The sequence below is a fragment of the Bacillus sp. 196mf genome, from assembly GCF_003217275.1.
GTDB lineage: Bacteria > Bacillota > Bacilli > Bacillales > Bacillaceae_G > Bacillus_A > Bacillus_A thuringiensis_S.
Window position 1 is genome coordinate 1 of the sequence record NZ_QJTG01000017.1, and the last position, 57,671, is coordinate 57,671.

Sequence of the window (57,671 nt, forward strand, 5' to 3'; positions counted from 1 at the left end):
GAAAGCATCTAAGCATGAAGCCCCCCTCAAGATGAGATTTCCCATAGCGTAAGCTAGTAAGATCCCTGAAAGATGATCAGGTTGATAGGTTCGAGGTGGAAGCATGGTGACATGTGGAGCTGACGAATACTAATAGATCGAGGACTTAACCATATAATATGTAGCAAATGTTATCTAGTTTTGAAGGAATATGCCTTCATAGTTTGGTGATGATGGCAGAGAGGTCACACCCGTTCCCATACCGAACACGGAAGTTAAGCTCTCTAGCGCCGATGGTAGTTGGGACCTTGTCCCTGTGAGAGTAGGACGTCGCCAAGCAAAAACCTAAGTCGTTTCGACTTAGGTTTTTTTGTGTTTATTTTTATTTACCGGATGTTATAATCCATAAATTTAAAAACGCTAAAGACGAAAAAAGAATGAAATAGAGACTGTTTAAAATAATAGCAATGATTTTTTGTGTTCCTGATTTTCCTAATGCCGCTAAAGTAATACTTAAAATAGGACACATTATTTCTATCATAAGTATATATTTTAAATAATGAGATGCTATAAATAAGTATTCAATAATTACAACAATTACTGCGATAGAAAAAATAAATAGGATAATAGAGTAGTTCTTTCTTTCATGTTTATCCTCCTTAGAAATTAAATCGTTATAATAAAAGTTCTATTGATGTGTAGAATACAAGATTGTACATATTGTGATTTAAAACATACTGAAGTACTATATAAACGATTATAAGTAAATAGATCTCTAGAAATATATATTCTAATTCCCTTTTCTTCTTGCATATAGTTGCAATTCTTGTTTTGAATATAACTAAAACACGAACGTTATTGACTACTAATAAAAAAACATTCGATTATTTATTGACATCGTTTATGAAATATTGTTAATATAGCCATAGAAACAATAATATAAGACCTCATATAATCGCGGGGATATGGCCTGCAAGTCTCTACCTAACGACCGTTATTCGTTAGACTATGAGGGAAAGTCACTCGGTATTTTTCTATTCACAAGGGATACGTATGCCTGAGTAGAGCGCTTTCTCTCATAGTAAAAGAGAAACTGTTCTATTTCAGGCTTTTTTTATTTGAATCGGGGGGATTCTAATATGAAATCACTAGTTGGAGTCATAATGGGAAGTACATCAGACTGGGAAACAATGAAATATGCTTGTGACATTTTAGATGAATTAAATATACCGTATGAGAAAAAAGTTGTATCCGCTCATCGGACTCCGGATTATATGTTTGAATATGCAGAGACGGCTCGTGAACGTGGATTGAAAGTTATTATTGCTGGAGCTGGTGGAGCAGCACATTTACCAGGAATGGTTGCAGCGAAGACAAATCTTCCTGTAATTGGAGTTCCAGTTCAATCAAAAGCATTAAACGGCTTAGATTCATTATTATCCATCGTCCAAATGCCAGGAGGTGTTCCAGTTGCAACTGTTGCAATTGGTAAAGCCGGTTCAACGAATGCTGGATTACTTGCTGCACAAATACTTGGATCATTCCATGATGATATACATGATGCATTAGAATTGAGACGAGAAGCGATTGAAAAAGATGTGCGTGAAGGTAGTGAGCTAGTATGACGAGAATCATTTTACCTGGAAAAACAATCGGCATTATTGGAGGCGGCCAGCTAGGAAGAATGATGGCATTGGCAGCCAAGGAGATGGGATATAAAATTGCTGTTTTAGATCCTACAAAGCATTCACCATGTGCACAAGTTGCTGATATTGAAATTGTTGCACCGTATGACGATTTAAAGGCAATTCAGCATTTAGCAGAGATAAGTGATGTTGTCACATATGAATTTGAGAATATTGATTATAGATGTTTACAATGGCTTGAAAAACATGCTTACTTGCCACAAGGTAGTCAGTTGTTAAATAAAACGCAAAATCGTTTTACAGAAAAGAATGCAATTGAGAAGGCTGGGTTACCAGTAGCAACGTATAGATTAGTTCAAAATCAAGATCAGCTTACAGAAGCAATTGCTGAGTTATCATTCCCTTCCGTCTTAAAAACGACGACAGGTGGATATGATGGGAAAGGGCAAGTTGTTTTAAGAAGTGAGGCTGATGTTGAGACAGCAAGAGATCTTGTGGATAAAGCAGAGTGTATTTTAGAGAAATGGGTGCCTTTTGAAAAAGAAATATCCGTTATTGTGATTCGTAGTGTAAGTGGTGAAACGAAAGTATTTCCGGTAGCGGAAAATATTCATGTAAATAACATTTTGCATGAATCTATCGTTCCAGCTCGTATTACAGAAGAGCTTTCTCACAAAGCAATTGCTTATGCAAAGGTACTTGCGGATGAATTAAAACTTGTGGGAACACTAGCTGTAGAGATGTTTGCTACAGCTAATGGTGAGATTTACATTAATGAATTAGCACCAAGACCTCACAATTCAGGACACTATACACAGGATGCATGTGAAACGAGCCAATTTGGTCAACATATTCGAGCAATCTGTAATTTACCTCTAGGAGAAACAAATTTGTTAAAACCAGTTGTCATGGTAAACATTTTAGGCGAACATATAGAAGGGGTCCTAAGACAAGTGAATAGATTAACCGGGTGCTATTTACACTTGTATGGAAAAGAAGAAGCAAAAGCACAGCGAAAAATGGGGCATGTTAATATTTTAAATGATAATATTGAAGTCGCTCTAGAAAAAGCGAAGAGTTTGCATATTTGGGACCATCAAGAACAACTGTTGGAGGGAAAAAGATGATTAGTCGTTATACACGCCCTGAAATGGGTGCGATTTGGACGGAAGAGAACAAATTTAAAGCGTGGTTAGAAGTTGAGATTTTAGCTTGTGAAGCATGGGCTGAGCTTGGCGATATTCCAAAAGAAGATGTTAAAAAAATTCGTGAACATGCATCATTTGATATTGATCGTATTTATGAAATTGAAAAAGAAACACGTCATGACGTAGTTGCATTCACTCGTGCTGTATCAGAAACGCCAGCACTAGGCGAAGAACGTAAATGGGTTCATTACGGTTTAACATCTACAGATGTAGTAGATACAGCATTATCTTACATCTTAAAACAAGCGAATGAAATTATATTAAAAGACTTAGAGAACTTTGTAAGCATTTTAGCTAACAAAGCGAAAGAGCATAAATACACAATCATGATGGGAAGAACACACGGTGTTCATGCAGAACCAACAACATTCGGTTTAAAACTTGGTCTTTGGTATGAAGAGATGAAACGTAACGTAGAGCGTTTCAAACAAGCTGCTGATACAGTTCGTGTTGGTAAACTATCTGGTGCGGTTGGTACATATGCAAATATCGATCCATTCGTAGAAAAATATGTTTGTGAAAATCTAGGATTAGAAGCAGCACCAATTTCAACACAAACATTGCAACGTGATCGTCACGCACACTACATGTCAACACTTGCATTAATCGCAACATCTATCGAAAAGATGGCAGTTGAGATTCGTGGCTTACAAAAGAGTGAAACACGTGAAGTTGAAGAAGCTTTCGCAAAAGGCCAAAAAGGTTCTTCTGCAATGCCACATAAGCGTAATCCAATTGGATCTGAAAATATGACTGGTTTAGCTCGTGTTATCCGCGGTTATATGATGACAGCTTATGAGAATGTTCCATTGTGGCATGAGCGTGACATTTCTCACTCTTCAGCAGAACGCGTAATTTTACCAGATGCTACAATCGCATTAAATTACATGTTAAATCGCTTTGGTAATATCGTTAAAAACTTAACTGTATACCCAGAGAATATGAAACGCAATATGACAAGAACATACGGCTTAATTTATTCTCAGCGCGTAATGCTTACACTAATCGACAAAGGTATGGTACGTGAAGAAGCTTATGATATCGTACAGCCTAAAGCGATGGAAGCTTGGGAAACACAAGTACAATTTAAAGAGCTTGTAGAAGCTGATGAGCGTATTACAAGTAAGTTAACACAAGAAGAAATTAATGAATGCTTCAACTATGAGCATCATATGCAACACGTTGATACAATCTTTGAACGCCTTGGATTAAACGAAGCGTAAAATTTCATATGGCACAGAATAGAGTCATTCTGTGCCATTCTTTATAAAAAAATTATTCACATTTTTCAAACTACAGGGGGCTTGCGAAATGCAAAAGCTAGAATTGCTGTATGAAGGTAAGGCAAAAAGAATTTATCGTACAGAATCAGCAGATATGGTTTGGGTAGAGTACAAAGATAGTGCGACTGCTTTCAATGGGGAGAAAAAAGAGACGATTACAGGAAAAGGTCGTTTGAACAATGAGATTACAACTTTATTGTTCAGAAAGTTACAAGAAGTAGGAATTAAAACACATTTTGTTGAGAAGTTATCTGAAACAGAACAACTTGTTAAAAAAGTGAGTATTATTCCTTTAGAAGTTGTCACAAGAAATGTAATTGCAGGAAGTCTTTCAAAACGATTAGGAATGGAAGAGGGAACTGTACTTGCAGAACCAATCGTAGAATTTTACTTCAAAGATGATAATTTAGGAGATCCGCTTGTAACGGAAGATCATATTCGTGTATTAAACGTTGCATCGCCAGAGCAAGTAAGCGTATTACGAGATATGGCTCTACAAATCAATCAAGTGTTGATTGATCATTTCGCAAGCTGTCGTGTAAGATTAGTAGATTTCAAATTAGAGTTTGGTGTAACGGAAGAGGGAGAAATCATATTAGCGGATGAAATTTCACCAGATACTTGCCGTTTATGGGATGAAACGAGCAATGAGAAGTTTGATAAAGACGTATTCCGTCGCGATCTTGGAAATTTAACAGATGCTTATGAAGAGATTTTAAAACGTTTAGGGGGAATTTCACATGTATAAAGTTAAGGTATATGTAACATTAAGAGAAAGCGTATTAGATCCACAAGGAACAGCGGTAAAAGGAGCTCTTCATAGTCTTTCATTCACAGAAGTACAAGACGTTCGAATCGGAAAGTACATGGAACTAACAATTGATAAATCTGTATCTGACTTAGATAGCAAGGTAAAAGAAATGTGTGAAAAACTATTAGCGAACGTTGTAATGGAAGACTTCCGTTATGAAGTTGAGGAGGTTGTCGCACAGTGAAATTTGCCGTAATAGTATTTCCAGGTTCGAACTGTGATGTCGATATGTTCCATGCAATTAAAGATGAGCTTGGCGAAGAAGTAGATTACGTTTGGCACGATACAGAGAATTTAGATGAATATGATGCAATTTTACTACCAGGTGGATTCTCTTACGGTGACTACTTACGCTGCGGTGCTATTTCTCGCTTTGCTAATGCAATGAAAGCAGTACAAAAAGCTGCTGAGCAAGGAAAGCCGATTTTAGGTGTATGTAATGGATTCCAGATTCTTGTTGAATCAGGATTACTACCAGGAGCATTAATGAGAAACGAAAACTTAAAATTTATGTGTCGTACTGTTCAGTTGCGTGTTGAAAATAATGAAACGATGTTTACATCACAATATGAAAAAAATGAAGTAATCAATATTCCAATCGCTCATGGTGAGGGGAATTACTATTGTGACGAAGAGACTCTTAAACAATTAGAAGAGAATAATCAAATCGCATTCCGTTACGTAGAAAATCCTAACGGTAGCGTTTCAGATATTGCTGGTATTGTAAACGAAAAAGGAAATGTACTTGGTATGATGCCACATCCAGAGCGTGCTGTAGATGAATTACTTGGCGGTGCTGAAGGGTTAAAAGTCTTTCAATCTATCTTAAAACAGTGGAGGGAAACATATGTCGTTAATGCTTGAACCAAATCCAACACAAATTAAAGAAGAGCGTATATATGCGGAAATGGGGCTAACAGACGAAGAGTTTGCCATGGTTGAAAAGATTTTAGGTCGTCTGCCAAATTATACAGAAACAGGATTGTTCTCTGTAATGTGGTCTGAACATTGTAGTTATAAAAATTCAAAACCAGTTCTTCGTAAGTTTCCAACGACAGGTGAGCGCGTTCTGCAAGGACCTGGAGAAGGCGCTGGAATTGTAGATATCGGTGATAATCAAGCAGTTGTATTTAAAATGGAAAGTCATAACCATCCTTCAGCTATTGAACCATATCAAGGAGCAGCAACAGGTGTTGGTGGTATTATTCGTGACGTATTCTCTATGGGAGCACGTCCGGTAGCTCTATTAAACTCACTTCGTTTCGGTGAATTACAGTCACCACGTGTGAAATATTTATTCGAAGAAGTAGTAGCAGGAATTGCAGGATACGGTAACTGCATCGGTATTCCGACTGTTGGCGGCGAAGTACAATTTGATCCATGTTACGAAGGAAATCCACTTGTAAATGCAATGTGCGTAGGTTTGATTAACCACGAAGACATTAAAAAAGGGCAAGCGCACGGTGCTGGTAACACAGTAATGTACGTAGGAGCATCAACTGGTCGTGACGGTATTCACGGTGCAACATTCGCGTCGGAAGAACTATCTGAAAGCTCAGAAGCGAAACGTCCAGCGGTTCAAGTAGGGGATCCATTTATGGAAAAACTTCTTATTGAAGCGTGTTTAGAATTAATTCAATCTGATGCACTTGTTGGAATTCAAGATATGGGTGCGGCTGGTTTAACATCATCATCTGCAGAAATGGCAAGTAAAGCAGGAATGGGTATTGAAATGTACTTAGATGATGTACCACAACGTGAAACAGGAATGACACCATATGAAATGATGCTGTCTGAATCACAAGAGCGTATGTTAATTGTTGTGAAAAAAGGTAGAGAACAAGAAATAGTAGATTTATTTGAGAAGTATGGTCTCGCAGCGGTTACGATGGGGAAAGTAACGGAAGATAAAATGCTTCGTTTATTCCATAAAGGTGAAAAGGTAGCTGAAGTTCCAGCAGATGCTTTAGCAGAAGAAGCACCAATTTATCATAAACCATCAAAAGAAGCAGCATACTTTGCTGAATTCCAAGCAATGAAAATGGAAACGCCAAAAGTAGAAAATTATAAAGAAGCGTTATTCGCTCTATTACAGCAACCAACAATTGCAAGTAAAGAGTGGGTATACGATCAATACGATTATCAAGTTCGTACAAGCACAGTGGTTACACCAGGTTCAGATGCAGCAGTTGTACGTGTACGCGGTACAGAAAAAGGATTAGCAATGACGACAGATTGTAATTCTCGCTACATTTATCTAGATCCAGAAATGGGCGGTAAAATTGCAGTAGCAGAGGCAGCGCGTAATATCGTATGCTCTGGCGGTGAGCCACTTGCAATTACAGATTGCTTAAACTTCGGTAACCCAGAAAAACCAGAAATCTTCTGGCAAATTGAGAAATCAGTAGACGGTATGAGTGAAGCTTGTCGCACATTACAAACACCAGTTATCGGCGGAAACGTATCGATGTATAACGAACGTAGTGGCGAAGCTGTATATCCAACACCAACTGTTGGGATGGTCGGACTTGTACATGACTTAAAACATGTAACAACACAAGAGTTTAAGCAAGCTGGTGATTTAGTTTATATAATCGGTGAGACGAAAGCTGAGTTTGGCGGAAGTGAATTACAGAAAATGATTCACGGAAAAATTTTCGGTCAATCACCAAGTATCGATCTAGATGTAGAATTAAAACGCCAAAAACAAGTATTAGAAGCAATTCAAGCTGGTCTTGTTCAATCTGCACATGATGTTGCTGAGGGTGGTTTAGCAGTTGCAATTTCAGAAAGTGCAATTGGTGCTAACGGCTTAGGTGCTACTGTGAAATTAGATGGAGAAGCAACAGCAGCATTATTCGCTGAATCACAGTCTCGCTTCGTGATAACTGTAAAACGTGAAAATAAAGAGGCGTTTGAGAAAGCGGTAGAAGCAATCCAAGTTGGAGAAGTAACAAGTACAAATGAAGTAACAATTCATAATGAAGAAAATGAAGTATTACTTACAGCAAATGTAGATGAAATGAGAAAGGCTTGGAAAGGGGCAATCCCATGCTTGCTGAAATAAAGGGGTTAAACGAAGAATGTGGCGTTTTCGGAATTTGGGGGCATGAAAATGCAGCACAAGTTTCATACTACGGATTGCACAGTTTACAGCACCGTGGGCAAGAAGGCGCAGGCATTGTCGTAAATAATGGGGAAAAAATCGTCGGTCACAAGGGGTTAGGTTTAATATCAGAAGTGTTTTCAAGAGGTGAGTTAGAAGGATTAAATGGAAAATCAGCAATCGGACATGTACGATATGCAACAGCTGGTGGAAGTGAAGTTGCTAACGTTCAACCATTGTTGTTCCGTTTTTCCGATCATAGTATGGCGTTAGCTCATAACGGAAATTTAATTAACGCAAAAATGCTTCGTCGTGAATTAGAAGCAGAGGGAAGTATTTTTCAAACTAGTTCAGATACAGAAGTACTTTTACATCTTATTAAACGTAGTACGAAAGACTCTTTAATTGAAAGTGTAAAAGAGGCTCTAAATAAAGTGAAAGGTGCTTTTGCGTATCTTTTACTAACTGGAAATGAAATGATCGTTGCGTTAGATCCAAATGGATTCCGTCCGCTTTCAATTGGAAAGATGGGGGATGCTTACGTTGTAGCATCTGAAACATGTGCTTTTGATGTAGTAGGTGCAACATACATTCGCGATGTAGAACCTGGTGAATTACTTATCATTAATGATGAAGGAATTCACGTAGATCGTTTCACAAACGATGTAGAACATGCGATTTGTAGTATGGAATATATTTACTTTGCACGACCAGATTCTAATATTGCTGGTGTTAACGTTCATGCAGCGCGTAAAAATATGGGAAAACGTTTAGCAGCGGAAGCTCCTATTGAAGCGGATGTTGTTACTGGTGTACCAGACTCTAGTATTTCAGCTGCGATTGGCTATGCGGAGGCAACAGGCATTCCGTATGAATTAGGATTAATTAAAAATCGTTACGTTGGACGTACTTTTATCCAGCCTTCTCAAGAACTGCGTGAGCAAGGGGTTAAGATGAAGCTTTCTGCAGTAAGAGGTGTGGTTGAGGGGAAACGAGTTGTTATGATTGATGACTCTATCGTAAGAGGAACGACAAGTAAACGAATTGTTCGTATGCTTCGTGAGGCTGGAGCGACAGAAGTTCATGTAAGAATTGCTTCACCACCTCTGAAATATCCATGTTTCTATGGCATTGATATTCAAACGAGAAAAGAATTAATTGCAGCAAATAATACAGTAGAAGAAATCCGCGAAATGATCGGAGCAGATTCTTTAACATTTTTAAGCGAAGATGGATTAGTAGATGCAATTGGACGTCCATATGAAGGGAAATATGGCGGCCTATGCATGGCTTACTTTAATGGGGACTATCCAACAGCTCTTTATGATTATGAGCAAGAGCTTTTAGAAAGTATGAAATAAGAAAAGTGAAAAAAGCTTCTACTTCTTTTGCTGTAGAAGCTAGCTTTTTTCTTAAAACGGCCCGCCCTGGATGGGGAGAAATTAAAAGACGAGGTGTAAATAACGATGGCGAATGCATATAAGCAAGCAGGAGTAGATATTGAAGCTGGATATGAAGCGGTATCTCGCATGAAAAAACACGTACAAACAACTATGAGAAAAGAAGTACTAGGCGGTTTAGGCGGTTTTGGAGGTATGTTTGATCTATCAAAATTTGCATTAGAAGAACCTGTATTAGTATCTGGAACAGATGGCGTGGGAACAAAATTGATGCTCGCTTTTATGGCAGATAAACATGACACAATTGGTATTGATGCAGTAGCAATGTGTGTAAATGATATTGTTGTCCAAGGAGCAGAGCCGCTTTTCTTCCTTGATTATATTGCTTGTGGTAAAGCTGAACCTAGTAAAATTGAAAACATCGTCAAAGGTATATCAGAGGGCTGTCGCCAAGCTGGTTGTGCATTAATCGGTGGAGAAACAGCTGAAATGCCAGGAATGTATTCTACGGAAGAATATGATTTAGCTGGTTTTACAGTTGGGATTGTTGATAAAAAGAAAATTGTAACAGGTGAAAAGATTGAAGCTGGTCACGTGCTAATTGGCTTAGCATCTAGCGGTATTCATAGCAATGGTTACTCTTTAGTACGAAAAGTGTTACTAGAAGATGGAGAACTATCTTTAGAGCGTATTTATGGACGCTTAGAACTACCTCTTGGTGAAGAATTATTAAAACCAACGAAAATTTATGTCAAACCTATTTTAGAACTATTGAAGAAGCATGAAGTATACGGTATGGCGCATATTACAGGGGGCGGATTTATTGAAAATATCCCACGTATGTTGCCAGAAGGAATTGGTGCTGAGATTGAACTAGGATCTTGGAAAATTCAGCCGATCTTCCATTTACTTCAAGAAGTTGGGAAACTGGAAGAGAAAGAAATGTTCAATATTTTTAACATGGGTATTGGTATGGTAGTAGCAGTGAAGGAAGAAGATGCAAAAGATGTTGTCCGTCTTCTTGAAGAGCAAGGAGAAACGGCTCGTATTATTGGACGTACTGTACAAGGAGCTGGCGTTACTTTTAATGGGGGCAAAGCACTATGAGTAGATTAGCAGTTTTTGCTTCTGGAAGTGGATCTAACTTTCAATCTCTCGTTAATGCGGTAGAAGAAAAAAGATTGGATGCAGAAATTAGTTTATTAGTATGTGATAAACCAGAAGCACGTGCTGTTGGGCGAGCGCATTATCATCATATTCCGTGTTTCGCTTTTTCAGCGAAAGCATATGAGTCCAAAGAAGCGTTTGAAAAAGAGATATTAAAGAAGCTAGAAGAATATGAAATTGATTATATTATTTTAGCTGGATATATGCGTTTAATCGGGCCGACGTTACTAGAAGCATACGGCGGAAAGATTATTAATATTCATCCATCATTACTACCGAGCTTTCCGGGTAAAGATGCTGTCGGTCAAGCGTTAGAAGCAGGTGTGAAAGTAACTGGAGTAACAATTCATTATGTAGATGCAGGTATGGATACAGGGCCAATTATTGCGCAAGAAGCAGTGGTTGTTTCTGAAGGGGATACGAGAGAAAGTTTACAAAAGAAAATTCAGCAAGTTGAACATAAATTATACGTAAATACAGTGAATCAAATTGTTCAGTCTGTGAAAGAAGCAACTGTTAACTAACATACAACCAGGGGTGAAGGATAAATGAAAAAGCGTGCATTAGTAAGTGTTTCAGATAAAACAGGAGTAGTAGAATTTGTTAAAGGGTTACTAGAGCAAGGGATTGAAGTTATTTCAACAGGTGGTACGAAAAAGTTACTAGAAGAAAACGGCTTACAAGTAATTGGTATTTCTGAAGTAACTGGTTTCCCTGAAATTATGGATGGTCGTGTGAAAACTTTACATCCAAATATTCATGGTGGTCTATTAGCAGTTCGTGATAATGAAACACATGTAGCGCAAATGAATGAATTAGGTATTCAAGCAATTGATTTTGTTGTTGTTAACTTATACCCATTTAAAGAAACAATCGCTAAGCCTGATGTAACATTTGCTGATGCAATTGAAAATATTGATATCGGTGGCCCGACAATGATTCGCTCTGCTGCGAAAAATCATAAATTCGTATCTGTAATTGTAGATCCAGTAGATTATGATATTGTGTTAGCAGAACTGAAAGAGAACGGTGAAGTAGCAGAGGAAACGAAACGTAAACTAGCAGCGAAAGTATTCCGTCATACAGCAGCGTATGATGCGTTAATTTCTAACTACTTAACAGAGCAAATGGGTGAAGAAAGTCCAGAAACATTAACTGTGACATTTGAGAAAAAGCAAGACTTACGTTATGGCGAGAACCCACATCAAAAAGCAACTTTCTATAAAGCGCCATTCGCAGCAACTTCTTCTGTTGCATACGCAGAACAATTACACGGTAAAGAATTATCGTATAACAATATTAATGATGCAGACGCAGCGCTTAGCATCGTAAAAGAATTTACAGAACCAGCAGTAGTAGCAGTAAAACATATGAATCCATGTGGTGTTGGAGTAGGAACTAATATTCACGAAGCATATACTCGTGCTTATGAAGCAGATCCAGTATCAATCTTCGGCGGTATTATTGCAGCAAATCGTGAAATTGATAAAGCTACAGCAGAAAAGTTACATGAAATTTTCTTAGAAATTGTTATCGCACCTTCGTTCTCGCAAGAAGCTTTAGAAGTGTTGCAAAGTAAGAAGAACTTACGTTTATTAACTATAAATATTGAAAAAGCGACAAGTGCAAGCAAAAAACTAACTTCTGTACAAGGTGGACTTCTCGTTCAAGAGGAAGATACGTTATCATTAGATGAAAGTACAATTTCAATTCCAACGAAACGTGAACCTTCAGAGCAAGAATGGAAAGATTTAAAACTAGCTTGGAAAGTTGTAAAACATGTGAAATCAAATGCAATTGTTTTAGCGAAAGATGACATGACAATTGGTGTCGGTGCGGGACAGATGAACCGTGTAGGTTCTGCAAAAATCGCGATTACACAAGCTGGTGAAAAAGCACAAGGTAGCGCGCTTGCATCTGATGCTTTCTTCCCAATGCCAGATACATTAGAAGAAGCAGCAAAAGCGGGAATTACAGCAATCATTCAACCAGGCGGATCAATCCGTGATGAAGATTCTATTAAAGTGGCAGATACGTATGGGATTGCTATGGTGTTCACTGGCGTACGTCATTTCAAACACTAATAGAGGATGTTTAAAAAGTCCGGTCAAGATAACCTTCGCATGTCGTCGTTGCATCGCCAGTGCGGTACTCATGTAGGAAAGCTACACTCCGTGTCCTCCTGGCAAATGCGCCTAGACCTGCTCGGTGCTCTTGATCCTCCTTTTTAAACCTTTATTGAGATGGATGTTTAAAAAGTCCGGTTAAGATAACCTTTTATTGATATGAAAAAGCAAACTAGGAGCATAGCTTCTAGTTTGTACTTATTTAATTATTGGGGGATGAAATATGAATGTTTTACTAATTGGCCGCGGTGGGCGTGAGCATGCTTTAGCTTGGAAGTTTGCACAATCTGCAAAAGTGAAAAAGGTATATGTAGCACCAGGTAATGAAGGTATGCGAGATGTTGCAATACCAGTTGATATTGATGAAAATGATTTTGATGCATTAGTTTTATTTGCCAAAGAGAATAATATTGAGTTAACTTTCGTTGGACCAGAAATTCCACTTATGAATGGAATTGTTGATCGTTTTAAAGAAGAGGGACTTCGCGTATTTGGTCCGAATAAAGCGGCTGCTGTTATTGAAGGTAGTAAAGCTTTTACAAAAGAGCTTATGAAAAAGTATGATATTCCAACTGCGGCGTACGAAACTTTTACCGATTATGAAGAAGCAGTACAGTACATTCAAAAAGTTGGTGCACCAATCGTTATTAAAGCTGACGGATTAGCTGCTGGTAAAGGGGTAACGGTAGCAATGACGCTTGAAGAGGCATTACAGGCTGTGAAAGAAATGCTACAAGATGTGAAGTTCGGCGCGGCAAGTAAGAAGGTTGTTATTGAAGAGTTTTTAGATGGACAAGAATTTTCATTAATGGCATTTGTAAATGGAACAACTGTACATCCGATGGTAATCGCTCAGGACCATAAACGAGCTTTTGATGCTGATAAAGGCCCAAATACAGGCGGAATGGGTGCATATTCTCCAGTACCACAAATTCCAGAATCAGCAGTCCAAGAAGCGATTCAAACCGTATTACATCCAACTGCTCAAGCAATGCTCCAAGAAAATCGATCGTTTACAGGGATTTTATATGCAGGGCTTATTTTAACAAATGATGGTCCAAAGGTAATTGAATTTAATGCACGCTTTGGTGATCCTGAAACAGAAGTTGTATTACCTCGCTTAGAAAATGATTTAGTTGATGTATGTAACGCTGTATTAGATGAAAGTGAGTTAGTGTTAGAGTGGTCAGAGGAAGCAGTAATTGGTGTTGTACTCGCTTCAAAAGGATATCCAGAAGCGTATAAAAAAGGTGAAATTATTACAGGATTAGATCGTTTAGAAGATGCTATTGTCTTTCATTCAGGTACAGCGATGAAGCATGGGGATTTTGTAACAAATGGTGGACGTGTACTATTTATTGCTTATAAAGCGAAAGACTTACAAGAAGCGAAAGATAGAGTGTATAAAGAAATCGCAAAGATTGAGAGCGATGGCTTATTTTATCGTAGTGATATAGGATATCGTGCGATTGGGCATGAGATTACGCGAAGCTAACATATGTTAGCTTCTTTTTTTATAGGAAATAGAGTATAGTACGTTGAATCTTTTCAAGAGATTATAAACTATTTGTATCTATATACACTTTTTCTCTACCTGCTTACATCTTATTTCTCCAATTAATAATAGTAGTATTGAGATGATTAACGTAAGAGCAGCGACAAGGAGTGGGAGGGAAAAACTTTGCATTTGCTCCGCAATAATACCTGTAAAGATTGGACCGATAATTTGGCCAATCCCATAAACACCTGTCGTATAACCAATGATTTTATTACTTTCATTCGGTCTTATTCGTTTTGCTTCTGTAGTTGTTAAAATTGTAATTCCGACGAATGTAGCACCTAGAAGGAATGCACTTAGAAATGCCCCAAAAAGGTTTGGAATAAGGAGTGGAGAAAGTACACTTATAATTTGTAACATATAGGCGGATGTAAGAGCTCGTGTTGGTCCGTACTTCCGAGCAACAGTGGACCAAAGGTAACTAGATGGGATGACAGCAATACCGACAATAATCCAGTTACAAGATGCATAGAAGGGTGATAGTGTAATTCTTTCTACAATGGTGACAAGGAAGGTCCCTGTAATGATATAGCCAAATCCTTCGAATCCGTAAGCTAAAATAAGCCAAATTAAATAGCTTTTTCTATGAGATGTAGCTTGTATAGTACTTTTTGGTTGCTGTATAGTATGTCTACTGTCCTCTCTTAACCATTTCCATACAAGGATAGCTAAACTAAAACTAATAATTCCTAACCCAATCCATGCACCTTGCCAATTCCAAATTGAGTTGAATAAAGGTGCGAAACTTCCAGAGAAAATAATGCCAATTCCAACACCGCTATAAATCATGCCACCTAGCATGACTTTATTACTTTGAAATAAATAATCTAAAACAATACTAGAGGCAAGAACAAATACAATTGCACTTGTGAAACCACCGATAAAGCGAAGGGGAAACCATAAAAAGATATAAGAGGTTAAGCCCATACAAAGAGTTGAAAGAACATTGAAGAATAAACAGTGGTGTAATATTTTTTCACGATTTTTTATCGTAATGAATCCAATAAAGAATGCCCCAAGTAAATAACCAAGATAATTACTGGACGCTAAATATCCAGCGAGGTCATCTTCTATATGGGCTTGCTTTTCCATAAAAGAAATAATCGGTGTGTAGGCGAACCGACTAATACCCATGACAGCTATTAAAGAACATATCCCAGCTATAATCATTTTCCATGTTTTTGTTTCTTTCATATAATCTCCCTTCTTGAAATATCTTCTAATATATATGATAGAGGAATATATATGGGGCGTAAAATACTGATTTTTTATATGTAATATCAAAATTAATGATATGAACGAAGGGATATGAACGAATGAACTTACAAGATTTTGTAGCTTTTTATATGGTCGCGCAGGAGAAAAGTAGTTAACATACGCTGAAAAAATGATTCAATTATTAAATGAATCAAAAAGGCAAGTGAAACATACAGCGGAGCCTGGAGGAGTATTGAAAATTGGAGCGATGGAAACAGCAGCAGCTGTTAGAATGCCCACGATTTTAGCTAATTATCATATGCGCTATCCAGAAGTGGAAATTATGTTGCAAACGCACAATACGGAAGAATTAACGAAGAAGGTACTCTTATATGAAATAGAGGGGGCATTTGTAGCTGATTGTATAGCTGATCCAGCTTTAGAAAAGATAGAAGTATTCCAAGAGGAAATGATGTTACTTTCAAAGCGGAATGTTTTGTGGGATAACGGATATTCGGAATCGCAGTCTTTTATCGTTTTTCAATCAGGTTGTTTTTATAGAAAAGTTTTAGAAGAATGGTTACTATCTGAAGGGATTGTTCCAAAAAAAATAATGGAATTAAATTCTTTAGACGGTATTATTGGGTGCGTAAAAGCTGGACTTGGGGTGTCTATGTTACCACGTGAAGTAGCAGAGCAATTTGATAGCCATAAAGAACTTATTCATACACCGTTAGTACATGAAAACAGGTTTATTCCGACTTATTTTATTTATCGGAAAGATAGTGTGAGAACAGCAGCGTTAAGCAAGTTTATTGATGACTTGCTTTGTATAAAAACAGCCCGCTGAAAATTCAGTGGGCTGTTTGTTCATGCATCTTTATCTTTCTTCAATTTTCCTTTTTGCTTTGCCATTTCTCGAAGTAAATACTCGATGTGTGCATTGACGCTACGAAACTCATCATTTGCCCATTTTTCGATGACTGCGTGTAATTCAGGATCAATACGTAATGGAAAGCTTTTCTTTTTAGCCATAATTACTTATAGCCCTTAGTATAGGCTTCCTGTATTAATAACTGGTTGCGCACCTTTATCTGAAACGATGGCAACTAATAGGTTGTTTACCATATTCGCTTTACGCTCGTCATCTAATTCAAGTACGCCTTCCTCATCTAACATATGGATTGAATCCTTCGCCATCTTCACAGCACCTTCAACAATCTCTTTTCTAGCAGCTAATACCGCTTTTGCTTGTTGACGTTGTAGCATCGCATGGGCAATTTCTGTTGCATAAGCTAAATGTGTTAAACGAGTTTCTAATACTTCTACGCCTGCGATTTCAAGGCGCGCTTCTAACTCACGCTTTAATTCTTCAGAGATTTCTTCAGTATTCCCGCGTAACGTAATGCAAGTTTCATCTTGGAAATTGTCATAAGGATATTTTGTTGCGACGTGGCGGATTGCTGTTTCACTTTGAATTTCTACAAATCGATCGTAATGTTCAACACCGAACATTGCTTTTGCAGAATCAACTACTTTATATACAATAACAGCTGCAATTTCAATCGGATTTCCCTCAACATCGTTTACTTTTAATTTCTTACTATTAAAGTTTTCAACACGTAATGAGACAGTTTGACGGAATGCGAATGGAATTGTTAAAAATAAACCATTTTGACGAATTGTTCCTAAATAATTACCAAAGAACGTAATAACTTTCGCTTGATTCGGTTGAACAATACCGATACCTGTAGCGAGAATTGCCGCTAATATAATAGTTAGTGCTGCTCCTACAAAAATTTCTTGTGCAAGGAAAAATACACCGATAGCAGCTAAAATCAAAATTCCAATAATACCGAGAAAACCATTTACATAAAATACTTGTTTTTCTTTCATATGATCGCCTCCTGATATAAAAATGATATCACTTTTATATCATTTTAAGCAAGGGGTATGCACCTAATTTTCTGAAATTTATTGATTGATATCTTTTATGTACATTTTAAAGTTAGAAATAAGAATATACGTTCTGTTTTATGGTAAAATAAAGAAGACTTAACCGCCCACTGCAGCAGCTAAGTCCCTTTGAGAGCATCTTGCATCGTGACAAATGATTCAAAGCGGTTTTGCCAGGATTATTTCTTCAATCGCTGACTCAATCTCTTTGTCAGAAGCGTCATAACTTCCCTTTGACTTTGGCTTGTCATGAGCGGAAGTTTGATTCACTTCTTCTTTAGCATGTCCTTTTTCAGCAAAATTCATGCCAGGCATTTTAAATGCGCCCATATTCATGTATTTTCCAAATTTCCACGCTTCAACAATAGGGCAGAAGCGAACAATTCCCTCTGCAACTTTCATTGCACCAATCCATAGAAAAATGTTAGACCAAGTGCACCACGGCTTGCGTACAAGTTTAGTTGCACTACATCCGAAGAGGACAAGCCCAAGTGTAATTCGAATTAGAGCGTTTATTGTCCCGATGTTTTGCTTCATTAGAAAAACACTCCTTTTTATGAAAATTGAAATAGTAAATACTACTTCTCTTATTAGTATCCCGTGTGATTTTTGGGATATGTAATCCAACATTTGACGTTGAAAAAGATGTTGGAATCGGCGTGTGTGTCAGTAGCTTTTTTTGTTATAATGAAAGAATGCATTAAAAGAAGGTGAAATTAAATCCTTCTTTTTGAAAAATATTTGATAGCTATTTTAAAAAATCAAGATAAAAACTAACTGTTATTTTAAACAGAACTATAGATATAACTAGAGAAAAGGAAGGGTGTTTTCATGTACGATATTTCCGGATGGAAACATGTATTTAAGCTTGATCCAAATAAGGAGTTAAGCGATGAATATTTAGAAATGATTTGTGAGTCTGGAACGGATGCTGTTATTGTAGGCGGAAGTGATGGAGTTACAATTGATAACGTATTACACATGCTAGTTAGCATTCGTAGATATGCAGTTCCTTGTGTATTAGAGGTTTCTGATGTAGAAGCAATTACACCAGGATTTGATTTTTATTACATCCCAAGTGTTTTAAATAGCCGAAAAGTAGAATGGGTAACAGGTGTTCATCATGAGGCATTGAAAGAATTTGGGGATATTATGGACTGGGACGAAATTTTTATGGAAGGGTATTGTGTTTTAAATCCCGAAGCGAAAGTAGCTCAGCTTACAGATGCGAAATGTGATTTAACAGAAGCTGACGTTATTGCATATGCGCGTTTAGCAGACAAGTTATTACATTTACCGATATTTTATTTAGAATATAGCGGTACGTATGGAGATGTTGAACTTGTTAAAAATGTAAAAGCAGAATTGAAACAAGCCAAGTTATATTATGGCGGTGGTATTTCTAATGCAGAACAGGCGAAAGAAATGGCGCAATATGCTGATACAGTAGTTGTTGGAAATATTATTTATGATGATATAAAATCGGCGTTAAAAACAGTTAAAGCAGTAAAAGGAGAGTAGGTGCAGGCGTATATGAGTATGACAGATAAGTTATTAAACGGTTTAAATCCACAGCAACAAAAAGCAGTACAAACAACGAATGGACCACTGCTACTAATGGCAGGTGCAGGTAGTGGTAAGACACGAGTGTTAACACACCGTATTGCGTATTTGCTTGGTGAAAAAGGTGTAGCACCATGGAATGTACTAGCTATTACCTTCACAAATAAAGCAGCTCGTGAAATGCGCGAGCGTATTGATAAACTTGTGGGACCAGAAGCAGAAGATATTTGGATTTCGACGTTCCACTCTATGTGTGTACGTATTTTACGACGCGATATCGATCGTATTGGTATTAATCGTAACTTTACAATCTTAGATTCAGGTGATCAGCTAACTGTAGTCAAAAAAATTATGAAAGAGCGCAATATTGATCCGAAGAAATTTGAGCCGCGCTCTATTTTAGCGGGTATTAGTAATGCAAAAAATGAATTGTTATCTGCGGATAAATATGCAAAAAAAATTACAATGGCTGATCCATATGAAAAATTAACGAGCGATGTATACACAGAGTATCAAAAACGTCTTTTGAAAAATAATTCATTAGACTTTGATGATTTAATTATGACGACGATTCAGCTATTCGAACGTGTTCCAGAAGTATTAGAGTTTTATCAGCGTAAGTTCCAATATATTCATGTTGATGAGTATCAAGATACGAACAAAGCGCAATATCTTCTTGTTAAACATTTGGCAGCACGTTTTAAAAATCTTTGCGTTGTAGGTGACTCTGACCAGTCTATTTATCGCTGGCGTGGTGCAGATATTTCTAACATTTTGTCATTTGAAAAAGACTATGAGAATGCACAGGTAATTTTGTTAGAACAAAACTATCGTTCGTCACAAAATATTTTAAATGCAGCGAATGCTGTTATTGAAAAAAATACGAATCGTAAACCGAAGAAATTATGGACAGACAATCAAGTTGGAAGTAAAATCTCGTATTATCGTGCCGCAACTGAAAAGGACGAAGCATATTTTGTTGCGAAAAAAATTCGTGACGATCTTCAAATGGGGAAACGAAAATACACTGATTTTGCAGTGCTATATCGTACGAATGCTCAGTCTCGTATGGTCGAGGAGATTTTCCTTAAATCTAACATTCCGTACAAAATTGTCGGGGGAACTAAGTTCTACGACCGTAAAGAGATTAAAGATATTTTGGCGTACTTACGTTTAATCGGTAATCCAGATGATGAAATTAGTTTTGCACGTATTATTAACATGCCAAAGCGTGGTATTGGTGCGACTTCTATCGATAAAATTATTAATTACGGTGTACAAAACGGAATTTCATTAACTGCTGTATTTGATGAGATTGAGCATGTTGGAGTAAGTGCAAAAATTACAAAGGCAGTAAAAGAATTCGCAAGTTTATTACACAACTGGGTAAATATGCAAGAGTATTTATCTGTTACAGAATTAGTAGAAGAAGTTATTGAAAAAACAGGCTATCGCGATATGTTGAAAAATGAGCGTTCTTTAGAAGCGGAAGGTCGTTTAGAAAACTTAGACGAATTCTTATCTGTTACGCAAACATTTGAATCTCAAAGTGAAGATAAGAGCCTTGTTGCATTCTTAACAGATTTAGCACTTGTTGCTGATATTGATCGTGTAGATGAAGACCCAACTGCTGGTGAAGAAGTTATTTTAATGACGATGCACTCAGCAAAAGGATTAGAGTTCCCGGTTGTCTTTATTGTTGGTTTAGAGGAAGGGATATTTCCTCATACTCGTTCTCTTATGGAAGAGGATGAAATGCAAGAAGAACGTCGTCTTGCTTATGTAGGTATTACTCGTGCAGAAGAAGAGTTATATTTATCTAATGCGCAAATGCGTACTTTATTTGGTAGAACAAGTATGAATGCTGCGTCTCGCTTCATTACAGAAATCCCGGCAGAACTAGTGGAATCATTAAATGAAACAGCGCCGAAGCGTGAAAATTCGTTTGGTGCAAAAGGCAGAACAGCAAGTAGCAGTAAAATGACAACGACAACCACAACACGCTCTCGTTCAGCTTTCGCGCGTCCAGCAGCTAAGACGACAGGCGGTGAGCAAATTGGCTGGGCAGTAGGCGATAAAGCTTCCCATCAAAAATGGGGAATCGGTACAGTTGTAAGTGTAAAAGGTGAAGGTGATGCAAAAGAATTAGATATTGCGTTCCCAAGCCCAATTGGTGTTAAACGTTTGTTAGCAAAATTTGCACCTGTGACGAAACAATAGAAAGGAATGAGGATATGTCAAAAGAGATAGCAAAAAAACGTATAGAAGAACTGCGTGATTTGTTAAATACATTTAATTATCAATATCACGTATTAGACAATCCTTCTGTTTCTGATGCGGAATATGACCGTGATATGCAGGAGCTTATAAAATTAGAAGCAGAGAACCCAGAGTTTATGAGTGAAGATTCTCCCTCCGTTCGCGTTGGGGGAACTATTCTTGATATATTTGAAAAAGTAACACATAAGTCACCAATGTTAAGTTTAGGGAATGCATTTAACGAAGGGGATTTGCGTGATTTCGACAGAAGAGTATGTCAAGGAATTGATGGTGCGAATGTAAGATATATATGTGAATTAAAAATTGACGGGCTTGCCGTTTCGCTTCATTATGAAAAAGGACGCTTCATTCAAGGGGCGACACGTGGTGATGGTGTAACGGGTGAAGATATTACTCAAAATTTAAAAACGATTAAAGCTATCCCGCTTCTTTTAAATGAAGAAGTAACGTTAGAAGCACGAGGCGAAGCTTATATGCCGAAGCGTTCATTCGTTAAACTAAATGAAGAAAAAGAGCAAAATGGAGAAGACGTATTTGCGAATCCGCGTAATGCAGCAGCAGGTTCAATACGTCAACTTGATCCGAAAATTGCAGCGAAGCGTAACTTATCTATGTTTGTGTACGGTCTTGCGAATGTAGAAGAAAAAACAATTCCATCGCACAGTGAATCGCTTGATTTCTTAGGTGAACTCGGATTTAAGACAAATCCAAATCGCCGTACATGTGAAACAATCGAAGAGGTTATAGCTTATGTAGAAGAATGGCAAGAAAAACGTCCGCATCTTGATTATGAGATTGATGGAATCGTTATAAAAGTAGATGATGTTGCTCTTCAAGAAAGTCTAGGAACTACAGCGAAGAGTCCAAGATGGGCGATTGCTTATAAATTCCCAGCTGAAGAAGTTGTAACGAGACTAACAGGCATTGAATTAAGTGTTGGCCGAACAGGGGTTGTAACGCCGACTGCAGAGCTAGAGCCAGTGAGAGTTGCTGGTACGATTGTTCGCCGTGCTTCTTTACATAACGAAGATTTGATTCGTGAAAAAGATATTCGAATTGGTGACTACGTTGTTGTGAAGAAGGCTGGAGATATTATTCCTGAAGTTGTGAACGTTATTTTTGATAAGCGTACTGGTGAAGAAGAAGAATACCGTATGCCAACGCATTGCCCAGCATGTGAGAGTGAACTTGTTCGTTTAGAAGAAGAAGTAGCACTTCGATGTATAAATCCGACTTGTCCGGCTCAAATTCGAGAGGGATTAATCCATTTCGTTTCAAGAAATGCGATGAATATTGATGGACTTGGAGAACGTGTCATTACACAACTCTTTGATGCAGATTATATTCGTACATTTGCTGATTTATATGCATTGACGAAAGAGCAATTATTACAGTTAGAACGTTTTGGTGAAAAATCAGCAACAAACTTAATACAAGCAATTGAAAATTCTAAAGAAAACTCGTTAGAGCGATTATTATTTGGTCTTGGAATTCGCCACGTTGGAGCGAAAGCAGCACGTACATTTGCAGAGCACTTTGAAACGATGGATGAGCTTGTAAAAGCAACAGAAGAAGAACTAAAAGCAATTAATGAAATTGGCGAAAAAATGGCTCAATCTGTTGTGACATATTTTGATAATGAAGATGTATTAGAATTATTACAGCAGTTTAAAGAGTATGGCGTGAATATGACATACAAAGGTATAAAAATTGCAGATTTACAAAATGTTGAATCTTACTTCGCAGGAAAAACGGTTGTTTTAACAGGTAAGCTAGAAGTTATGGGACGAAGTGAAGCGAAGAAGAAGATTGAGGCATTAGGTGGAAAAGTAACAGGAAGTGTTAGTAAGAGTACGGATTTGGTTGTTGCAGGTGAAGCAGCTGGTTCGAAATTAGCACAAGCGGAGAAACATAATGTTGAGGTTTGGAATGAAGAGAGGTTCTTACAAGAGCTAAATAAGTAAGAGGTGCAAACTTACCATGAAAAAAATAGCATTAGCGATATTAAGCCTGGGCCTACTTGTAAGTGGGTGTAGTGCAGGTGCCGACAAAGATGAAAAAGTGGCTGAGAAATCGGGGAAAGCAAAAGAACAATCAGTTGTTCCAAAATACGCTATTTCGGATGAATATTATAAGACGACTATTCCATTTGATGGTGGAAATGCACGTGGTTTAGTGGTGCAAGGGCTAAATAGTCGTCTTGATATAGATGAATTTGAAACAGGATTAATGCGAATTGCAAAAGAATCATTTAATACGAAAGATAATTTTTTAAAAGGCGGAAGTGCTCTAGATACTCAAGTGATACAGATGCTTGTTAAAAGAAAACGTACAGATGCTGAACAAAAGGAACTAGAGGACAAATTAAAAAAAGATGCAGTTAAATTTCCTAATATAGGATTAAACCCTGCGTTAGGAACGGGATCCGAATCACTAGAAGTGAAAAATAAAAAAAATCCAATATATATTTCAAATATTTTAGAGCATGATTATTATGTGAAAAAAGGCGATAACAGCGAGGAACGTGTTGGTATGGTAGTTGGATTAGCAATGAATTCTGTTCAATATTTTAACGAAGAGCATGGTTATCCACGTGAAGCTGCAATCCCGGATGAAAAGATGTTAGCTGAAGGGAAAAAAATGGTGCAAGAAATTTTGAAAGTCATACATCAAAAACAACCTGATACAAAAAATATTCCGATAACATTTGCGATTTATCGCCAATCTCCAAAGTCTTCGCTCGTACCAGGTAACTTTGTTTCTTATGCAAATGTAGAAAAAGGTAGTGAAACGGTTGAAGATTGGAAACAAATTAATGAGAAATACTATTTGTTCCCATCAGAGCAAGCGAAAACAGATAATAAACGTGAAGATCTTGCAAGAGTATCCAACTTTAAGGCAAAACTAAGCGATTATTTCCAAGGCGACTATACAGCTGTTATTGGTACTGGTATGTATAGAGATGATGAATTAAGAGAAATGAAGCTTGATATTCCTGTCCAGTTTAATGGAAAAGCTGAAATAATTGGTTTTACACAATATGTGGCAGGGCTTGTTATGGAATACTTCCCGAATTATATGAAAGTACAAGTAACGATTAAATCTGTAGAACGCCCAGAAGCTATTATTATACGTGAAGCAAAACAAGATGAACCACTTGTGAAAATTTTAGATTAAATATGAAGGCTGTTCCTCTATGGAACAGCTTTTTTTCTTATGTAATTTTGTTATAATTTAAAATGTTGTAAATAATAGGGGTGAGGGGTAAAGTTCATGGAAGAATTAAGTTTTCAAGTCATTATTTTATTAATTGCATTCGGTTTTTTAGCAGCTTTTATTGATTCCGTTGTTGGAGGAGGAGGGTTAATTTCGCTTCCTGCGCTTATGTTTGTTGGCTTATCGCCAGCTTCGGCAATTGCAACGAATAAATTAGCAGCAACAATGGGGACGTTTACGAGTGCGATGTATTTCATTCGATCAGGAAAAGTTGATTTTAAAATTGTAGGAAAGTTAATCCCGTTAACTATTGTCGGAGCTGTTGCAGGTGCTTTAGTAGTAAAATTTATTCCATCGGATATTTTACGCCCATTAGTACTTGTAATGTTGGTATTTATTGCTATTTATATTATTGCAAAAAAGAATTGGGGAAGTGTGTCTACCTATAAGAAGATGACGCAAAGAAAAACATTAATATTTTTCTTTGTTATTTTAATGATAGGATTTTATGATGGATTTTTTGGACCAGGGACAGGGTCATTTTTAATTTTTGCATTTTTATTAATTGGTTTGGATTTTATTCAAGCGGCAGCATCTGGAAAACTTTTGAACTTTGTTAGTAATATTGTATCTTTAATTACTTTTTTATTTTTAGATATAATTCATTTTGAATACGGTATTATCATGGGATTATCAATGATCTTAGGTGCTTATTTGGGATCGAAGTTTGCGGTTCAAAAAGGCGTTGGATATGTAAGGACTTTATTTTTATTAGTTACTATATTATTGATCGGGAAAAATGTTTTGGAATATACTCATATTTTGTAGATTCATACGCATGTATGAATCTCTTTTTTTTATTATATTTTAAAAATTTATTAATTTTTAAAATATAAGTCTAGGAATATTTGAATAAATCTAAATTATCGTGTAGAATAATGTTGTAAAATGTAAACGTTTTTCTAAGGGGAGGCTAAAAAAAATGGTAGTAGCATACAAACATGAGCCATTTACAGATTTTTCAGTGGAGGCTAACAAATTAGCGTTTGAAGAAGGTTTAAAGAAAGTAGAATCTTATCTTGGACAAGACTATCCATTAATTATTGGGGGAGAAAAAATTACTACAGAAGACAAAATTGTTTCTGTAAACCCTGCAAATAAAGAGGAACTTGTTGGTCGTGTTTCAAAAGCAAGCCGTGAGTTAGCTGAAAAAGCAATGCAAGTAGCGGATGAAACATTCCAAACTTGGAGAAAATCAAAGCCAGAAATGCGTGCAGACATTTTATTCCGTGCTGCAGCAATCGTTCGTCGCAGAAAACATGAATTCTCTGCTATTCTTGTAAAAGAAGCAGGTAAGCCATGGAATGAGGCAGATGCTGATACAGCAGAAGCAATCGACTTTATGGAATATTATGGTCGTCAAATGTTAAAATTAAAAGACGGTATTCCAGTAGAAAGCCGTCCAATTGAATATAATCGTTTCTCTTACATTCCATTAGGAGTAGGTGTTATCATTTCTCCTTGGAACTTCCCATTCGCAATTATGGCAGGTATGACAACAGCTGCTTTAGTTTCTGGTAACACAGTATTACTAAAACCAGCTAGTACAACTCCTGTAGTAGCAGCGAAATTTATGGAAGTATTAGAAGAAGCTGGCTTACCAGCTGGCGTAGTAAACTTCGTTCCAGGTAATGGTTCTGAAGTTGGTGACTACTTAGTAGATCATCCTCGTACACGTTTCGTAAGCTTCACGGGATCTCGTGATGTAGGTATCCGTATTTATGAGCGTGCAGCGAAAGTAAACCCAGGCCAAATTTGGTTAAAACGCGTTATCGCTGAAATGGGCGGTAAAGATACAATCGTTGTTGATAAAGAAGCAGATCTTGAATTAGCAGCTAAGTCTATCGTTGCATCAGCATTCGGATTCTCAGGACAAAAATGTTCTGCATGTTCTCGTGCAGTAATCCACGAAGATGTATACGATCACGTATTAAATCGTGCTGTTGAATTAACAAAAGAATTAACAGTTGCTAACCCAGCAGTATTAGGTACAAACATGGGTCCTGTTAATGACCAAGCTGCATTCGATAAAGTAATGAGCTATGTTGCAATTGGTAAAGAAGAAGGTAGAATCTTAGCAGGTGGCGAAGGAGACGATTCTAAAGGCTGGTTCATCCAACCAACAATCGTTGCTGATGTTGCAGAAGATGCTCGCTTAATGAAAGAAGAAATCTTCGGACCAGTAGTAGCATTCTGTAAAGCAAAAGACTTCGATCATGCACTTGCAATTGCAAACAATACGGAATACGGTTTAACAGGTGCTGTTATTACTAACAACCGTGACCATATTGAAAAAGCACGTGAAGACTTCCACGTTGGTAACTTATACTTCAACCGTGGATGTACTGGTGCAATCGTAGGTTACCAACCATTCGGTGGCTTTAACATGTCTGGTACAGACTCTAAAGCTGGTGGACCTGATTACTTAGCACTTCACATGCAAGCAAAAACTACTTCTGAAACTTTATAAGAAATAGTAGAGGAGCTCTTCACAAAGTGTGGAGAGCTCCTTTTAAAGTTGAAACCCCATATATTACCGTCGTTCGAAGAGAATGAGCTAAAACCTATTAATAGCGGGATAAACATGTAAACAGAAATAAAATAATGAGAAAAATTGACGTATTAGTCATATTTTTTAGTATTCATTTTGAGAATTTCCTGTATAATACAATTTGAAAGAAAATCTATGGTTCGACAAGGAACACTCCTTTCGGTTTTGCTCACTGAAAGGAGTGTTTTTTTATTGACATAGATCAAGAGTCTTGATTTCGGAATCTTCAATAATTAGATAGAAGAAAAACTCTCTATTTAAGTAGTTGATTTGGAAAATATTAAATATATAAGAAAAAAATTAAATTTATTTTTAGGATTTTGTATAGTATACTAAGTGATTTTATAATCGAATATCTAGATTTTAAGTTTTAATTATTGTTTTAATATTTATTATATTCTGGCATAATAGATTTGTACTTTTGGAAAAGACAAAAATGGTGAGGGGAAATGTTATGTGGGAAGGGATGATTGTTAGATGAATAAAAAGAATTATGTTGAATATGTTGACGTACTACGTGTATTTTCGATGTTTGCGGTAGTGTTTCTTCATACTGCTGCAGGAAGTTTACGGGGGAATATCGGTTCGGGTACTTGGCATATAACGAATGCACTGACAACTGTATTTAGTACGAGTGTACCTATCTTCTTTATGATTTCTGGTGCGATGTTAATGAGGAGTAGTAAAACGGAATCACTTAAAATAACTTATACAGAACGTTTGCCAAAATTAATTGTGCCATTTATTATATGGTCAACTATTGCTGTGTTATACTTTACGCCAAGGCCGATACAAATAACAAATGTTATTAAGAGTATTTTATACATGCCGAATCAAGCAGCGACAGTACATCTTTGGTTTATGTATGCCATTATTCCTTTGTATATTCTTTCTCCTCTTTTGAAGAAAATGGTAGATGCTTTAAGTAAAGAGCTTATAAAGTACATGTTAATTCTTTGGTTTATAGTAAGTTCGCTATTGCCAACAATTGCAGTACTAGTTCCAAATGAATTAAAACCAATATTTACGTTGTATCCTAATTTTGATATGAACTTTTTAGGCGGATATATAGGGTATTTCCTCATAGGTTATTATTTAATGACATATGAGAAGAAGGTATCCAAAAGGTTGTTACTATCCATAATCGTTATAGATACATTTTTAATTATATTGGGTACTTGGTATGCAACGGTTAAAATAGGGGAATACTCTGAGGATTTTAAGGCATACGTTAGAGTATTCGAAGTAATGCTTTCAGGTTCAATCTTCTTATTAGTAAAAGAGTATTTTAGAAATTACTCAATGAATCCGTTTATGTTTAAGTGGATACAAATTTTATCTGCTTTTTCATTTGGTGTGTATTTAATGCATAATTTAGTAGTTGTATATATTGGGAATAGATTGAATATTTGGCCAGCGCAATCAATTTGGATGTTATTAGTTGCTTTCATAATAATTACAGTTATAACAATGATAGCAATTATAATTTTTGCAAGTATAAAAATCACATGTTATCCATTAACAGGAATGAGTTTTAAGGAAGCTTCTCGTACATGTAATATTCAATTTTTATGGGGAAATTGGACTCAATCAAAAGATATTAAAAATGATAATGTATCAATGTAAATAATTAGTGAGGTTTTTATAAGTAGAATATGAATTCCTCAAAATAGGGCATGAATAGATGGTAAATATAATATAGTCGAAAAAAATCCTTTTGAATTTTCAAAAGGATTTTTTTCTTTGGACAAACTCTTTTTTGCTAAGTATTTCCGCATATATATTATTCAAACTTGCTAAAATTGTATTATGAATATAAACAGCTGGTATAGTAGCGTTCTTAAAAGAAAGGTCTTTTGTAGCACAAGCATCATGTATAACGGTACATTGAAAGCCAAAATCGAATGCAGCCCTTACTGTAGCATCAATACACATATGAGTCATCATCCCGCATACGACGACATGTTCAATGTCTAAACGCTGTAATTGCTCTAGAAGATTAGTTTCTCGGAAGCTATTTGGATAATGTTTGACTATAACGGTTTCTTCTCTAAGTGGACGTACGCTTTCGTGAATATGTACACCTTCTGTATTAGGTAGGAAAAAAGTAGCGTCATCTTTTATAGCTACGTGTTGGATGTGAAAAATAGGTTCGCTGTTTGTTCTAAAGTGTTGTAATAACTGATTAGCATATTCGCTTGCTTCTACTGGATTACGCAATTCCATCTTTCCATTTGGAAAATAATCGTTTTGAATATCGACGAGTAAAAGAGCTGTTTTCATATATTTATCTGCCTCCGAGTTTCATATTCAAATAAATTTATTCAATTTGTAGAGAGGATTCTCCTGTTTAAAAATATGAGGAAGAAGAATTTTAAATAACCTTGAAAGTTACTATTTTCTCATGAATTTTCATCTGAAAATTTTAATAAAGGAATAATTAATATTTTTCTAAAAAATGCATTGACTCTTATTATTCTGAGTTCTATAATGAGAATTAATTAAATGACAATTAAATCGATACATTCTTATCCAGAGAGGTGGAGGGACTGGCCCTACGATACCTCAGCAACGGGTTTTTTAATACCGTGCTAACTCCAGCAAGCCATATAAAGGCTTGGAAGATGAGAAGATGTGAACGAGTACATATAAGTGCTCTCCTTCTTATCTTTATGGTTGATAAGAAGGAGAGCACTTTTTATTTTACCTCGAAAGCTCTACTTCAAGTTTTTACAGCATATAGGAGGGGAAAAAATGATTTCTTTTAACAATGTAAGTAAAGTGTATGAATCAGCTGGGCAATCTGTTCATGCGGTGGAGGATGTAACATTATCAGTTGAGAAAGGCGAAATTTTTGGCATTATCGGTTTTAGTGGCGCTGGAAAGAGTACATTATTACGCTTAGTAAATATGTTAGAGAGACCAACGTCAGGAACGATTGCAATAGATGATAAAGATATTACATCATTATCGACGAAAGAATTACGCAAACTAAGACAAAGAATCGGAATGATTTTTCAAAGCTTTAATTTATTTAATTCAAGAACAGTGTTTGGGAATATTGCTTATCCATTAAAGTTAGCGAAATTGCCAAAGAACGAGATAAAGGAACGAGTGAATGAACTGCTGAAGTTTGTAGGGTTAGAAGATAAAGCAAACTATTATCCAGAACAGCTATCAGGGGGACAAAAGCAACGTGTTGGTATTGCTAGAGCACTTGCGACATCGCCAGATATTCTTATATGTGATGAGGCAACATCAGCCTTAGATCCAGAAACGACGACAGAAATTCTAAACTTATTAAAGAAAGTAAATCGAGAATACAATTTAACAATTCTTCTTATTACACATGAAATGCATGTTGTGAAAGAAATTTGTCACCGTGTAGCTGTAATGGAGAAGGGAAAAGTTATTGAAGAAGGAAAACTGTTCGATGTTTTCACGCAACCAAAAACAAAGACGACTCAAAACTTTGTACGTTCTGTTATTAATGATCATTTACCAGAAAGTGTTCTAGCGAAAATTCAAAATGGTGGTCAAATTTATCGTCTAACATTTACTGGTGAGGAGACAGGGCAGCCGGTACTATCATATATCGCAAAAAACTATAACGTCGATGTAAATGTACTGTACGGAAATATTATTGAACTTCAAAATGTGCTATTTGGAAATCTGCTTGTAGAATTGCAAGGTGAGCAGAGGGAAATTCAAAAAGCATTACAACATCTAAGACTGCAAGTGCAGCTGAAGGAGGTAGAAGCTCATGCGAGTTGATTGGAGTATATTTTGGCCGCGCATACTAGATGCGACGGGGGATACCCTCTTAATGGTAATTGTAACCCTTATATTCGCTACAATTCTTGGTATACCGCTAGGTTTACTTTTATATGTAACGAGAAAAGGAAACTTTTTAGAAAATAAATGGGTCTTTTCTATTCTTAACATCATAATTAATACAATTCGTCCGGTACCATTCATTATCTTTTTAGTAGCGTTAAGTCCACTAACGAGAAGTGTTATCGGAACGACGATTGGAACAGCAGCAGCAATTTTCCCGATGACGTTAGTCGCATCAATTGGTATTGCTAGAATGGTTGAAACAAATCTTGTTTCCGTTCCGAAAGGAGTAATTGAGGCAGCACAAGCAATGGGCGCCTCGCCAATTAGAATCGTTTTTGAAATCCTTGTACCAGAAGCGTTAGCACCATTAATCTTAGGTGTCACATTTATGACAGTTGGTTTAATTGAATTTTCTGCAGTTGCTGGGCTTGTCGGTGGTGGCGGTCTTGGTGACTTGGCAATGACATATGGTTATCAACGTTTTGATACATCAGTTATGTTTGTAACGGTTGTTTTACTTATTATTCTCGTACAGATAGCTCAAAATTTAGGAAACTACTTTGCGAAAGTCTTGTTACGTAGATCATAAAAAGGAAGAGAGGAAAAGAAAATGAAGAAAATTTTAGCATTTGCATTATCAGCGATTGTAGGAGTCTCAGCATTAAGTGGCTGCTCAAGTGGAGACACGGGTGCAGGAGCGAAAGAAAAAGTAGTTCGCGTCGGTGTAACTGGAACGGATGGAGACGCTTGGGAAATTTTGAAGAAAAAAGCTGAAAAAGAAGGGATTAAGATTAAACTGGTGGAGTTCTCTGATTATACAACTCCAAATAAAGCTTTAGCTGATGGAGATATTGAATTAAACTCATTTCAGCATATTGCTTTCTTAGAGCAATTTAAAAAAGAGCATAAGTTAGATATTACAGCTGTTGGTACAACACAAATTGCGCCAATGGGTTTATACTCTGGAAAATATAAGAAGGCAAATGAAATTCCAGATGGTTCAGAAATTGCAATTCCAAACGATCCAACGAACCAAGCACGTGCATTAAAACTTCTTGATGCAGCTGGAGTATTAAAGCTTAAAAAAGATTTTGGCTTATTTGGAGATCCAAGCGGCATTGCTGAAAATCCGAAGAAGTTAAAAATCACGCCGGTTATCGCACAGCAAACACCTCGTGTGTTAAAAGATGTAGCGGCATCAGTTATTAATAACGGTGTTGCTGGTCAAGCTGGATTAGATCCAGCGAAGGATCCTATTTTCTTAGAAGATCCAAAGAATGAAAATGCGAAGCCTTATATTAATATTTTCGCAGCTCGTACGAAAGATAAAGATGATCCAACACTGAAAAAAGTAATTGAACTATACCATTCAAAAGAAGTAACAGATGCAATTAAGAAAGAAACAAATGATGGTTCAATTTCAGTAGATCTTTCACTTGAGGAGCTTGAAAAAATCGTGAAATAATCATTGGGTTTAATGGACTAACAGAAGGAACCCCTCCGCTGTTAGTTCGTTCAACATATAATCTACTTAACAAACAAACCCTAATTCTGTACCTTCCAATTTTGTATAACATAGAATCCAATGTTTGTTAAGTAGAGTAATGGACCAGGAGTTTTTCTGGTCTTTTTTTATGAATGAAAGTAGCTAGCGAACAGTAAGGTAATCTGAAAAAACAATTGTTTAGATTGTTTTTTCAGATTAGGCAGAAAACTTTCTTTAAAATAGTATTCTTTTATGATAGATTTATAAATATAAAACTAGAATTTACATAAAAATCCATCATGGTAAATATACTTATCTATAATGGGTATACAGCTAACGAGGGGGAGAACGATGAGAAGACGTAATACGCAAGCGTTCACGTTTTTAGCATGGACTTCATTTGTTTGTGCGCTTTCAGGTATGCTAATTGGGATTTATACGTTAGATGAAACGCTTAGTGTAAAAGGATACTATTTAATTGGAACATTATTTTTAACGATGTCTTGTTTTGTATTACAAAAAACAATTCGTGATAATGAAGAAGATAACGAGAGATTTCCGAAAAATAAACCGTTAGATAAAGAGTAAATTGTAAAGAAAGGCATTTGCCTTTCTTTTTTTATGTAAAAATGGCGTAAGTACTCTGTGTTGACTTGCTTGAAGTACTGAAAATTTGGTATCATCAATAGTATTGTAGATTGAACGATATATTATGGAGGTGGCCTAGCCGTGTCAAGAATTTCCGTTGAGAATGTAAAGCACGTAGCACATTTAGCACGTCTTGCAATTACTGATCAAGAAGCAGAAAAATTTCAAAAACAACTAGATGCAATTGTTACATTTGCAGAACAGTTAAATGAATTAGATACAACAGATGTAAAACCAACAACTCATGTATTAACTATGAAAAATGTTATGCGTGAAGATGTACCAGAAAAAGGTTTACCAGTCGAAGAAGTATTAAAAAATGCACCGGATCACAAAGATAATCAAATCCGTGTTCCAGCAGTATTAGAATAGAGGAGGGGAATTTCGATGTCATTATTTGATCATTCAGTATCAGAGTTACATAAGAAGTTAAACAACAAAGAAATTTCCGTTACGGATTTAGTAGAAGAATCTTACAAACGTATTGCGGATGTTGAAGATAACGTAAAAGCTTTTCTTACATTAGATGAAGAAAATGCACGCGCAAAAGCGAAAGAATTAGATGCAAAAATCGGCGCTGAAGATAATGGTTTATTATTCGGTATGCCAATTGGTGTAAAAGATAACATTGTAACTAACGGTCTTCGTACAACTTGTGCGAGCAAAATGTTAGCAAACTTCGATCCAATTTATGATGCGACAGTTGTGCAAAAGCTAAAAGCTGCTGACACAATTACAATCGGTAAATTAAACATGGACGAGTTCGCAATGGGTTCTTCAAATGAAAACTCAGGATTCTACGCTACGAAAAACCCATGGAACTTAGATTACGTTCCAGGCGGATCTAGTGGTGGTTCTGCAGCAGCTGTAGCAGCAGGAGAAGTACTATTCTCTCTAGGTTCTGATACGGGTGGTTCTATCCGTCAGCCAGCTGCATATTGCGGTGTTGTAGGTTTAAAACCAACTTACGGACGCGTATCTCGTTACGGATTAGTAGCATTCGCATCTTCACTAGACCAAATCGGACCGATTACACGTACAGTAGAAGACAATGCATACTTATTACAAGCTATTTCAGGTATTGACCGCATGGATGCAACTTCTGCAAACGTTGAAGTTGGAAACTATTTAGCTGGTTTAACAGGCGATGTTAAAGGTTTACGCATTGCTGTACCGAAAGAATACTTAGGCGAAGGTGTTGGCGAAGAAGCTCGTGAGTCAGTACTAGCTGCTTTAAAAGTATTAGAAGGTATGGGCGCAACTTGGGAGGAAGTATCTCTTCCACACTCTAAATACGCTCTAGCAACGTATTACTTACTATCTTCTTCTGAAGCATCTGCTAACCTTTCACGCTTTGATGGCGTGCGTTACGGTGTTCGTTCTGATAATGTAAATAACTTATTAGACCTTTACAAAAACACACGTAGTGAAGGTTTCGGTGATGAAGTTAAACGTCGTATTATGCTTGGTACATTTGCTCTTAGCTCTGGTTACTATGATGCATATTACAAAAAAGCACAACAAGTACGTACATTAATTAAGAACGACTTTGAAAATGTATTTGCTAACTATGATGTTATTATTGGACCAACAACACCAACTCCGGCATTTAAAGTGGGAGAAAAAGTTGACGATCCAATGACAATGTATGCAAATGACATTTTAACAATCCCAGTAAACTTAGCGGGTGTTCCAGCGATTTCAGTTCCATGTGGATTCGGTGCTAACAACATGCCACTTGGTCTACAAATTATTGGTAAACACTTCGATGAAGCGACAATTTACCGCGTTGCACATGCGTTTGAGCAAGCAACAGACTATCATACAAAAAAAGCAAGTCTGTAAGGAGGCGAGCATAGATGAATTTAGAAACAATTATTGGTTTAGAGGTTCACGTTGAGTTAAAAACAAATTCGAAAATTTTCTCTGCGAGTCCAACAGAATTCGGAGCGGAGCCAAATACACAAACAAGTGTAATTGACTTAGGATACCCAGGGGTACTTCCTACTTTAAATAAAGAAGCAGTTAACTTTGCAATGAAAGCTGCAATGGCATTAAACTGTGAAATCGCAACGGAAACGAAGTTTGACCGTAAAAACTATTTCTATCCAGATAACCCGAAAGCTTACCAAATCTCTCAATTTGATAAGCCAATTGGTGAAAATGGTTGGATTGAAATCGAAGTAGACGGTAAAAAGAAACGTATCGGTATTACACGTCTTCATTTAGAAGAAGATGCTGGTAAATCAACGCATACAGCTGATGGTTCATTAGTAGACTACAACCGTCAAGGTATGCCTTTAATCGAGATCGTATCTGAGCCAGATATGCGTACGCCAGAAGAAGCATATGCATACTTAGAGAAGTTAAAATCAATCATTCAATACACTGGTGTATCTGATTGTAAGATGGAAGAAGGTTCCTTGCGTTGTGATGCGAACATTTCTCTTCGTCCAGTTGGACAAGAAAAGTTCGGTACAAAAGCGGAACTGAAAAACTTAAACTCATTCACTTACGTACAAAAAGGTCTTGAGCATGAGCAAGTGCGCCAAGAAAAAGAATTGTTATCTGGTGGCATCATCCAACAAGAAACACGTCGTTATGATGAAGCAACGAAGAAAACAATCTTAATGCGTGTGAAAGAAGGATCTGACGATTACCGTTACTTCCCGGAGCCAGACTTAGTTGAACTTTACATCGATGATGAGTGGAAAGAAGCAGTTCGAGCTTCTATTCCAGAACTTCCAGATGCACGTAAAGCTCGCTACGTTGCAGAACTAGGCTTGCCAGCTTATGATGCACACGTGTTAACATTAACGAAAGAGATGTCTGATTTCTTTGAAGCAACTGTTGCAGACGGTGCTGATGCGAAATTAACATCGAACTGGTTAATGGGTGAAGTACTTGCATACTTAAACAAACAACAAAAAGAATTAAAAGACGTTGCATTAACGCCTGCTGGTTTATCTAAAATGGTTCAATTAATTGAAAAAGGTACAATTTCTTCTAAAATCGCGAAGAAAGTATTTAATGAATTAATTGAAAAAGGTGGAGACCCAGAAGAAATCGTTAAAGCGAAAGGTCTTGTTCAAATTTCTGACGAGGGTACACTTCGTAAAGTTGTAACAGAAATTCTTGATAATAATGAGCAATCTATCGAAGACTTTAAAAACGGTAAAGACCGTGCAATTGGCTTCTTAGTTGGTCAAATTATGAAAGCTACAAAAGGACAAGCAAATCCACCGCTTGTTAACAAAATCTTACTTGAAGAGATTAATAAGCGATAATAGTAGTGACTTTTAAAGATTAAGCAGAAAAACACCCGTACATGGGTGTTTTTCTAGGTTAATCAAACGTTTGTTTAAATGAGACAAAATCGTTTAAACAAACGTTTGATTAACTGTCAAAAGTGGAAAAATGTTTGTATAGCAACTATGGTATGATAGTTGCAAAAAGGTGGGAATAATGATAAATCTAAACATAGAGGTTTTTTTCATCTCATGAAATAATAGATAGTTATTATTCGTTATATGTAAATTTTTATGGAAGAATGGATAGAAATAAAGTGAAACTTTAATCAGTAGGAGGTTCATCCAACAATGATTATTAGCCCTCACCAATCGGGCATTTACTGCCCGCAAATAGCGGGATAAATTTTTGGGTCAAATAAAAAAACCATTGAAATGAATATTTACTTTTGATGGACTACACGAATCGGGTTCTTACTGCCTGTTTGAGCGGGATAAAAGAAGGATAGCAAGATGAGAGGAGGTAGGCATGGGAATACTGAATAGAAGTTCAGTATGTTCTTTTTCGATACATAAAGAAATTTCCTGTGCTAATAAATGATGAAGCGAGCAAGAATTATTTATAATCCTACTTCTGGGCGTGAGCTATTTAAGAAGAGCTTACCAGAAGTATTACAAAAATTAGAACAAGCTGGCTATGAGACATCTTGTCATGCGACAACGGGTCCTGGAGACGCTACTGTGGCGGCGAGGCAAGCTGCGGATCGTAAGTTTGATGTTGTTATTGCGGCTGGTGGCGACGGTACGTTAAATGAAGTAGTAAACGGTTTAGTTGGGCATGAATTCCGTCCGAAATTTGGAATTATTCCAGTTGGAACGACAAATGACTTTGCACGTGCGATTGGTGTACCTCGTTCTATTGAAGAGGCAGCAGATATTATTTGCGAAGGAAAAACAGTGCCATTAGACCTTGGTAGAGCGAACGATACATATTTTATTAACATCGCTGGTGGCGGTCGTATTACAGAATTAACATACGAGGTACCGAGTAAGTTAAAGACAGTATTAGGACAACTTGCTTATTACCTAAAAGGTATCGAGATGTTACCATCATTACATCCAACATATGTTGAAATTGAGTATGATGGAAAATTACTACAAGAAGAAATTACGATGTTTTTAATTACGAATACTCGTTCAGTAGGTGGATTTGAAAAGGTAGCACCGTATGCATCTATTAACGATGGGTTATTTGACCTATTAGTACTGAAAAAAGGTTCTATCGCTGATTTAATTAAAGCAGCAACACAAGCACAACGTGGTGAACATATTAATAATCCAAAAGTGTTATATACACAAGCGAACCGAATTAAAGTACATTCACCAGATAAACTAATGATTAATTTAGATGGTGAGTACGGTGGAGATGCACCGATGGAATTCGAAAATATATATCATTGTTTAGAACTATTTGTTCCTGAACATCAAGAGGATGCCCTGTAAAGGCATCCTCTTTTACTTTGTTAAAATGAATTGTAAATTGGGAGTTAGTTTGATTTTTATGGTATTTTTACAATTCTTTTATGTTACATCCATATTTTATTGATACACTGGAGGAGATAAGAAACGAGAGGTAGGATGCTATGGAGAAGGTAAAAGCAATACTATTTGATAAAGATGGGACATTAATGGATTTTCATTCAATTTGGATAAAAGTAGCTGAAGAACTTGTAGCTGAATGTATAAGTTTATATCATTTACCAAGTACAATAGGGCAGACCTTATTAGAAGAGATTGGTGTAGAGGGAGCATTTGTTAATCCGAGGAGTGCAATAGCTGCTGGAACAAGCCTTGATGTAGCGAAGGGGCTTTGTAATTATATTGAGTCTGCTAGAGAAGAAGAGATGCATCAGTGGGTAAGTGAGAAGTTATTTTCCCTTATGTATGAGCATCGTTCGCATATGAAAATGACAGCGGATTTACCGAAAGTGTTACAGGCATTAAAAGATAAAGGATTTATATTAGGGGTTGTCACGGCGGATGATTTCGCACCAACAGAATTATTTTTAAAACAATATAAGTTGGAGAACTTTTTTGATTATATTATAGCCTCGGATACATTCCTTGCGCAAAAACCAGATAAAAAGATTATAGAAGTGTTTTGTGAGAAATTTAATTTAGAATCATGTGAGGTTGCGGTTGTTGGAGATACGCCAACTGATTTACATTTAGCTAAAAATGGCGATTGCTATGCAATTGGGGTGCTATCTGGTACGGGAGACCGTCCAACATTAGAACCACTTGCTGATTTAGTGTTAGATTCTGTTGGAGAGTTTATTTCTCAATCGGGTGAGTTTTTCTGGGAGAAAGAAAAGTCTAATGTGTAAGGAAAATAAGTCTATAAAGACTCTTAATGAGTCTTTATAGACTTATTTTTTATGCCTGGATACAAAGAATATAGGATAAATGCTAGAAAAGAAAGTTGGCATATATTTTGCAATAAGAAGAGAAAACAATGTAAAGAAAAGGATGGGGTACGCAATGAACACAAAAAAGTTTGCTAAAGTAAATGAACAAATTCCAGGACCGAAAGCGGCATCTTTATTAGAACGCCGTCAAAATATAGTACCAAAAGGAGTAAGTAACGGCATCCCAACGTTTGTACAATCTGCAAATGGTGCTCTTGTAACAGATGTTGATGGCAATCAGTACATTGATTTTGCAGGAGCAATCGGGACAATTAACGTAGGGCATTGTCATCCAACGGTTAAAGAAGCGCTCCATAAACAAGTCGATCAATACATTCATACTGGATTTAATGTCATGATGTATGAGGCATATATTGAATTAGCAGAAAAGCTTGCGGCATTGGCACCAGGAAGTTTCGATAAGCAAGTCCTATTTTTAAATAGTGGTGCAGAAGCAGTTGAGAACGCGGTGAAAATCGCTCGTAAATATACGAAGAGACCTGGTATTATCGCATTTTCTAAAGGTTTCCACGGTCGTACATTAATGACAATGACGATGACAAGTAAAGTGAAGCCATATAAATTTGGGTTTGGTCCCTTTGCTCCAGAAGTATATAAAGCGCCATTTCCATACGAATATCGTCGCCCAGAGGGATTAACGGAAGAGCAGTATGATGATTTTATTATTGAAGAGTTTAAGAACTTCTTCATATCGGAAGTAGCACCAGAAACAATTGCAGCTGTTGTAATGGAACCTGTTCAAGGGGAAGGTGGATTTATCGTCCCAAGTAAGAAATTTGTTCAAGAAGTACGCCGCATTTGTTCAGAGAACGGCATCTTATTTGTAGCGGATGAAATACAAACAGGCTTTAGTCGTACAGGAAAATATTTTGCAATTGATCACTATGATGTCGTTCCAGATTTAATTACAGTGTCTAAATCATTAGGGGCTGGTGTACCGATAAGTGGTGTCATTGGACGTAAAGAAATTATGAATGAATCTGCACCAGGTGAACTTGGTGGAACGTATGCAGGAAGTCCATTAGGATGTGCAGCTGCATTAGCTGTTCTCGATGTAATAGAAAATGAGAAATTAAATGATAGAGCGATAGAATTAGGAAAAGTCGTAATGAACCGATTCGAAGAGATGAAAAATAAATATCATTGCATCGGTGATGTGCGTGGGTTAGGAGCAATGTGTGCATTTGAGGTCGTTCAAGATCGTAAGACGAAAGCACCTGACAAAACGTTAACGGCTAATCTATGTGCAGAAGCAAATAAGCGTGGGTTACTTTTATTATCAGCAGGAACGTATGGAAATGTTATCCGTGTGTTAATGCCTTTAGTTATTACAGATGAGCAACTTGAAGAAGGTTTAACAATAATTGAAGAATCATTGCAAGCTTGTTATGAGCAAACGAACATCGCTCGCGTTTAAAAACTGAAGTATAAATAGCAAACATTCTAGCTGACTCTATATTAAATGCAGAAAATTCGCTTTATAATAAAGATAGTGAAGTGGATCGATGGATTTGAAGTTAGGGGTGGCTAGGATGGTTGCAGAAAAGGAACGAGTGTTAATGGATTTAAAAGATGTATTTGAATATGCGTTTGACGAAATTTTTGTTACAGATGAGCAAGGGATCGTTGTGCGTGTAAATAGTACATGTGAAAGGCACTACCAACTAGCTGCAGAAGAGTTAGTTGGTAAGCATGTAAAAGAACTACAAAAGGATGGAATCTTTTATCCATCAGCGACATTAGAAGTGATTGAAAAAAAGAGGCCAATTGAACTCGTTCAAACTACAAAATCAGGAGAGTATTTACACGTTCGTACAAGGCCTGTTTTTGATGATGAGGGAAATTTAAGAAGAGTGATTAGTTATTCTCGCGACCTTACTGAACTCTATCAATTACGTCAAAAGGTAGAGGAAATGGATAATCAGCTAAAAACATATAAAAAAGAATTAAGAGAAACATATGAGCATGAAGGACTTATTTTTAAAAGTCTAGCTATGCAAAAAATAGTCGATACAATCAAAAAAGTATCTGTAGTGGATAGTACTGTTCTCGTTTTAGGCGAGACTGGAGTAGGAAAAAGCCGATTAGTACGCCATTTACATGAAGTGAGTCACCGTAAGAATGAAAGTTTCTATGAAATTAATTGTGCGGCATTGCCAACTAATTTAATTGAATCGGAGCTCTTTGGATATTCAGGTGGATCTTTTACAGGTGCGAATCGTGAAGGGAAAAAGGGACTATTAGAATCCGCGCATAAAGGAACTCTTTTTTTAGATGAAATCGGTGAAATGCCGATTGAAATTCAAGCGAAGCTTTTGCAAGTATTGCAAGAAAAAACATTTCGTCCTATAGGCGGAAGAGAATTAAAAAAAGTAGATGTTCGAATTGTGGCGGCAACAAATAGAGATTTAAGCGAGATGGTGAAACAAGGAACATTTCGGAAAGATTTATACTATCGTCTGAATGTCATTCCAATTGCAATTCCCCCGCTTAGGGAAAGAACAGAAGATATTTTACCGCTTATTTATCATTACTTGCAGCACTTTAATAAAAAGTACGGACGTGATGTGAAACTAGCACCGGGTACATTACAAATGTTTGTCGGATATCCGTGGGAAGGAAACAATAGAGAGATAGAGAATGTAATTGAGAGAATTGTTATTACTGTCGATGATGTTGTAACGGTAGAGGATTTGCCACTCTCTATGCAAGAGGCTGCAGTTGAACAATCGGGGCAAAGCCTTTATAAAATGCTGGAAGAGGTAGAGAGAAATATTATTCTTAAAGCGTATAAAACGTATGGATCAAGTTATAAAGTGGCTGAGTTTTTGCAAATTAGTCAATCTGCTGCTACTAGGAAAATTAAGAAGTTCATAGAGGAGGAAGAAAATATTGGATAAAAAGGCGACTTTCGTAAGTATAGATAAAAAGGCGATGTATATAAATGGTGAGTGGATTACACTACAAGAACAAATTGAAGTAAATAATCCTGCGACGAAGGAAATATTTGCAACTGTACCAAAAGGCGGAGTAACAGAGGCAAAGCAAGCTGTTGATGCTGCGCATGAAGCTTTTAAAACGTGGTCTAAGTTAACGGCAGCAGATCGTGCCACGAAGTTAAAAAAGTGGTTTACGCTTATTGATGAAAATAAAGAAGAGATCGCAGCGGTTATGACGAAGGAACAAGGAAAGCCGTTTGCAGAAGCGCTTGGTGAAGTAAATTATGCAAACAGTTTTGTTGAATGGTATGCAGAAGAGGGGAAACGCGTATACGGTGAAATGATTCCTGCTTCTCATCCGAATAAGCGCATTTTAGTTATGAAGCAACCAGTTGGCGTTATGGCAGCTATTACACCTTGGAACTTCCCAGCTGCTATGATTACGAGAAAGGTAGCCCCAGCGCTTGCAGCAGGCTGTACAGCCGTTGTGAAACCAGCAAGTCAAACGCCATTAACTGCATTGAAATTAGCTGAATTAGCCCATGAAGCAGATATTCCAAAGGGCGTAATCAATATCGTAACAGGTAGTGCAAAAGCAATTGCTGATACATGGATGGAAGATGGTCGCGTTCGAAAAGTGTCCTTTACAGGGTCAACGGAAATCGGGAAAGAGTTAATGGCTAGTGCGGCGCAAACGATGAAAAAAGTTTCGCTTGAGTTAGGGGGACACGCTCCGTTTATCGTAATGAATGATGCAGATTTAGATAAAGCAGTAGAAGCGGTGATTGGTTCGAAATTCCGTAATGCAGGACAAACGTGTATATGTACAAACCGAGTATTCGTTCAAGAAGAAGTATACGAAGTATTTGTAGAGAAGTTCCAAAAGGCAGTAGGGCAGTTGAAAGTAGGAGACGGTTTCGGTGACGGAACGACTGTCGGGCCACTTATTGATGAGAATGCAGTTTCAAAAGTACAAGAACATATTGAAGATGCTATTCAAAAAGGTGGAACAGTTTTATATGGTGGTCAAAAGGTCGCAGAGTTAGAGGGACATTTCATTCAACCGACTGTAATTGGGTTGGCAAATGATACGATGCTTTGTATGAATGAAGAAACATTTGGGCCAGTGGCACCAGTTGCGAAATTTAAAACAGTTGATGAAGTAATTGAACGTGCAAATAATACACCATACGGTTTAGCTGCGTATATTTTCACGAAAGACATTAGCCAAGCATTCCAAATTAGTGAAGCGCTAGAGTACGGTATTATTGGTCTAAACGATGGTCTTCCATCAGTTGCACAAGCACCATTCGGTGGATTTAAAGAAAGTGGTATCGGCCGTGAAGGAGGCCATTTCGGCATCGAGGAATATTTAGAAATTAAATATATTTCATTAGGACTATAAGTAGTATACTAGAATCTCTATAAGGTAACAGAGAAGGAGATTCTAGTATGGTATATTGGCTATTATTACTTGTTACAATTATTTTTGAAGTAGCTGGAACAATCGCAATGAAACTATCAAATGGTTTAACAAAGCTCGTTCCAAGTGTACTTATTTTCGTATTTTATGGAATTTGTTTCAGCGTGTTTGCTATCGTCGTTAAAAAGATTCATTTAAGTATTGCTTATGCCATTTGGTCTGGCGTTGGAACGTTACTTATTACAATCATTAGTGTGTACTTTTTTAAAGAGCATATTAGCTTATTCCAAGCATTTTGTATTCTCTTTATTGTTTTGGGTGTCATTGGGCTTAAGGTTTCATCGGCATCATGAAAGCTATCTTTTGTAGAAGATAGCTTTTTTCTATTTGTGCAGTTAGCAATTAATACGACAAAATATGACAAGAAAGAGTAAAGCGTTTTGTTATGATACATATGAAATATTGTCTTATGTGGAGGAAAGAGTATGTTAAAAAAGGTGAGTCAAATTGTTTTAATTTTTGGCATAGCTTTTAGTTTAAGTGCTTGCACTGAGACTAAAGATAGTAATGAAAGTAAACAAGAAGATGTTCAAGATAAAGTGTATAAAATAGGGGAGACAGTAGACGTAGATGGTTTGCAAGTAACTATCGATTCAGTTGAATTAGGATATCCGGATTATGATGAGGATAAAAAGAAAGAAGAGATTTTGGGGGTTATTTTCAAAGTGGAAAATAATAGTAAAAAGGAAATACCTTTTGCATTTTATGAATTTGAGATTACCGATAAGAAAGGTACAAGATTTAAAGAATATAATAACCCTGATAGCTTTATTAGTAAAAAGTTAGCACCAGATGAAAAAATTCAAGATATCATGCTATTTGACGTAGCGAAAGAAAATACGTATATCGCTACATATAGACCGGAGTTTACGCATGAAAATAGAACGATAAAATTTGAATTGAAACCAAATAAATAAAGAAACACATTGGATTATCCAATGTGTTTCTTTATGGTAATAAATTTAAAACGCCCAGTTACCTTTACGGAAGATAGGCTCATGTCTGCCATCAGCAGTAATACCGTCAATATCAAGCTCAGCTGATCCAATCATGAAGTCGTTGTGTGTGATACTAGCGTTTGCGCCGTTTTCAGCAAGTTCTTCTTTAGACATTGTTTTTCCGCCAACTAAGTTAAATGCATAAGCATTTCCGATTGCAAGGTGGCAAGATGCATTTTCGTCAAATAGTGTATTGTAGAATAAAACATTTGTGTTTGAAATTGGTGAGTCATGAGGTACTAAAGCTACTTCTCCTAAGAAGTGAGAACCTTCATCTGTTTCTACTAAATGTTTTAAAGCTTCTTCACCAGCTTCAGCTTTATAGTCTACGATACGCCCGTTTTCAAATGTTAACGTGAAATTATCGATAATATTACCTGCAAATACTAACGGTTTTGTACTAGAAACTTGGCCGTTTACACCTGTTTTAAGTGGCATTGTAAATACTTCTTCAGTTGGAATATTAGCCATAAATGGTACGTTCTTTTCATTTAAGCTACCAGCACCAGCCCATACATGTTTTTCTGGAAGTTCGATTGTTAAATCTGTTCCAGGACCTGTATAGTGAAGAGCTTTATAATGCTTTTCGTTTAAGTAATCCACTTTTGTATGTAATGTTTCATCATGTTCTTTCCATGCTTCTACAGGATTTTCTAAATCAGCACGAGTAGCTTTGAAAATAGCATCCCATAACTTTGCTTCTTGTTCTTCTGGCGCTACGTCAGGGAATACTTTCGCAGCCCATTCTTTCGTAGGAACAGAAATGACACACCAACTTACTTTATCTGCTTGTACGTAATCACGGTATACTTTCATTGCTTCTCCAGCTACTTTATGAGCTGTTGCAATACGCGATGCTTCTACACCTTTTAATAAATCAGGATTTTCTGCATAGATAGACATAAATGCAGCGCCTTCTTTTGCTAATTCTTCACGAGCATGTGCTTTCCAAGATGGAAATTCAGCGAAAGCTTCTTCAGGAGCTAGATCGAACTTTAAGCGTGTTAACGTCTCATCATTCCAATCTACATATACGTGTTTTGCACCAGATTTATATGCTTTTTCTGTAACGAGGCGTACAAATTGTACAGCTTCAAGAGGTGCACTAATTGATAAAGTTTGTCCAGGTTGAATATTAACACCAACATTAACTGCAAGAGCAGCATATTTCTCTAACGTTTGTTCAAATGACATATGTATAATCTCCTTTAATTTGAAAGATTTCTTACTATATATAATACAAGAAAATTCTAAAAATATATATAAATATAAAGTAAAAAGAGAGCTCAAAATGTATTGAGCCCTTATATTTACTTAATTGAAGAAGCAAACTGCTCTACAGTCGTTGTATGGTGTATACGAACGCGCTTCATCTTTAACAATTCATCAGGTTCACCCTTCGTAATGAATTGCCCAGGCTTTGTCGTCGTCGCAAATTGATAATACTTCTTCGTTTCTGTAACAACCTTATCATCTACATGACCGAATGGATAAGCAATCGCGATAACAGGCTTACCTGTTATTTTTTCTAGTTTTTCTTTTGAACCTTTTAACTCTTCCTCATAGTTTGTAATTTTCGGTAAGTCTGCATGTGTTGCAGTATGAGATTGCACCGAGAAAATGCCGGAATCAACCATTTCTTTTATTTCAGAAGTAGACAATGCTCCTTCTACATCAACGTTATCAACAATCATATATTCTGTTGCTGCCGGTTTAAAAGTATCATCTTTTAGCTTTTGTAAAACGCGAAATGCATTCATATTATTTTTCATACCGTCATCAAATGTAACGAAAATCGGCTTATTTACTTTATTTATATCGCCCCAGCGTTCAAACGTTAACAGCGTATAACCATTGTCCTTTAAATGTTTCATTTGTGCTTCAAAGTTAGCTGGTGATACGAATAAGTCTTTAATACCTTGACCATGATAATCATCAATTGCGTGATACATAAGAACAGGAAACTTTTGTTCGAAAGTAATAGTAGATTTCGTAAGCGGGATTGTTTTCCCATCTTCTTTCATTCCTGTTGCTTCAATTTGGAACTCACCGCGTTTTCCTTCAAATTCCTTTATATCAAAAGGAAGTGTGAATTGCTTCTCTTTTTCTTTAGAAGAAAAAGATTTAGCACTTTCCTTGCCATCAGCTGTGCGCCAAATTTTATATTGTACTTCATTTAAAGAATCTTTTATGTCTGTAATATGAATACTTGTGTTTGTAGATTCGTGTGTAACTGCATTATATGAGATTTTACCTTGTTTTTGCACAGTCTCTTCTTGTTTCTTAATCCCTTGAGCCGTTTTCTCTTTTTTAGGTTCTAGACTTACATTGTTAGTATTACAGCCTGCTAGAATGGCAGACGTACATAAAGCAATTGCTGCGTATTTTCTCATGAAAATCACCTTCTATTGTGTAGTATGTTGCATATTGACATTAAAATCCCCACCGCTATAAGAGTGGTGGGGATATACCCTTGTTCATCATATCATTTGAAGAAAATGAGGGGAATATGATTTTTAGGAGGCTATTAAGGTAATAGATTAGTGACTTTGAATAGATGTATTTTTTTGTTTCTTATTAGAATTAATAATGATATAACCGACTACAAAGATAAGAGGAATAATGAAGACATAGATAGGCATTCCCCATACATAATAGCTTTTCAGCGTTAAGACTAGTAAATGTAAGAAATCGAAAATTGCGTGGGCTTTCATAATATCCTCCGATGTTTTTTGAAAATTATAACATTTTAAACTTGTTATTTGTATAATTTGGAAAGTAATTTAAGCTAATTTTAAAGTAAGAAGAAGACTTATTGATATGCAATTTTGCATACAGATATGGATTTTATTAAAATATAAAGATTTTATACTATAATAAAAACCCCTAAAACTAAGTAAGAATAATGTATGGAGTGGAGAATAGAAATGAAATATAAAAAAATAATATATATCTTTTTCATATCACTATTTATAGTTGGTTGCCAAAGTGAAGTGAGTAAAGCGAATAGTGTGGAAGAGTATATTCCATCGCATCTTATGAATGCGGAAGTGACGGCGGATATCATGACACTAGAGATGGATCGTGATACACGTAAAAAAGTAGAGGTTATTACTAAAAAGATGAGTGATCATGTGAAGAATGATAAAGAGTGGTACGTAAACTACATATCAGGGCATATAGATAAACAGGTGAAGCCGTATCATCCTAACTTTGGTATTACAGAAGAAGAATATCACTTTTTTAGAAACGCCGTTGAGAATAGTAGTTTATCTAATACAAGTGATGGAAAACTTCAATTTAAGCAAAAAAGTAACCATGAAATTGAAATTGTTTCAAGTAGAAACCTAGAACTATTCCAGTATCTGGTAATTGATACAGAGAAGAATATAATAAAAACTTCTTTTGGAGAATGTCAGTATGTTGGAGAAATAAAGCCATCTTCAGAAAAAAGAATATTAGGTCGAGTAAATGGCAAACAATGGATGTTACAAAAAGAAAATTTAATCTATTTATTCTCTTTAGGAAAGCTTGAAGGAGAAGATAAATCTGTTATGGTTATTTCAGTAAAAGGTATACACGAAGGAAAACTTATTAGTAACGAGGAAGTAGTCGAATTCCGTTCGGTTTCATAAAGAATCAAAAAAATCACCTTACTTGTTAAAGTAAGGTGGTTTTTTATTAAATAAACAATCCAGCGATTGTCGCAGATAAAATAGAAGCAAGTGTTGATGCAAATAGCATTTTCCAACCAAATTTAGAAACAACGCTTCCTTGTTTTTCAGAAAGGGCACGGATTGTACCAACGATTGCACCAATTTGGCTAATACTTGCGAAGCTAATTAAGAATACTGTAACGATTCCAACTGTACGTGGAGCTAATGTTGTAGCTGTGTCTTTTAAATCAAGGATTGCTACAAACTCATTTAAAACAATCTTCGTACCCATAATACCACCAGCTGGGATAATATCTTGAGTTGGAATACCCATTAAGAATGCGAATGGAGAAAGTACGTAACCGAAGATTTGTTGTAAAGTAACAGCATGTCCCATTGCGCCTGAAGCTGCACTAATTACGTAGTTTACAACTTCCATCACACCGATAAAGGCGATCATTAATGCGGCAACGATACCAGCGACTTTTAAACCATCAAGTGCACCGTTAATCATTGCGCCGATAAAGCTGTCTCCGAATAGAGTTCTATCAAATTTCTGAATCACTTCATCTTCTTTTTTCGTATCAACTGGTGTTAATAACGAACAAACGATTAAGCTTGAGAATAAATTTAGCGGAAGAGCTGCTAGTACGTATTTTGCATCTAACATCATTACGTATGATGCTGTAACAGAAGCAGAAACGGAGCTCATCGCAGAACAACAAATGATAAACATACGATTTTTATTGAAATGCTGTAAATCGTTTTTAATAACGATTAACGCTTCACTTGAACCGAAGAATACAGAGTTTACTGCGTGGAATGATTCAACGCGTGGTAAACCAGTAATTTTTGAAATAGCACCGCCGACAACGCGAACGATGAATGGTAAAACACCTAAATAACTAAAGATTGAAAGTAGTGCTGAGAAAAATACGATAATTAATAATACGTTTAAGAAAAAGACAAAATCTCTGTGAATTCCATTAAAGAGAAAATCGACACCTGTCGTACCAAGTTTAATTAGTTTGTTGAAAACTTTACTAATGAAAATAATGATTTGTTGACCAACCTTTGTAGCAAACATAAACCAACCGATTAAAATTTGGAAACCAATCATAATTGCAATTGCACGGAAGTTGATTTTACTTTTGTTGTTTGACAAAGCAAAACATAAACCTAACACGGCAAGAATACCGATAATGCTCATTACATATTGCATGTAGTTGCCCCTTTCAGAAGTTCGTATAAAGTTTGTACATAAAACGCTCGTTATATTACTAAAAATAAAAGAACGAGGTTTTATGTCATACGTAAGATGTCTGACCTTTTAGAAAAATAAAAAAAGACCCATATGGATTCACTTTCATCTATGAGAGAAAGCTAATCAATATGAGTCCTTTTTTGCGCATAGCCTAATATTCATTAGTTTTCCCCATAGTCCAGCAATTTAAGGTTGCCGGGTAGAAACTCTCGATCCATATTATCAAGTATATATGAGGTAACATCGTCCGTATTAAATTAGTAGTAGCGTAACATTAACAGAGAACTATCGTCAATAGCTTTTTTTCTTCCAATAGAAAAAGACCATATAAGTATGATAAAATGTAACGCAGTGTTATGAAAAAGAGAGGTCGGAAAATGAGTACTAAAATGACGCCACCAGTTGAGAAAAACGAGTTTATAGATGTAGTATTTGAAGATTTAACACATGATGGTGCCGGTGTTGCGAAAGTAAAGGGCTATCCTATTTTCGTTAAAAACGGATTACCAGGTGAAGAAGCGCAAATTAAAATTATTAAAGTGAAGAAAAACTTCGCATTTGGTCGTTTAATGAAGCTTCATACAGAAAGTCCATATCGTAAAGATGCAGAATGCCCAGTATATAACCAGTGCGGCGGTTGTCAGCTTCAGCATTTAACTTATGAAGGACAGTTACAAGCGAAAGAAAAACAAGTACGTGACGTTATGCAGCGTATCGGAGGACTAGGTGATGTTCCTGTTCATCCTGTACTTGGCATGAAGAACCCGTGGGTATATCGCAATAAAGCACAAGTACCAATCGGAGAACGTGAAGGCGGACTTGTAGCTGGTTTCTATCGCCAAGGAACGCATGACATCATTAATATAGAATCATGCTTAATTCAGGCAGAAGAAAACGATACATTAATTCAAGAAGTAAAACGTATTTGTGAAAAGCACGGTATCAATGCGTACAACGAAGAGCGTAACAAAGGAACACTTCGTCACGTAATGGCTCGTTACGGACAAGTAACAGGGGAAATTATGCTTGTCTTCATTACGCGTACAGCAGAATTGCCGAACAAAAAAGCAATCATTGAAGAAATTGCAGCGAAATTCCCAGAAGTAAAATCGATTGTTCAAAACGTAAATACGAAGCGTACGAATGTAATTTTCGGAGACAAAACTACAGTACTATACGGATCAGAATATATTTATGACTTTATCGGTGACATTAAATTTGCGATTTCAGCACGTTCATTCTATCAAGTAAACCCAGAACAAACGAAAGTGCTATACGATAAAACGTTAGAATACGCAAAATTAAATGGTAACGAAACAGTAATCGATGCCTATTGCGGAATCGGATCAATCTCGTTATTCCTAGCGCAAAAAGCGAAAAAAGTGTACGGCGTTGAAATCGTCCCAGAAGCAATCGAAGACGCAAACCGAAACGCAGCACTAAACAATATGACAAACGCTGAATTTGGCGTAGGAGAAGCAGAAGTAGTCATTCCAAAATGGTACAAAGAAGGCGTAATCGCCGACACAATGGTCGTAGACCCACCGCGTAAAGGCTGTGACGAAGCATTACTAAACACAATCATCGACATGAAGCCAAACCGCGTCGTATACGTATCGTGTAACCCAGCAACATTAGCACGTGACTTAAAAGTACTAGAAGAAGGTGGATATAAAACACAGGAAGTACAACCTGTTGATATGTTCCCGCATACGACGCATGTGGAGTGTGTGGCTTGGCTTAAGTTAGTATAATAGGAAAGCAGTTGATATAGAAAAAATCTATACCACCTGCTTTTTGGTTTACAAAAATACCATTCATAAGCGATTTTAGTTAAAATAAATATTGCTGATTTTCACAAATTATAAATTGAGATTTTGAAATTGTATTCATAGTGAGAGGATTTGAATTTGAAATGATAGATAATTTTTGGCGTGAATTACCACGACCATTTTTCGTACTTGCACCAATGGAAGATGTGACAGACGTTGTTTTCCGTCACGTAGTAAGTGAAGCAGGTCGTCCGGACGTATTCTTCACAGAGTTTACAAACTCGGATAGCTATTGCCATCCAGAAGGTATGAAAAGTGTACGTGGCCGTTTGATTTTTACAGAAGATGAACAACCGATGGTAGCACATATTTGGGGAGATAATCCTGAATACTTCCGTCAAATGAGTATCGGTATGGCAGAACTAGGATTTAAAGGCATCGATATTAATATGGGTTGCCCAGTACCGAATGTAGCATCAAGAGGAAAAGGCAGTGGTCTTATTCTACGTCCAGACGTTGCAGCAGAACTTATCCAAGCAGCAAAAGCGGGCGGACTACCTGTCAGCGTAAAAACAAGACTTGGCTTTAAAGAGTTAAGCGAGTGGGAAGATTGGTTAACGCACATTTTCAAACAAGATATTGCAAACCTTTCTATTCATTTACGCACAAGAGAGGAAATGAGCCAAGTAGATGCGCATTGGGAACTAATTCCGGAAATAAAAAAATTACGTGACCGCATTGCACCAAATACGTTAATAACAATCAATGGAGACATCCTTGATCGTAAAATGGGGCTGGAACTTGCTGAAAAATACGGCATTGATGGCGTAATGATCGGACGAGGCATCTTCAAAAATCCATTTGCTTTTGAAAAAGAGCCAAGAGAGCATAGCAGTAAAGAACATCTAGATCTTTTAAGACTACAACTTGATCTTCAAGATCAATACGCAGAAGTACTGCCACGCTCAATCACAGGGCTTCACCGCTTCTTCAAAATTTATGTAAAAGGCTTCCCTGGAGCTGCTGAATTGAGAAATCAATTGATGAGTACGAAATCTACTGATGAGGTGCGTGCTTTGTTGGATAGGTTTGAGGATAGTGTTGGTATGGCTCAGGATAGTGAGACGGTTTAACGCTCTGAAGATAGAGGAAAATGGACTGTATTAATTTGTGGGTAGTTATTTTATTTAGTTTTGAGTTTTTTTGTGAATGTAACTTTTTTTGTTGATACAGTCTGCTTGCTGAAAAAAGAAGTCTTTGAGAATATAATGAACTAACGAATACTCGTAAGGAGAAAAATGACAAGAGCTGGAGTAGAGTACATTAGGCTCTATCGAGGTATGAAATGTAATCTGAATAATAGACAGAAATAAAAAATCTCTTTATTTGAGCATGGCCATCAAGTTAAGAAAATGTATGATTTTTATCTAAATAGGACCTCCTTACATGCAGAGTGCATGTAAGGAGGTCCTATTTTATGTTTAAATTAATTAATTTAACAGAGGAAAAAATAAATCTGAATTTCCGATTATAAAAATATTGTTTTTCGACTTCTTTCGACATAATTTATAAAGTTAATTATTTAGTATTGGTATGAAGATCTTTTGAATAATAGTTATTTTTAAATATTCGATAATAATTTTAGAGTACTGTGGAATTTTCTTCTGATTTGAAGATTTTTTCTTATAGGAGCTACCAGAATTTTTTTATTTTAATTGGAGGGAAATTATGAAGAAAGTATTAATAGCTTTACTTACAGCAGGATTAATTACATCGGGTTGTCAAAAATTAACAGAATCAGTACCAACAAAAGAAGTAAGCCAAAATGTTAAGCAAGATGAGAAGAAAATTATGACGAATGAGAGCAATGATATTTCGACTTCAAATTTAAGTGGAATAGCAATGTACCTAAAAAAAACTTATCGACTTGAAGATTTAGAGAGAACGCTTTCATCCCCAAGAACAAAAGAGGAAACTAGATGGTTATATGTAGATAATTATGCTAAATATACATTTGAAAGTGATGGGAAAATTATTAATCATATTAAGATTGAATTATTAGAGCCAAAAGATTTGAAGTATAAGGATGCCTTCAAATTATTAGGTCTTGATATTATGTTAGGTACTAAAATTGAATCAGAAGGCACTGAGGCGGAAGGGTATGCAAAATATGATGTTCGAGGAAATGATGCGGAAAGTGTGCAGATTGAGAAGTTTTCAGGAACTGGGGGCGGTAGCATATCTGTAAGTGTGGATGGGGCTTTCAAAAATAAAGAAGGTACTGTTTGGTTGGATTGTGACCGGGATGGTAATGTGAAATTTATTGAAATGAATTATAAGGGTAAGGCGGTAGGAAATGAAACAAGTGTTGCTAACGAGAAATTAGAACCCTTTGATGCAGAGGCAGGATCGGAAGTAGGAAAGAATATTGCAAATATAAAAGTTTATGATACGAAGGATTTACTTATTGAACAAACCGGATTAGCCCCATTTTTATTTCAAGCAACGCTGTATGATAATCCAAATATGTATTATACAGCTGATTTTCCGATAACAGTTCGAGTTGATAATAAGTCTACGGTAGAAGAAGCTGTGAAAATCGGAAATGAAATCAACAATTTAGTGGTAAGTGCTGTAAATAAAAAGTTTCCACATAAAAATTTTAGAGTCAAAACGTACATTTATCATACAGAATTGGATTCATCAGGTAATTTTAATGCTACTACATCAAAAAAATTGAAAATAATAGAAAATTAATATGTGAAACTTTGGGGATTTGATTTTAATAATAGGGCAGGGAGAAATAAAATAATGAATTGTACAGCATGTAATAAGAAATTATTGAAAACAAATAAGTACTGTACTAGTTGTGGTACAGAGAGAATAAATTTGGATGAATCAGAAGAACTATTTGATAATGGAGAATTCCATAACGATATTACGCCCCAAAATAGAAATGATAAAAACATAAAATTAATAAGAATTGCAAAAAAATCTCCTTGGTACGTGTGGATAATTGGGATTGTGTTTATAGTTATATTAGTTAACGTTCTAATTCAAAATAATAGTCCACAAGAAACAGTAAAAGGCTTTTTTAAAGCTCTTGAATCAAGAGATTTAAACAAAGCAGGTGAGTATATACATCCGAGTCTCCCTTGGGATGTAGAAGCTGGAAAACGTATTGGAATTCCAAAAAATGCGTCAATAGATATATTGAATATAGAAGAAAGAAAAGTTGGAGATAGAGCAAAATTAAAAGTTACGATAGATATCTCTCCAAAACCTTTATACGGCCCTAATCCTGACAATATTACTATTGATTTGAAGAAAGTTGACGGAAAGTGGCTAATTTATGATATGCAATAGTCTCCTATATGGATAAAATTCATCGAAACCCATAAACTCTAGTTTGTATAGAAGAAATATAACAATGTAAGAGACGAGCAGTGTATTTGAGGAATCAAAGCACTGCTTTTATAGTTAACAAATATAAACTAGAATGTAGATCTAATGAACTAAGAAAAAATGAACCGAAAAGTTACTGTAACCCTTCTATAGAATCAAATTATTGCTTGGATTGTAGTATAGCCTCTATAATCATAAATTTGGTTAAGACTACAAAACCTCCTCCTAAAATGTTAAAGTAGTAACTTAACGACATTAATTTACACATGCTAAAAGCATTACTATAATCAACATTTCAGGAGGAAACCCAATGGCAATGAGCAACAACGATATATTAAAAAGAGTAAGATACGCTTTAGATATAAAAGATATAGATATGGTGGAAATCTTTAAACTTGGCGGGATGGAAGTAACGAAAGAAGACGTAGTTGATATGCTTACAAAAATAAAGAGAGCTCCTCAGCATGAAGCTGAAAATGATGAGGTAGCTGAAGATGAGTACGTAAAAACATGCGATATGCTGATGTTAGAGGCATTTTTAAATGGATTTATTACTTTAAAAAGAGGAAAGCAAGATCCGAAACCAGGGCAGCCTGCACCTGTACAGAGCAAGGAGAGTGCCAATAACCTTCTTCTAAAGAAAATGAAAATCGCACTATCTTTAACGAGTGAGGACGTACTTGATATATTAGATAGCGTGGGCGTTACGGTAACAAAAGGAGAGTTAGGCGCTCTATTAAGAAAAAAAGGTCATAAAAATTACAAAGAGTGCGGCGATAGATACGCAAGGAATTTCATTAAGGGATTAGGTGTAAAGTATAGAGGATAATGAGTTCGTTAAAGCAGTAAATGATATAATAGGTAGAGTAGGACGTTCGTATCCTACTCTTTTTTATTTGTAAAAATACTATGCTAGGTGATGAAATGGTACATACATATTTAGGCGAGACAATTAATTTTCATATAACTTATAAGAAGAAAAAGTCCGTGCGTCTTTTTGTGGATTCGTATGGAAATGTGGAAGTGCAGGCTCCGAAAGGGACACCTGTTGAATACTTAGTCCAGTTGCTAGAGGAAAAGTGGGATTGGATTCAGACAACCTGTAAGGAGATGGCTGAGCGAGCGCGTGGACCACAGGAAAAGGATTACGATCAAGGAGAAGGCTTTTTGTATTTAGGGAATACGTATCCGATACAGATTTCCCAAGATGTAAGCATTGAGCAAGACAATGCGATTTTTGAAGGGGATAAGTTACATATTTATGTGAAAGAGCTTAAGGATGAGAAAATACAACAAGCTTTAAAACGATTTTATTATAAGCAGTGTAAAACCTTAGTAGAGAAGAGCATTAAAGTGCATCAAAGTAACTTTAAGACAAAACCACGTTCTATTCGTATTACAGATAGTAGTCGTACTTGGGGTACTTGCGATTCGAATTTACAACTAACGTTCAATTGGAAGCTAGCGATGGCACCACAGCGAGTAATTGACTATGTAGTCGTTCATGAAATGTGTCATATGGTTCATTTAAATCATGATCGCTCTTTTTGGCGTCTTGTCGGGAAGATAATGCCTGATTATAAGGAAATGGAGAACTGGTTAGCTTTATCTAGTTGGAAGATGACGGTTTAGGAAGGGATATCGATTTTTGTCGGTAAATCGATATTTCTTGTCGAATCGTTGATGGGCAAAAATACCTTGGTCCAATTCCACAAATTTATGGGTTATTGATATGCAAATTCATGAGTTAAGTCACATGAAAAGTAATAAAAAAAGTTGAAGCGATAGAAACGTATAGATAGAATATTCTGTTAAATAACATGTTCGCTAATGGGCGTATGCCGTATCGTTTAAATGTAACTGAAATTGATAATGAACAAGCAGAGCGAAATGATTCAAAGATTTATTGCATTGCTATTGATTTAAAAAATGATAAGAAACTAGTTAAAACTGCCGATGTACCAGAAGGAGATTCAAATAGAGCTTGGTATATTAGTTAATTCTGGTCTAAGTAAAGGTTGATTTTATTATATGTTATCGTAAAAATGTTGTAGAGCAAGCAAAAAAGGAACTCTTTAATATTAAAGAGCTCCTTTTTGTTATGTTTTTTGAATTTCCTTAAAAATACCCTTAGAATTTCAAGATAAAGTGAGTAAAATGCATGTGTAGAAGGGAGGTTTTATATTATGCAAAATCAAACAAAAACTTTTTATCTAAAAGTTAAATTTTTCGGATTCAAAATGATTATCAACTATTCTTTATAAGAGGATACAGCCTATTTTAATTAAATACTAAAAGGTAGAACAACTTTTCACTTCTACCTTTTAGTATTAGCAATGCTTTATTCAAAAGTTAGTTGCAGCGATTAATTGTGTAAACTCCCCCTGAATTATAAACTTCTTTAATATAGTACAATTTCTCTTCATAAAAGAACGTACTTTTGTGGTGAGAGTAAATATTCTTTTATTTTTAGGAGGAATCGCGATATATGACTATTCAATCCTATCGAATAGAATCATCTTATGTGTTGATTTACGAAGCTTTTATGCTTCAATAAGCTGTATCAAAATGGGATTAGGTTCCATGCATACAAAATTAGCTGTAGTGAGTGATGTAAATGGGGAAAAACGGATAAATTGTTCTAGCCGCAACTCCCCCCCCTTAAAAGCCTTAGGCGTAAAGAAAATGGAAAGGTTATACGAGATTTCTTGAAGAAAAGACATTCTTGCGGTAAATCTAATTATGGGAACTTATATTAAATGCTCCAATTACATAACAAAATTAGCATTACAATATGTTCCTATTGAGGGTTTTCACCAATACAGCATAGACGAATTTTTTATGGACATTACAGATGTCATCAATTTATCTTTATAATTATATATAACGTCATAAAGAGAATATAACCTTAAGTTTATCAATGCTTCAACTTTATACTAAAATAGTGATTGTTTGGATGTTCCTTCAGTATTTAATAAAAGAAACACCCATATTATATGCGTTAACTGGTATAATTGTAGTATTGTTCAGATAGTAAAGATTACATGAAGCAAAAAATTACTAAAAGGGGATTAAACATGAAGTATGTTGACGAAATACATGGAGAAATTTTCATAGATGATGAATACGCTCTGGAAATTATAGAAACTAAAGTGTTTCATAGATTAAAAAATTTAAAACAGCAGGGTAATACGCACTTTGTACTCCCTGGTACGATTCACAATAGATTTTCTCACTCTTTAGGTGTATATCATGTCATGAAACTGATGTTACAAAATCTAGAACAACAAGGATATAATATTGAAGATTATGAAAAAAGATTAGCGCTATTATCCG

The 57,671-nt window shown here is 36.2% G+C and carries 52 protein-coding genes, 2 rRNA genes, 2 pseudogenes and 3 riboswitches (1 of these 59 running past the window's edge); of the genes and pseudogenes, 46 read left to right on the forward strand and 10 right to left on the reverse strand.

Annotated features, from left to right (window positions below; translation table 11 throughout):
- Together ATL10_RS20735 and rrf are read left to right on the forward strand one after the other, a co-directional pair.
- Positions 1-153 (forward strand): 23S ribosomal RNA (locus ATL10_RS20735); the annotation flags it as partial.
- A gap of 49 nt (positions 154-202) precedes the next feature.
- Positions 203-318: ribosomal RNA gene (rrf, locus tag ATL10_RS20740) — 5S ribosomal RNA — on the forward strand.
- Positions 319-361: 43 nt separating this feature from the next.
- Here rrf and ATL10_RS32225 read toward each other — a convergent pair.
- Positions 362-627: pseudogene (locus ATL10_RS32225) on the reverse strand (hypothetical protein).
- A 279-nt stretch (positions 628-906) separates the two neighbouring features.
- Positions 907-1,008, forward strand: a riboswitch (purine riboswitch).
- 110 nt (positions 1,009-1,118) lie between these two features.
- Here ATL10_RS32225 and purE point away from each other — a divergent pair.
- From purE to purD, 12 genes are all read left to right on the forward strand, one after another.
- A complete protein-coding gene (purE, locus tag ATL10_RS20750; protein ID WP_000839367.1) occupies positions 1,119-1,604 on the forward strand; it encodes a 5-(carboxyamino)imidazole ribonucleotide mutase in 486 nt (161 codons plus the stop codon).
- Positions 1,601-2,752: a 5-(carboxyamino)imidazole ribonucleotide synthase gene (gene purK / locus ATL10_RS20755; RefSeq protein WP_110497414.1), complete on the forward strand. Its 1,152-nt coding sequence runs from the start codon at positions 1,601-1,603 to the stop codon at positions 2,750-2,752. Before purE ends, purK begins: the two co-directional genes overlap by 4 nt.
- The gene (purB, locus tag ATL10_RS20760) at positions 2,749-4,056 is read left to right on the forward strand and encodes an adenylosuccinate lyase (RefSeq protein WP_000625682.1); all 1,308 of its coding nucleotides are present in this window, start codon (positions 2,749-2,751) and stop codon (positions 4,054-4,056) included. Before purK ends, purB begins: the two co-directional genes overlap by 4 nt.
- 88 nt (positions 4,057-4,144) lie before the next feature.
- Positions 4,145-4,864, forward strand: coding sequence for a phosphoribosylaminoimidazolesuccinocarboxamide synthase (purC, locus tag ATL10_RS20765; protein ID WP_001170549.1), 720 nt, complete (start codon positions 4,145-4,147; stop codon positions 4,862-4,864).
- Positions 4,857-5,111: a phosphoribosylformylglycinamidine synthase subunit PurS gene (gene purS / locus ATL10_RS20770; protein ID WP_000278823.1), complete on the forward strand. Its 255-nt coding sequence runs from the start codon at positions 4,857-4,859 to the stop codon at positions 5,109-5,111. The genes purC and purS overlap by 8 nt, the downstream gene beginning before the upstream one ends.
- Positions 5,108-5,791, forward strand: coding sequence for a phosphoribosylformylglycinamidine synthase subunit PurQ (gene purQ / locus ATL10_RS20775; protein ID WP_000666784.1), 684 nt, complete (start codon positions 5,108-5,110; stop codon positions 5,789-5,791). Before purS ends, purQ begins: the two co-directional genes overlap by 4 nt.
- Positions 5,775-7,994 (forward strand): phosphoribosylformylglycinamidine synthase II, encoded by a 2,220-nt coding sequence (gene purL, locus ATL10_RS20780; protein WP_000055560.1) that lies wholly within the window; start codon positions 5,775-5,777, stop codon positions 7,992-7,994. Before purQ ends, purL begins: the two co-directional genes overlap by 17 nt.
- Positions 7,979-9,394 carry an amidophosphoribosyltransferase gene (gene purF, locus ATL10_RS20785; RefSeq protein WP_000879026.1) on the forward strand — a complete coding sequence of 472 codons (1,416 nt, stop codon included), beginning with the start codon at positions 7,979-7,981 and terminating at the stop codon, positions 9,392-9,394. Before purL ends, purF begins: the two co-directional genes overlap by 16 nt.
- Before the next feature lie 105 nt (positions 9,395-9,499).
- Positions 9,500-10,540, forward strand: a complete 1,041-nt coding sequence (gene purM / locus ATL10_RS20790) for a phosphoribosylformylglycinamidine cyclo-ligase (RefSeq protein WP_001262442.1) — start codon at positions 9,500-9,502, stop codon at positions 10,538-10,540.
- The gene (purN, locus tag ATL10_RS20795; RefSeq protein ID WP_000088577.1) at positions 10,537-11,124 is read left to right on the forward strand and encodes a phosphoribosylglycinamide formyltransferase; all 588 of its coding nucleotides are present in this window, start codon (positions 10,537-10,539) and stop codon (positions 11,122-11,124) included. The genes purM and purN overlap by 4 nt, the downstream gene beginning before the upstream one ends.
- A 24-nt stretch (positions 11,125-11,148) precedes the next feature.
- A complete protein-coding gene (purH, locus tag ATL10_RS20800) occupies positions 11,149-12,684 on the forward strand; it encodes a bifunctional phosphoribosylaminoimidazolecarboxamide formyltransferase/IMP cyclohydrolase (protein WP_000745406.1) in 1,536 nt (511 codons plus the stop codon).
- A gap of 265 nt (positions 12,685-12,949) precedes the next feature.
- Positions 12,950-14,221, forward strand: a complete 1,272-nt coding sequence (gene purD / locus ATL10_RS20805) for a phosphoribosylamine--glycine ligase (protein WP_001101737.1) — start codon at positions 12,950-12,952, stop codon at positions 14,219-14,221.
- A 78-nt stretch (positions 14,222-14,299) separates the two neighbouring features.
- Here the strand turns inward: purD and ATL10_RS20810 are convergent, their stop codons facing one another.
- On the reverse strand, positions 14,300-15,478 hold the full coding sequence (locus ATL10_RS20810) for a YbfB/YjiJ family MFS transporter (RefSeq protein WP_110497416.1): 1,179 nt from the start codon (positions 15,476-15,478) through the stop codon (positions 14,300-14,302).
- Positions 15,479-15,671: 193 nt separating this feature from the next.
- Between ATL10_RS20810 and ATL10_RS20815 the strand changes: the two genes are divergently transcribed.
- The gene (locus ATL10_RS20815; RefSeq protein ID WP_258375782.1) at positions 15,672-16,331 is read left to right on the forward strand and encodes a LysR substrate-binding domain-containing protein; all 660 of its coding nucleotides are present in this window, start codon (positions 15,672-15,674) and stop codon (positions 16,329-16,331) included.
- A 20-nt stretch (positions 16,332-16,351) separates the two neighbouring features.
- Here ATL10_RS20815 and ATL10_RS20820 read toward each other — a convergent pair whose 3' ends face one another.
- The 3 genes from ATL10_RS20820 to ATL10_RS20830 form a co-directional block, all read right to left on the reverse strand.
- Positions 16,352-16,516, reverse strand: coding sequence for a type II toxin-antitoxin system antitoxin (locus ATL10_RS20820; RefSeq protein ID WP_001085171.1), 165 nt, complete (start codon positions 16,514-16,516; stop codon positions 16,352-16,354).
- A gap of 15 nt (positions 16,517-16,531) precedes the next feature.
- Positions 16,532-17,377, reverse strand: a complete 846-nt coding sequence (locus ATL10_RS20825; RefSeq protein WP_000660675.1) for an SPFH domain-containing protein — start codon at positions 17,375-17,377, stop codon at positions 16,532-16,534.
- A gap of 219 nt (positions 17,378-17,596) precedes the next feature.
- Complete coding sequence (locus ATL10_RS20830; protein ID WP_000812340.1) at positions 17,597-17,974, reverse strand: YgaP family membrane protein; 378 nt, start codon at positions 17,972-17,974, stop codon at positions 17,597-17,599.
- Between the two features lie 294 nt (positions 17,975-18,268).
- On the opposite strand from ATL10_RS20830, the gene pcrB reads away from it, so the two are divergent.
- The 7 genes from pcrB (at position 18,269) to ATL10_RS20865 (ending at position 28,733) form a co-directional block, all read left to right on the forward strand.
- Positions 18,269-18,958 carry a heptaprenylglyceryl phosphate synthase gene (gene pcrB, locus ATL10_RS20835; RefSeq protein ID WP_110497418.1) on the forward strand — a complete coding sequence of 230 codons (690 nt, stop codon included), beginning with the start codon at positions 18,269-18,271 and terminating at the stop codon, positions 18,956-18,958.
- 12 nt (positions 18,959-18,970) lie between these two features.
- The gene (gene pcrA / locus ATL10_RS20840) at positions 18,971-21,220 is read left to right on the forward strand and encodes a DNA helicase PcrA (protein WP_002094226.1); all 2,250 of its coding nucleotides are present in this window, start codon (positions 18,971-18,973) and stop codon (positions 21,218-21,220) included.
- A gap of 14 nt (positions 21,221-21,234) precedes the next feature.
- Positions 21,235-23,244, forward strand: a complete 2,010-nt coding sequence (ligA, locus tag ATL10_RS20845) for an NAD-dependent DNA ligase LigA (RefSeq protein ID WP_000031418.1) — start codon at positions 21,235-21,237, stop codon at positions 23,242-23,244.
- Positions 23,245-23,260: 16 nt separating this feature from the next.
- Positions 23,261-24,457: a CamS family sex pheromone protein gene (locus ATL10_RS20850; RefSeq protein WP_110497420.1), complete on the forward strand. Its 1,197-nt coding sequence runs from the start codon at positions 23,261-23,263 to the stop codon at positions 24,455-24,457.
- A 96-nt stretch (positions 24,458-24,553) separates the two neighbouring features.
- Positions 24,554-25,324 carry a TSUP family transporter gene (locus tag ATL10_RS20855; RefSeq protein ID WP_000391979.1) on the forward strand — a complete coding sequence of 257 codons (771 nt, stop codon included), beginning with the start codon at positions 24,554-24,556 and terminating at the stop codon, positions 25,322-25,324.
- 154 nt (positions 25,325-25,478) lie between these two features.
- Complete coding sequence (gene pruA, locus ATL10_RS20860; RefSeq protein WP_000259555.1) at positions 25,479-27,026, forward strand: L-glutamate gamma-semialdehyde dehydrogenase; 1,548 nt, start codon at positions 25,479-25,481, stop codon at positions 27,024-27,026.
- A gap of 558 nt (positions 27,027-27,584) precedes the next feature.
- Entirely contained in the window at positions 27,585-28,733 is a 1,149-nt protein-coding gene (locus ATL10_RS20865) for an acyltransferase (protein WP_001035908.1), read from the forward strand.
- Positions 28,734-28,832: 99 nt separating this feature from the next.
- Here ATL10_RS20865 and ATL10_RS20870 read toward each other — a convergent pair whose 3' ends face one another.
- Positions 28,833-29,390, reverse strand: coding sequence for a cysteine hydrolase family protein (locus ATL10_RS20870; protein WP_000844908.1), 558 nt, complete (start codon positions 29,388-29,390; stop codon positions 28,833-28,835).
- A 242-nt stretch (positions 29,391-29,632) separates the two neighbouring features.
- A riboswitch (SAM riboswitch) is annotated at positions 29,633-29,738 on the forward strand.
- Between the two features lie 123 nt (positions 29,739-29,861).
- Between ATL10_RS20870 and ATL10_RS20880 the strand changes: the two genes are divergently transcribed.
- The 14 genes from ATL10_RS20880 to ATL10_RS20945 all read left to right on the forward strand — a co-directional run bounded on the left by ATL10_RS20880 (position 29,862) and on the right by ATL10_RS20945 (position 44,157).
- Entirely contained in the window at positions 29,862-30,881 is a 1,020-nt protein-coding gene (locus ATL10_RS20880; RefSeq protein WP_000622973.1) for a methionine ABC transporter ATP-binding protein, read from the forward strand.
- A complete protein-coding gene (locus ATL10_RS20885) occupies positions 30,871-31,536 on the forward strand; it encodes a methionine ABC transporter permease (protein WP_001261865.1) in 666 nt (221 codons plus the stop codon). The genes ATL10_RS20880 and ATL10_RS20885 overlap by 11 nt, the downstream gene beginning before the upstream one ends.
- 21 nt (positions 31,537-31,557) lie before the next feature.
- Entirely contained in the window at positions 31,558-32,412 is an 855-nt protein-coding gene (locus ATL10_RS20890; protein WP_110497422.1) for a MetQ/NlpA family ABC transporter substrate-binding protein, read from the forward strand.
- A gap of 372 nt (positions 32,413-32,784) precedes the next feature.
- The gene (locus tag ATL10_RS20895) at positions 32,785-33,021 is read left to right on the forward strand and encodes a YiaA/YiaB family inner membrane protein (RefSeq protein WP_001254393.1); all 237 of its coding nucleotides are present in this window, start codon (positions 32,785-32,787) and stop codon (positions 33,019-33,021) included.
- A 141-nt stretch (positions 33,022-33,162) separates the two neighbouring features.
- Positions 33,163-33,453 (forward strand): Asp-tRNA(Asn)/Glu-tRNA(Gln) amidotransferase subunit GatC, encoded by a 291-nt coding sequence (gatC, locus tag ATL10_RS20900; protein WP_000086999.1) that lies wholly within the window; start codon positions 33,163-33,165, stop codon positions 33,451-33,453.
- A 15-nt stretch (positions 33,454-33,468) separates the two neighbouring features.
- On the forward strand, positions 33,469-34,926 hold the full coding sequence (gene gatA / locus ATL10_RS20905; RefSeq protein ID WP_000051441.1) for an Asp-tRNA(Asn)/Glu-tRNA(Gln) amidotransferase subunit GatA: 1,458 nt from the start codon (positions 33,469-33,471) through the stop codon (positions 34,924-34,926).
- 14 nt (positions 34,927-34,940) lie between these two features.
- A complete protein-coding gene (gene gatB / locus ATL10_RS20910) occupies positions 34,941-36,368 on the forward strand; it encodes an Asp-tRNA(Asn)/Glu-tRNA(Gln) amidotransferase subunit GatB (protein WP_001047685.1) in 1,428 nt (475 codons plus the stop codon).
- 558 nt (positions 36,369-36,926) lie between these two features.
- A complete protein-coding gene (locus ATL10_RS20915; RefSeq protein ID WP_000977679.1) occupies positions 36,927-37,832 on the forward strand; it encodes a diacylglycerol kinase in 906 nt (301 codons plus the stop codon).
- Positions 37,833-37,972: 140 nt separating this feature from the next.
- On the forward strand, positions 37,973-38,716 hold the full coding sequence (locus ATL10_RS20920; protein WP_047792104.1) for an HAD family hydrolase: 744 nt from the start codon (positions 37,973-37,975) through the stop codon (positions 38,714-38,716).
- 154 nt (positions 38,717-38,870) lie between these two features.
- Complete coding sequence (gene gabT, locus ATL10_RS20925; protein ID WP_181419335.1) at positions 38,871-40,235, forward strand: 4-aminobutyrate--2-oxoglutarate transaminase; 1,365 nt, start codon at positions 38,871-38,873, stop codon at positions 40,233-40,235.
- A 115-nt stretch (positions 40,236-40,350) separates the two neighbouring features.
- The gene (locus ATL10_RS20930; protein ID WP_053565389.1) at positions 40,351-41,718 is read left to right on the forward strand and encodes a sigma-54 interaction domain-containing protein; all 1,368 of its coding nucleotides are present in this window, start codon (positions 40,351-40,353) and stop codon (positions 41,716-41,718) included.
- A complete protein-coding gene (gene gabD / locus ATL10_RS20935) occupies positions 41,711-43,162 on the forward strand; it encodes an NADP-dependent succinate-semialdehyde dehydrogenase (RefSeq protein ID WP_090978174.1) in 1,452 nt (483 codons plus the stop codon). The genes ATL10_RS20930 and gabD overlap by 8 nt, the downstream gene beginning before the upstream one ends.
- 47 nt (positions 43,163-43,209) lie before the next feature.
- Complete coding sequence (locus ATL10_RS20940) at positions 43,210-43,533, forward strand: DMT family transporter (protein WP_000263262.1); 324 nt, start codon at positions 43,210-43,212, stop codon at positions 43,531-43,533.
- 132 nt (positions 43,534-43,665) lie between these two features.
- On the forward strand, positions 43,666-44,157 hold the full coding sequence (locus ATL10_RS20945) for a DUF4352 domain-containing protein (protein WP_000915102.1): 492 nt from the start codon (positions 43,666-43,668) through the stop codon (positions 44,155-44,157).
- A gap of 45 nt (positions 44,158-44,202) precedes the next feature.
- Here the strand turns inward: ATL10_RS20945 and ATL10_RS20950 are convergent, their stop codons facing one another.
- The 3 genes from ATL10_RS20950 to ATL10_RS31345 form a co-directional block, all read right to left on the reverse strand.
- Positions 44,203-45,432 carry an aminopeptidase gene (locus ATL10_RS20950; protein WP_000007349.1) on the reverse strand — a complete coding sequence of 410 codons (1,230 nt, stop codon included), beginning with the start codon at positions 45,430-45,432 and terminating at the stop codon, positions 44,203-44,205.
- Between the two features lie 116 nt (positions 45,433-45,548).
- On the reverse strand, positions 45,549-46,631 hold the full coding sequence (locus tag ATL10_RS20955) for a polysaccharide deacetylase family protein (RefSeq protein ID WP_075719053.1): 1,083 nt from the start codon (positions 46,629-46,631) through the stop codon (positions 45,549-45,551).
- Positions 46,632-46,778: 147 nt separating this feature from the next.
- On the reverse strand, positions 46,779-46,952 hold the full coding sequence (locus tag ATL10_RS31345) for a hypothetical protein (RefSeq protein ID WP_000643592.1): 174 nt from the start codon (positions 46,950-46,952) through the stop codon (positions 46,779-46,781).
- A 213-nt stretch (positions 46,953-47,165) separates the two neighbouring features.
- On the opposite strand from ATL10_RS31345, the gene ATL10_RS20960 reads away from it, so the two are divergent.
- Positions 47,166-47,873: a hypothetical protein gene (locus tag ATL10_RS20960; RefSeq protein ID WP_110497425.1), complete on the forward strand. Its 708-nt coding sequence runs from the start codon at positions 47,166-47,168 to the stop codon at positions 47,871-47,873.
- Positions 47,874-47,919: 46 nt separating this feature from the next.
- Here ATL10_RS20960 and ATL10_RS20965 read toward each other — a convergent pair whose 3' ends face one another.
- A complete protein-coding gene (locus ATL10_RS20965; protein WP_001200494.1) occupies positions 47,920-49,116 on the reverse strand; it encodes a NupC/NupG family nucleoside CNT transporter in 1,197 nt (398 codons plus the stop codon).
- A gap of 196 nt (positions 49,117-49,312) precedes the next feature.
- Positions 49,313-49,414, reverse strand: a riboswitch (purine riboswitch).
- 121 nt (positions 49,415-49,535) lie between these two features.
- On the opposite strand from ATL10_RS20965, the gene rlmD reads away from it, so the two are divergent.
- From rlmD to ATL10_RS21010, 9 genes and pseudogenes are all read left to right on the forward strand, one after another.
- Entirely contained in the window at positions 49,536-50,912 is a 1,377-nt protein-coding gene (rlmD, locus tag ATL10_RS20970; protein ID WP_110497427.1) for a 23S rRNA (uracil(1939)-C(5))-methyltransferase RlmD, read from the forward strand.
- Between the two features lie 161 nt (positions 50,913-51,073).
- On the forward strand, positions 51,074-52,063 hold the full coding sequence (locus tag ATL10_RS20975) for a tRNA dihydrouridine synthase (RefSeq protein ID WP_090978176.1): 990 nt from the start codon (positions 51,074-51,076) through the stop codon (positions 52,061-52,063).
- Positions 52,064-52,658: 595 nt separating this feature from the next.
- Positions 52,659-53,687, forward strand: coding sequence for a hypothetical protein (locus ATL10_RS20980; protein WP_110497429.1), 1,029 nt, complete (start codon positions 52,659-52,661; stop codon positions 53,685-53,687).
- Positions 53,688-53,690: 3 nt separating this feature from the next.
- Entirely contained in the window at positions 53,691-54,296 is a 606-nt protein-coding gene (locus tag ATL10_RS20985) for a zinc ribbon domain-containing protein (RefSeq protein ID WP_002195128.1), read from the forward strand.
- A 349-nt stretch (positions 54,297-54,645) separates the two neighbouring features.
- Entirely contained in the window at positions 54,646-55,164 is a 519-nt protein-coding gene (locus ATL10_RS20990) for a YehS family protein (protein WP_110497430.1), read from the forward strand.
- A gap of 95 nt (positions 55,165-55,259) precedes the next feature.
- Positions 55,260-55,967 carry a M48 family metallopeptidase gene (locus tag ATL10_RS20995; protein ID WP_110497432.1) on the forward strand — a complete coding sequence of 236 codons (708 nt, stop codon included), beginning with the start codon at positions 55,260-55,262 and terminating at the stop codon, positions 55,965-55,967.
- Positions 55,968-56,155: 188 nt separating this feature from the next.
- Positions 56,156-56,335: a hypothetical protein gene (locus ATL10_RS21000; protein ID WP_258375783.1), complete on the forward strand. Its 180-nt coding sequence runs from the start codon at positions 56,156-56,158 to the stop codon at positions 56,333-56,335.
- Between the two features lie 484 nt (positions 56,336-56,819).
- Positions 56,820-57,203: pseudogene (locus ATL10_RS21005) on the forward strand (Y-family DNA polymerase); the annotation flags it as partial.
- Positions 57,204-57,412: 209 nt separating this feature from the next.
- A protein-coding gene (locus ATL10_RS21010) for an HD domain-containing protein (RefSeq protein ID WP_181419336.1) crosses the window boundary here: on the forward strand, positions 57,413-57,671 show its 5' portion. Its footprint extends 881 nt past the window's final position; only the first 259 of its 1,140 coding nucleotides appear in the window; its start codon is at positions 57,413-57,415; its stop codon lies beyond the right edge, outside the window.

Bases quoted from the DNA above. Each gene is read 5' to 3' on its own strand.
- purE (WP_000839367.1), top strand. From the start codon at position 1,119: ATGAAATCACTAGTTGGAGTCATAATGGGAAGTACATCAGACTGGGAA.
- purK (WP_110497414.1), top strand. From the start codon at position 1,601: ATGACGAGAATCATTTTACCTGGAAAAACAATCGGCATTATTGGAGGC.
- purB (WP_000625682.1), top strand. From the start codon at position 2,749: ATGATTAGTCGTTATACACGCCCTGAAATGGGTGCGATTTGGACGGAA.
- purC (WP_001170549.1), top strand. From the start codon at position 4,145: ATGCAAAAGCTAGAATTGCTGTATGAAGGTAAGGCAAAAAGAATTTAT.
- purS (WP_000278823.1), top strand. From the start codon at position 4,857: ATGTATAAAGTTAAGGTATATGTAACATTAAGAGAAAGCGTATTAGAT.
- purL (WP_000055560.1), top strand. From the start codon at position 5,775: ATGTCGTTAATGCTTGAACCAAATCCAACACAAATTAAAGAAGAGCGT.
- purF (WP_000879026.1), top strand. From the start codon at position 7,979: ATGCTTGCTGAAATAAAGGGGTTAAACGAAGAATGTGGCGTTTTCGGA.
- purM (WP_001262442.1), top strand. From the start codon at position 9,500: ATGGCGAATGCATATAAGCAAGCAGGAGTAGATATTGAAGCTGGATAT.
- purN (WP_000088577.1), top strand. From the start codon at position 10,537: ATGAGTAGATTAGCAGTTTTTGCTTCTGGAAGTGGATCTAACTTTCAA.
- purH (WP_000745406.1), top strand. From the start codon at position 11,149: ATGAAAAAGCGTGCATTAGTAAGTGTTTCAGATAAAACAGGAGTAGTA.
- purD (WP_001101737.1), top strand. From the start codon at position 12,950: ATGAATGTTTTACTAATTGGCCGCGGTGGGCGTGAGCATGCTTTAGCT.
- ATL10_RS20810 (WP_110497416.1), bottom strand. From the start codon at position 15,478: ATGAAAGAAACAAAAACATGGAAAATGATTATAGCTGGGATATGTTCT.
- ATL10_RS20815 (WP_258375782.1), top strand. From the start codon at position 15,672: ATGATTCAATTATTAAATGAATCAAAAAGGCAAGTGAAACATACAGCG.
- ATL10_RS20820 (WP_001085171.1), bottom strand. From the start codon at position 16,516: ATGGCTAAAAAGAAAAGCTTTCCATTACGTATTGATCCTGAATTACAC.
- ATL10_RS20825 (WP_000660675.1), bottom strand. From the start codon at position 17,377: ATGAAAGAAAAACAAGTATTTTATGTAAATGGTTTTCTCGGTATTATT.
- ATL10_RS20830 (WP_000812340.1), bottom strand. From the start codon at position 17,974: ATGAAGCAAAACATCGGGACAATAAACGCTCTAATTCGAATTACACTT.
- pcrB (WP_110497418.1), top strand. From the start codon at position 18,269: ATGTACGATATTTCCGGATGGAAACATGTATTTAAGCTTGATCCAAAT.
- pcrA (WP_002094226.1), top strand. From the start codon at position 18,971: ATGAGTATGACAGATAAGTTATTAAACGGTTTAAATCCACAGCAACAA.
- ligA (WP_000031418.1), top strand. From the start codon at position 21,235: ATGTCAAAAGAGATAGCAAAAAAACGTATAGAAGAACTGCGTGATTTG.
- ATL10_RS20850 (WP_110497420.1), top strand. From the start codon at position 23,261: ATGAAAAAAATAGCATTAGCGATATTAAGCCTGGGCCTACTTGTAAGT.
- ATL10_RS20855 (WP_000391979.1), top strand. From the start codon at position 24,554: ATGGAAGAATTAAGTTTTCAAGTCATTATTTTATTAATTGCATTCGGT.
- pruA (WP_000259555.1), top strand. From the start codon at position 25,479: ATGGTAGTAGCATACAAACATGAGCCATTTACAGATTTTTCAGTGGAG.
- ATL10_RS20865 (WP_001035908.1), top strand. From the start codon at position 27,585: ATGAATAAAAAGAATTATGTTGAATATGTTGACGTACTACGTGTATTT.
- ATL10_RS20870 (WP_000844908.1), bottom strand. From the start codon at position 29,390: ATGAAAACAGCTCTTTTACTCGTCGATATTCAAAACGATTATTTTCCA.
- ATL10_RS20880 (WP_000622973.1), top strand. From the start codon at position 29,862: ATGATTTCTTTTAACAATGTAAGTAAAGTGTATGAATCAGCTGGGCAA.
- ATL10_RS20885 (WP_001261865.1), top strand. From the start codon at position 30,871: ATGCGAGTTGATTGGAGTATATTTTGGCCGCGCATACTAGATGCGACG.
- ATL10_RS20890 (WP_110497422.1), top strand. From the start codon at position 31,558: ATGAAGAAAATTTTAGCATTTGCATTATCAGCGATTGTAGGAGTCTCA.
- ATL10_RS20895 (WP_001254393.1), top strand. From the start codon at position 32,785: ATGAGAAGACGTAATACGCAAGCGTTCACGTTTTTAGCATGGACTTCA.
- gatA (WP_000051441.1), top strand. From the start codon at position 33,469: ATGTCATTATTTGATCATTCAGTATCAGAGTTACATAAGAAGTTAAAC.
- gatB (WP_001047685.1), top strand. From the start codon at position 34,941: ATGAATTTAGAAACAATTATTGGTTTAGAGGTTCACGTTGAGTTAAAA.
- ATL10_RS20915 (WP_000977679.1), top strand. From the start codon at position 36,927: ATGATGAAGCGAGCAAGAATTATTTATAATCCTACTTCTGGGCGTGAG.
- ATL10_RS20920 (WP_047792104.1), top strand. From the start codon at position 37,973: ATGGAGAAGGTAAAAGCAATACTATTTGATAAAGATGGGACATTAATG.
- gabT (WP_181419335.1), top strand. From the start codon at position 38,871: ATGAACACAAAAAAGTTTGCTAAAGTAAATGAACAAATTCCAGGACCG.
- ATL10_RS20930 (WP_053565389.1), top strand. From the start codon at position 40,351: ATGGTTGCAGAAAAGGAACGAGTGTTAATGGATTTAAAAGATGTATTT.
- ATL10_RS20940 (WP_000263262.1), top strand. From the start codon at position 43,210: ATGGTATATTGGCTATTATTACTTGTTACAATTATTTTTGAAGTAGCT.
- ATL10_RS20945 (WP_000915102.1), top strand. From the start codon at position 43,666: ATGTTAAAAAAGGTGAGTCAAATTGTTTTAATTTTTGGCATAGCTTTT.
- ATL10_RS20950 (WP_000007349.1), bottom strand. From the start codon at position 45,432: ATGTCATTTGAACAAACGTTAGAGAAATATGCTGCTCTTGCAGTTAAT.
- ATL10_RS20955 (WP_075719053.1), bottom strand. From the start codon at position 46,631: ATGAGAAAATACGCAGCAATTGCTTTATGTACGTCTGCCATTCTAGCA.
- ATL10_RS31345 (WP_000643592.1), bottom strand. From the start codon at position 46,952: ATGAAAGCCCACGCAATTTTCGATTTCTTACATTTACTAGTCTTAACG.
- ATL10_RS20960 (WP_110497425.1), top strand. From the start codon at position 47,166: ATGAAATATAAAAAAATAATATATATCTTTTTCATATCACTATTTATA.
- ATL10_RS20965 (WP_001200494.1), bottom strand. From the start codon at position 49,116: ATGCAATATGTAATGAGCATTATCGGTATTCTTGCCGTGTTAGGTTTA.
- rlmD (WP_110497427.1), top strand. From the start codon at position 49,536: ATGAGTACTAAAATGACGCCACCAGTTGAGAAAAACGAGTTTATAGAT.
- ATL10_RS20975 (WP_090978176.1), top strand. From the start codon at position 51,074: ATGATAGATAATTTTTGGCGTGAATTACCACGACCATTTTTCGTACTT.
- ATL10_RS20980 (WP_110497429.1), top strand. From the start codon at position 52,659: ATGAAGAAAGTATTAATAGCTTTACTTACAGCAGGATTAATTACATCG.
- ATL10_RS20990 (WP_110497430.1), top strand. From the start codon at position 54,646: ATGGCAATGAGCAACAACGATATATTAAAAAGAGTAAGATACGCTTTA.
- ATL10_RS20995 (WP_110497432.1), top strand. From the start codon at position 55,260: ATGGTACATACATATTTAGGCGAGACAATTAATTTTCATATAACTTAT.
- ATL10_RS21000 (WP_258375783.1), top strand. From the start codon at position 56,156: ATGTTCGCTAATGGGCGTATGCCGTATCGTTTAAATGTAACTGAAATT.